Origin of the sequence: Vibrio sp. 10N.286.49.C3 (assembly GCF_041469545.1) — a bacterium.
Classification (GTDB): domain Bacteria; phylum Pseudomonadota; class Gammaproteobacteria; order Enterobacterales; family Vibrionaceae; genus Vibrio; species Vibrio tasmaniensis_A.
This window is the reverse complement of sequence record NZ_JBFRKT010000008.1, coordinates 266,294-323,964: the sequence shown is the minus strand read 5'-3', so window position 1 is coordinate 323,964 and position 57,671 is coordinate 266,294. Positions and strand designations below refer to the sequence as shown.

Below are 57,671 nucleotides of genomic sequence, written 5' to 3'. Positions count from 1 at the left end.
GGTCGCAGTGTCTTAGCCAGTAAGTTATCGCTTTACAGGTCAGTTCAGATAACAATAAAAATTAATCCAAGGATAAGATTATGAAAAAACTTTCTAAAATCATGTGTGCTGTCGTCGCAGCTTCCGGCTTAGCGGCAGCTCCTTCTATTGCTGCAACCACTTATGTTGGTGCAAAAGTGGGCATGGGTTGGCTAGATAGCGCATGCGTAAGCGGTGAAAAGTGTGATGATGATGCAATTGGTGCAGGGATATACTCTGGCTATAACTTCACTGACAGACTAGGTATCGAGTTAAGTTCTGATTTCTTAGGTGACTACAATACAAGCTTTTCCAAAAATGGGGTTACAAGTAACTTTAGCGACCCTCTAATCGCTATCTCACTAACGCCAATGTACCGTCTACCAGTACAACAAGAGTTCGATGTATTCTTCAAAGCTGGCCCAGCTTACATCTCCCACGGCGGTGAAACAGACGTTGTTCTTTCAGCCGGTATCGGTCTAGAGAAACAACTTTCCTCAGATTGGGCTGTTCGTGTTGAATACCAATACTTCGATGATTTCGATGACAACTATGTTCAAGACTTAAACTCTAACTTTGTTACCGTTGGCCTTAGCTACAACTTTGGTACAGGTAACACAACGGCTTCAGCAGCAGCCGCTTCTGCAGCCGTTGTAACACAGGCTCCTGCAGAGCCAATTGCCGAACCAGAAGTCGTTGTTGTTGAAGAAGAAGTTGTGGTTACTAAAGCGAAAACTGAAAGCTTCTCTCAAGGTATGTTTGAGACAAACAGCACTGAATTATCTTCAGAAGGCAAATCTGCATTAATGCCATTAGTTGAAGTACTGCAAGCTCACCCTCAATCATCAGTTAATGTTGTTGGTCACACTGATTCAACAGGTGCGGCAGAGTACAACATGATGATCTCTAAGAAGCGTGCTGCTGCTGTAGCCGCATACATTGAAGAGCAAGGCATTGAAGCGGACCGCATTACAGCTTCAGGTGAAGGGGAAGAAAACCCTGTAGCATCAAACGCTACAGCTGAAGGTCGTGCGCAAAACCGTCGTGTTGACGCAACGATCCCAAGCTTCGAATACCAAGAAAAAGCGCAAATGGAAGAAGTTATCGTAGAAACTGCTGAATAATAGCACTCTACCTTAATTAAAATAATAAGGGCGGAGCACTTTCAAGTGCTCCGCCCTTTCCTTTATCAGGCTCTCCCCATATGCCGTCAGCTATAAGTAGAAGCCGTAAAAATCAGTCTACCGCCAAGCTGTACAATCAGAGACTAGACTATTTCCCAGCTGTGGGTCATCTCTACACCAGCACCCAGCATTAAGCATACTGAACAGTACTTTTCTAATGAATCCGCACAGACCTTAGCTACAAGCTCGGGATCAAGATCATCACCAGTCACTTCAAAATGAATATTAATTGCAGTGAAAATTTTTGGTGCCGTTTCACGACGTGTCGTTTCAAGTTTTGCATTACAGCCTGTGATGCTTTGGCCTGCAGATTTCAAGCCATCAACCACATCAACAGAGCTACAACCGCCAGCCGCCATTAACACCATTTCCATAGGGCTTGGCGCGGTAGCACCGCCACTGCCATCCATAACGACAGAGTGACCTGATTGAGATTGACCTAGGAATTTAAAGCCTTCGACCCATTTAACTTCTGCTTGCATGTTGTTCCTTAGATGTACGGAAACCGCCATCACTATCTATTATATCAATAATGGACACCCTACTACTGGCAGCATTTATGAGCAAGATTTTCTGTTTGAGATATTTTTTTCATGAATAGTGTAATTTTTTCTATCTAAACCCTGTCTCTATTCGTACATTCAAAATCGAATGAGAAAAACGTCAAGATGAGGTATCTATGAATAAATTATCTAAAATATTGGTATCACTCGTGGTTGCACTACCACTGACTTCGCTATTTGTAAGCCAGACTGGCACTGCCAATACAATGGATAAAGCGATGGATTCAGGTAAAAGTGAAATCGCGACACTGGCTGGTGGTTGTTTTTGGTGTACAGAATCCGACCTAGAAAAACTGACCGGCGTCACCGACGTTATCTCTGGTTATTCCGGTGGTGAATTAGAAAATCCAACCTACAAACAAGTTTCCTCGGGTAAGTCTGGACACATCGAAGTGATCTACGTGACTTACAATCCAGATGTCGTTAGCTATGAGCAGGTACTTGACCAATTCTTCAGACACATCGATCCTACCGATGATAAAGGCTCATTCGTAGATAGAGGTCCTCAATATCGACCTGCTATTTTCTATCATAACCAAGAGCAAAAAGACGTTGCTCAGAATTTCATGATGGAAATAGACAAAGCTCAGATCTTTGGTGAGCCACTAAAAACAGAGCTGATTAAGTTTGAAAAATTCTGGCCATCAGAAGAATACCATCAAGATTATTACAAGAAGAGCAAGGTTCGTTATAACTACTACCGCTACGCTTCTGGTCGTGATCAGTACCTAGATAAAATCTTCGGTGATGATAGAAAAGAAAATCCGAAAACGATCCGCCAAATCATCGATGACAAAAATGCGACAGCTAATGCTAAAACATACACCAAGCCGTCTGATGCAGAGATCAAAGCATCTCTAACTTCACTGCAATACGATGTCACACAAGACGACGCAACAGAGCGCCCATTTGACAACAAATACTGGGATAACAAGCAAGAAGGTATTTACGTTGATATCGTAACGGGTGAACCTTTGTTCTCTTCAAAAGACAAATACAAGTCAGGTACAGGTTGGCCGAGCTTTACACAACCAATCAGCGAAGCTTATGTGGTAACAACTACTGACTACAAGCTACTTTACCCAAGAACAGAGGTTCGTAGTAAATTTGGTGACTCTCACCTAGGGCATGTATTTAAAGATGGTCCAAAGCCAACAGGTTTACGCTACTGCATGAATTCAGCCGCTATGCGCTTTATCCCAGCAGATAAATTGGCTGAGGAAGGCTACGAAGAATATATGGAAATGTTCGAAGGCTAAGTGCTAAGTGCTAAGTGCTAAGAAATTAGTGCGGCACCTATACCAACAAAGCCAGCATATTCGCTGGCTTTGTTTTTCTAACGCACTAACAAGAAGGGTTAACTTAGCCTGTTAACCTTATTAACCTGTTAGCACCGTATCTTCTGGGTATTTCAACAAAGAAGGTTCTGGACGAGCTAACATGTACGCCAAAGTGAGAGGACCAATACGTCCGATTACCATCACCACAATCATAATGTATTTGCCCGGCTCAGTGAGATTTGCAGTGAGTCCCGCTGTTAGACCGACGGTTGCAAAAGCAGAAATCACTTCAAACATCACGCGGTCAAACGCGGCCTTTTCAGTAAGCATTAACAAAAACATTGCGGTGGTTAACAGTGCTCCACTTACCACAATAATGGCCAATGACTTTGTTACCGCTTGCCAGGTCACAGTACGTTTAAACATCACTACATGCTTTTTCTGACGTAAGAAGGTCCAAGTTGCAACAAACGCAACCGCGAAAGTCGAGACCTTAATACCACCACCAGTGGAAGTTGAACCAGCACCAATCAACATCAGTACAATCATTACCAACAATGCAGGCTGGGTGTATTGAGACAAATCGACACTATTGAAACCAGCAGTACGAGCACTCGCAGACTGGAAAAATGCCGCTAACCACTGACCTTGCACCGATAAACCTTCCATAGTCGCTGAGTTATTCCTCTCCAACAGCCAAAACAATACCGTACCAACCAACAACAGCGCTGGTGTTGCAGTTAGCATTATCTTGGTATGTAAATGTAGGTGTCGAAAACCTTTACGCCAGTTACTCGATAAGTCGCCGACGACTGTAAAACCAAGTCCACCAAAAATAAACAAACCTGCTAATGTAAATATCACCAAAGGATCATCAACAAAACTCATCATACTGTCTGAGAACAGCGCGAAACCTGCGTTATTGAATGCAGATATAGCGTGAAAGAGTGCATAAAAGCTTCCCGTTGCCCATCCCATTTCTGGAACCCAACGGAAACAGAGCAACACAAACCCAACAAACTCCGCCACCAATGCAAAGATGATGATCTTCTTCACTAACTTACGAAGGTTAATCTTACGATCTTGTCCAAGTGCTTCTTTTGCCAATGCTTGTTGTTTAAGGCTTAATCGGACACCAAACATATAGAGCAGTACCGCAGACAGGGTCATCTGCCCTAACCCACCCACTTGCATCAAGAACATCAGTAAGATTTTTCCTGCCAAGGTGAAGTGCTGACCAGTATCGACAACACCTAAACCTGTCACACTGATCGCTGACGTGGCAGTAAACAGTGCATCCGTAAAGCTTAGCCCTGTCACCGAGAACACAGGCAGCGTCAGCAAGATTGCTGAGGGGATAAGAACACCTAAGAAGCTCGTAAGGATAATCTTAGGTTCAGAGCCTTTGCGTGGCTTCTTATCACTTTTAAGGGTGTAGAAAGTACCTCTTCGTTTTACCGAATTCATACTGTTACCTTACTTACTGATTGCCAATTACCAATTGCGTAGCTTTCTAGATAAAGTCTCTTTCGGCCCAGCGATGATCACCACATCCCCAATTTCTAAACTCACATCCAGTTCTGGTGCTTTCGTTAAATTCGGGCCTCGCTTAAAGCCAAGTACCTCAACACCATTTTCTTTACACAGATTAAGGTCACCAAGTTTCTTACCCAACAAATTAGAACCAATAACGATTTCCGTCATCGCTAAGCCACTGCCAAGGTCGATAAACTCAAGAACGCGTCTATCCAACATTTTACGCGCGACACGAATACCCATGTCTCGCTCGGGCATAATGATGTGGTCGGCACCAATCTTAGAGAGAATCTTGCCGTGGAACTTATCATTCGCCTTCACCCAGACTGCTTTTGCGCCTGACTCTTTAACGACCAACGTTGTGAGAATACTGGAATTAACGTCAGAGCCTATCGACACCATCACCATGTCGTATTCATCGAGCCTTAACTCTTTAACTGTCTCTTCGCTTGTACAGTTCGCAACAATCGCTTGAGAAACAAAAGCCGCCGCATCTTTCACTCGCTCTTCATCAATATCAACGGCGAGTACCTGTGAGCCTGAACTTTGTAGCTCTTTACAGACTGAGAGACCAAAACGTCCCAAGCCAATAACTGCATATTGTTTGTCACTCATTTATTACTCCACTTACAAAGCTATGTAGCATCGAAAACAAATAATGAAATTGTCTTCATACAAAAAAACGACTATATATCCATATAGAGATACAATTGTCAGCTAATCGCTTGATTTATAAAGGTAGAGAACAAAAGTGATTTCTGCTAATTTCTAACCCACTATTTCTGCGGCAGTACACACAATGAATGAATTCATAACCCAAGTACAAACCTACATTAACCAGAGCCATAGTGATTGGGCAAACAGCGTCCTATTCATCACTATTGCGAGCTTTCTCGCTTGGGTCGCTTGGCGAATTATCCATAATCGCTTAGAAATTCTGGTTCAGAAAACCCCATTCCACTGGGATGACCTACTGCTAGAGGCGCTAAAAACACCTGTCAGTACATTACTCTGGTGTTGGCCTGCAACTGTCTCTGTGGGGTTAATCCTTCAAGACCAGTTTGGTAATGAAATTAATTGGTTAAAAACACTTAAGCACATATTAATTATCTGTACCTTCGTTTGGTTTACCTTGCGAATGATCACCAACACTGAAGCGTACGTCTTAGAACAAAAAACCAGAGACGAAACCACAGTACAAGCTATCGCTAAAGTCGCTCGCTTGTTCTTTATGGTGATGGGCGGCCTGACCATCATGCAGGCATTTGGTCTGAGCCTATCTGGCTTACTCACCTTCGGTGGTGTGGGTGGCTTAATCGTCGGTTTGGCAGCAAAGGATCTACTGTCGAATTTCTTTGGCGGCATGATGATTTACTTCGACCGTCCTTTTAAAGTCGGTGATTGGATACGCTCACCAGACCGCCAAATCGAAGGTACAGTCGAACGCATTGGTTGGCGCATGACCATCATTCGCACTTTTGATAAGCGACCTTTATACGTGCCAAATTCGGTATTCAGTAACATTGTGGTGGAGAACCCATCAAGAATGTTGAATCGCAGAATCAATGAAACCTTCGGGCTTCGTTATCAAGATGCAGACAAGCTAGCTCTAATTGTTGATGAAGTTAGATCCATGCTCGAAACACACCCTGACATTGATGCCAAGCAGACCTTGATTGTTAACTTTAATAAATTCGGACCATCAACTCTTAACTTCTTTATCTACACCTTCACCAAAACGGTTAACTGGGTGAGGTACCACGAAGTTAAGCAAGATGTCCTGCTGCAGGTGTTGGCGATTATTCATAAGCACAATGCTGATATCGCCTTCCCAACACAAACACTCAAGATCGATCCTCAAGATTTTGGCGAAGCTCAAGGTATGGTCATTTCCAACTCAGAAGGTCATTAAGAAGCAATACCAATGACTTCTAGCTAGTAGTTAAGATCCACAAAAAAGCCCTTACTAGCGATTGCTAATAAGGGCTTTGAATTTTTAGCTGCTTAATGACTGTCTGTAATAATTAGATTACTTGTTACGACGTGCTTCAACAGCATCTGCTAGTTGGCGAAGTACTGTTTCAGTATCTTCCCAACCGATACATGCGTCAGTAACAGATTGGCCGTAGGTTGCAGCTTTGCCATCAACAAGATCTTGGCGACCTTCAACTAGGTGAGACTCAATCATCACACCAAAGATAGCTTTGTCACCGCCGGAGATCTGTGCACTTACGTCATCAGAAACGTTCATTTGGCGTTTGAACTGCTTTGAGCTATTCGCGTGGCTGAAGTCAATCATCACCTTCTGTGGAAGGCCTGAAGCTTCTAGCTCTTCTTTAATCTTGCCAACGTGCTCTGCGCTATAGTTTGGTTCTTTACCACCACGTAGGATGATATGACAATCAGGGTTACCTGCGGTTTCAACGATAGCTGAGTGGCCGTATTTAGTTACCGACAAGAAGTGGTGAGAAGCGCTAGCAGAGCGAATTGCATCTGTTGCGATCTTGATGTTGCCATCCGTACCATTCTTGAAGCCAACTGGGCAAGATAGGCCTGAAGCCAGTTCGCGGTGAACTTGAGATTCTGTAGTACGTGCGCCAATTGCGCCCCAGCTGATTAGATCTGCAACATATTGCGGCGTAATCATATCTAAGAACTCACTCGCCGTAGGCATTCCCATATCAGTTAGGTCAAGTAGTAGCTTACGCCCTAGGCGAAGACCGTCATTTAGTTTGAACGTGTCGTTCATGTACGGGTCATTGATTAGGCCTTTCCAGCCAACAGTGGTACGTGGTTTTTCAAAGTAAACACGCATTACGATTTCAAGGTTACCGCCTAGTTCGTCGCGTAGCACTTTCAAACGTTTACCGTACTCAAGCGCAGCTTCTGTATCATGAATAGAACATGGGCCAACAATAACAAGTAAGCGATCATCGCTATCTTCTAAAATATTGTGGATCGCTTTGCGGCTTTCAAAGGTTGTAGAAGAAGCAATTTCTGTCGCAGGAAACTTTTCTAAAACAGCAACAGGTGGTAATAACTCTTTTACTTTGTTAATTCTTACATCATCAGTCTGGAACATTGCTTACTTCTTCCTATTTTCTATCCTTGAGGCTGAATGCACGTTATCTCACGTCACTTTCCATCAGCATTTATCTTCTTGTTCCCTGTAACTTAACTAGTAAAAACCACAGTTTCAATCACTAATTAAAAAAAAACGCAATTTATTTTGTGTTTTATATTTAAAACACCCCGTATAACATTATTTACACGCTATCGATTGCGCAGTTATCAGACACAGTAAGAACACAGCTCTTCAAACTATCCTGGCTAGATAATGTCTTACGCAACGATAGATAAAAGCTCTTTACCACACGTACAGTCTTTACAAACGCATACACAAAAAATAGAGAGCTAAAGACTTTTCGTCGTATAGAGAAAAAGTGGGAACTAGCACCATAACTTTAGTTGGGATATTGCTCATCGATAAATAGAACAGATCAAATTTGGCAATTTCTGCGCAGGAACGGTATATGGAGAATTGTACAGGCGAAACAAGAGGAGATGTGACGACGAAAGAAGCGGAAAATAGCTAACTGGTTGATAAGATCTCGGTCGCAACCTTATCTTGGATTCGCTCGTCTTGAGAAGAACCTCAAAGCGATGTGCCCTTCCAATCCAATGGTACAATTTACTTAATAAAGTGGCTTCGGGCTTGTTCAACACTCGGGATTTAGTGTTGGCTACGCAACACCTTAAGCCTTATTTGTTATGTGACTAGCACCTTTGATAGGCAGATTGAGCGTTTTACACCAACATACTTTCCATACGCACTCGATTCTGAGTAAGAGTTGCGCTCATAAAAACTGACTGCTTTTGAGTTAACTCTACGTGTCGACAGAATAGCTTTTCGATACCCTTTGTTAACTGCGTAGCATTCGAGTTGTTTCAGCAAGTAGGACCCTGCACCAGATTTGTTGGAGTACATTCGCTTTAGTTCACAAACTTCATTTTCATGGTATCGAAACACTCCACATGCTACTGCGACAGTATTTAGATATACCACGATGCATCCATCTTTCGAAGAATCAAAAGTATCAGATGCAAACGAGCTTTCACCAGAGTCACGGGTAATTTGAGCCAGTGATGAGTTCAATTCAGCGACCAACGACTGAAAATCACTGTTACTTGATTCTACTTTCTTGTGTTCGAATTTCATACCTGTCACATAACGAATGACATGGATTCCCCCTACCGAGGATCTGCCACACTTATGTGGTACTTAAATGCATCGGAGGCACCATGTCTGATTATTCTTATTTCTGCGGTATCGACCTAGCTAAAAGCCACTTTAGCCTTCATGCCGTAGACCAAAATGGTAAAGTCTTACTTCATAAGTCAGTAACCCGCTCTAAATTACTGACTACAATAGCAAATATGCCACTCATGCGTATAGGCGTTGAAGTGTGTGGTGGTGCACATTATTGGGTAACAACACTCAATAAACTCGGTGACGAAGAAAGAAACGAAAGTAGCTAACGGGTTGATAAGATTACTATCGCAACCTTATCTTGACCTCGCTAGCCTTGAGAAAAGTATCAAGGCGATGCGTCTTTCAAACCCGACAGTACAATTTACTTAATAAAGCGGCTTCGGGCTTGTTCAACACTTGGGATTTAGTGTTGGCTACGCAATACCTCAATCCTTATTCGTTATATGTTATATGTTATATGTTATATGTTATATGTTATATGTTATTTTGAAACGCTGCTTTTACAGATTTCGAGACCCGCGAAAACTTCCCTAAATTTCTCTCCTTTGAACTTGCAATATCTTGACAGCTATCATTCTGTATTCGTGTGTTGTCACTATGATCATCATACCCAAACTGGGCTTTCATAACTAAACCAGAAGCTAACAGGCTTGCTCCAATGCCACTTCCAAAAACCGTAACAACCTGCTTAAATATTTCAAAATAACTGTTGATTGCTAAAAGCAAGGCTTGATTAATATCTTTAAGATTGGCATTTTTAGGATCGGTCATTTCTTTATTAAGTTCACCGATCACTTCACTCTGTAAAGAAAATGTAAACGCTAAAAATAAGGCAGTAGCACCGCCAATAATAAAACCAGAAATAGAAAGTCTAGAATGTAATACCGAACGGTTTTTATTTTTCGAAAATAAAACAAACTTTATAGTGATAAACAAGCAGATAAGCCAAAAAACTACATACACCACTGCTTCACTCATATAATCATCAGTAATCAATTAGTTAACCTTTACATTTCTAAAATATAACGAATGACATGGATTCCCCCTCCCGAGGAGCTGCCACACTGATGTGGTACTTAATTGCACCGGAGGCACCATGTCTGATTATTCTTATTTCTGCGGTATCGACCTAGCTAAAAACCACTTTAGTCTTCATGCCGTAGACCAAAATGGTAAGGTCATACTTCATAAGTCAGTAACCCGCTCTAAACTGCTGACTACAATAGCAAATATGCCACTCATGCGTATAGGTGTTGAAGCGTGTGGTGGTACACATTATTGGGTAACAACACTCAATAAACTCGGTTACGACGCATGAATTATGGATGCTGGCTTTGCGCGTGTTGGAGTGAGCCGACCCACCTAGCCGAAAGGCATTGATAATAATGAGAATGGCATTGACGAAATCAGAGGAGATGTGACGACGAAAGAAACGAAAAACAGCTAACGGGTTGATAAGATTGCTATCGCAACCTTATCTTGACCTCGCTCGCCTTGAGAAAAGCCTCAAAGCGGTGCACCCTTCAAGTTCAATCGTACAATTTACTTAATAAAGTGGCTTCGGGCTTGTTCAACACTTGGGATTTAGTGTTGGCTACGCAACACCTTAATCCTTATTCGTTGAAATTAATGACGCGACTGTATCAGGTAAGCTTTTATCCGCTGATGAGTAAACTCTGTCAATATCATCTGTAACTACAATTTGATCCAAAAGCTCAAGCTCTTCAATATCTTCAGCTAACTGATTAGGGTCAATATGAAATGAGAATGATTGCCCAGATTTTAGCTCTTGCCTCGAGTTTGGCTGAGATGTTATAGCATCACGCTGATAAAAAATTCGTTGTCCATTTGTAAGCTGGACTAGAGTACTGCCCAAAAAGACTGTATTAGTTGAGTGATTTTGGACACTAACAGCTAAAAACCATTTGGTACTTCCATGAGCATCAGGAACCAAAGCCCCTGTTGTTTTTATTTGAATATTTGGTTTTTCTAGTGTATTTATTTTCAGTTGTTCACTTGAGGTTTTCCCCTCTATTGACTCAACACCTTTTTCCTTGAATATCAGATCAACAACTGTCTTTGTTAAATGAAGTAGAAACAACTCCCGAAACTCATGAACAGATGGGTAATATTGTAATAATCCGGAATGCTTTAATGACTCAATATAATCAGATAACCGTCTATACTCTTCTTGCATATTCTGTGGTATCGGTTGTTGAGATAGGTATAAAGAAACTTTTGCACCTTTATTTCTTAAGCCTTCAATTTCCTCTACTGTGCCTGATGCATGAGTATCTGTTGGTGTTCCCAACTTACTCCAAAAAATACCGATCCCAAAATCGGCATCTTCTACCATTTGCTGGTTTAGTATTTTCTGAGGATGCATTCCCATCTCTGGCTGTGAATGGGTCTCCCACTTTACTAAGTCAACAGTAGCACCAAGCGCATCGCCAATTTGAGCGTTCCACCGCTGGATAACTTCTGTCGCAGCTTCCCGTTCATTCGAGACATCCCCAGGCGACATTAATAAACATTTAAATTGTATAATTGATTTAGCCATAGATTCCTTCTTCGTTATAACATTTTAATATCGTGCAAACACAAATTCACCCAGCCAATGTATCAAAAAGGTTGCTTATAACCAACTGAATGCTATGCATTTAATATAAAATCGGGTCTCAACATTCAGCGCAAAAACGTGCAAGCACACATTGCCATCAATGTAGGGCACGTTATCATTCTTAGTCACTCACCAATGCACTTACTATTCAACAATTTAACATCAACACCCTCGTTAAATTCGTGCTCATTCAGTGTTAAAAACCACTCTTTCTAAAGTCATTAATTATTCAATAAACTGCCTGTGTGTACAGGTCACTGAGGGGGAAGCTAAAGCTAGTCGATTCTGAACTCGTCATTAATGAACATGGTGGATGACTAATAATTAATAATGAAGACAGGAGCGTTGAGGAAAGGTGTTAAGGGGGCAATATTACAGCTACAGCGACTCTTGTGGGTTAAATTAGAAAGGCAAGATTCAGTTCTTGCCTCTGTATTGAGTGTTCCTCAGAAAACCACAACAACTCGTCACTTATTTGGATGGGATGTTGATTTATGACTGTGAGATGCGACTAGGGCTAATAGTCATATTTAAGCGGTTGCACCACAGAATCTAAGCCCTCAATTTTGAGAGCTAAACATAACTGCATTAAATCGCCCAACTCACCTTGCGGGAAGCCCTTTTTATCGAACCACAGCAAGTATTCTTCAGGTAGGTCAATCAAGGTGCGGCCAGCGTATTTTCCAAATGGCATTTGCATTCTGGCTAGCTTAATTAGGTTCTCTTTCTCTAGCATTACAAGCTCTTTCTAGACGTCGTCGATGTTCTGTAGAGTATCACCTAAACGTTCAACCCAATAGTTGATCGCATCTTTGGCATCATCTAACGAATCAATCATAGTAGAAAAGTCTTTGTTACCCGCTTCGCGGTCGATAGCTGCAAACAACGGAGTGCCATCTTGCGCGTCACTGACCAATAGCTCAACACTGGCGCTCCCAACGTTGGTGTGCTCACCTGTCGTCACCTTAGATATAGTCGACATCGCAAGACCAAACGGCAGCACACTGCTTGTCACGGCTAAGATAGGGTTGGGCATTTCAACATTACTTAAGGCGATACTCAAGCGTAGCGTGTTCCCTGTTGGTTCATCGACAATCGTTTTGTGAGGCGATATTTTCGCTTCCAAACGACTTACCATATGATCTGTGAGCTCCTGAATGTCTTCCTGATCTAATGTGCCTTCTTCTGCCAACACAAAGATTTGGTCGATCACCACAGAGTCATAAGCGTCTAACTTGGATTTCAAACGTTGTTCGTCACGCAGCCCTATCCTTGCCCAAACTAAATCAACGCCTCCATCAGGGCCAGGCCGAAAATCTTCATAACTGGTGAATTTAGTAGCGGTTTTAATTGGGCCGCCTGCACAACCAAACAAAAACATGCTGGTTGCAACAAGCAAAAGGACTTTTAAAGGTTTCATAACGCACTTAAGTAAATCAAGGAATCAAATAAGTATGCCATACCCTAAGTGAAAAAGTTGTAGGAAAAGAGATAAACTCAGAGCTCGATCTAAAATCAATGGTTCTGAACGGTATGTGCATACTCTACGATCACCTGATTGCCTTCGATATAAGCATTTTGGATCTCACCATCAACACTCATTCTACTTTTCAGATAAACCACTTTGGGCCCGGATTCATTGTCTTCTTTAAGTGAAGGGAGCACATTCCTTGGCTCCAAATGAAGCAAACGACAGAAGTGACTAACGAAAGACATGGTTAATGCTTTCTCCCCTCTTAGCACTCGAGAAAAATCCAACTGGTTCATCCCTAGCTTTTTTGAAAACTCCATCTGCGTAATTCGCATTCGAGATTTTTGTGACATCCACGTTTGGTACAAAGCATCTCTATCTTGCTCAGTGAATTCCATTACCGGTTCCTTTATATAATTCATGCCAATCAATTGTCCGGCTTTTCATACATGACATGTCAGGGTTTGGTTAGTGGAAACCAAAGGTTTGGTTTTGATATGGGAATAACCTTGTTTGAGCTATATAGAACTATATACAGCTATCAGAGCTATCAGAGCTATCAGAGCTATCAGAGCTATCAGAGCTATCAGAGCAGATAATGATCCGCCAACAGAGCAACAAACAAAATCATAAGATGATAAATAGAGAACTTGAAGGTCTTCATCGCCATGTTAGGCTCATCACGATACTTAAGTACCCAAGCGTGATAAATAAACCCACCGTTGAGTACCAATGAAGCGCTCAGATATATCCAGCTGCTCATGCCGACCAATACAGGCAATATACACACGATGCTAAGCAACAAGGTATAAAGCAAAATAGAAGTCTTGGTGTATTCGATTCCGTGGGTCACAGGCAGCATGGGGATGTTCACTTTGGCATACTCGTCACGACGATGAATTGCCAACGCCCAGAAGTGCGGAGGTGTCCAGATAAAGATGATCATCACCAATAACCAAGCGTTTGAATGAAGCTCATTAGTAACTGCCGTCCACCCCAACAGCGGAGGCATTGCACCAGCGATCCCTGCTATCACGATGTTTTGCGGCGTCGCTCGCTTCAGATACATGGTATAAATCACTGCGTAACCCAACAAGCTTGCAAAGGTTAACCAAGCGGTGAGCTGATTGACCCACACCACAAGCGTGACGAAACCAAGTAAGCCAATACCCGCGGCAAAGCTGAACACGCGCGCACTACTCAGTTCACCGGATGGTAAAGGTCGTCGATTTGTTCGAGTCATCTGGCCGTCGATCTTTTTATCGATCAAATGGTTAAATGCAGCGGCTGAACCTGCCATTAACCCTATCCCAATCATTCCGAACAGAGTTTGTTGCAAAGGCAATCCATTCGGCAAAGGCAATCCATTCGGCACAGCCAAACACATTCCAACCAATGCAGTTAGCAGCATCAAAGCCACCACTTTAGGCTTGGTCAGTGTTAAATAGATCTTCCAAGTAGCTTTGTTTTTTGCTGCTGTTTCGTTACTTAAAGCGATGTCGTTGTTGGCTGTTATCTTAGGAGTTGAGGCTACTCCTTGAACCACCACTCCATGTTGTGTTGACGTTCTACTGACCATGATTACCTCCTTGTAATACACTGTTCTTCACCAAGCTCTCACTCGGTTTGCGTTGCCACACGACAAAATTGGTCACCACCATGCTGATTAGCAACATCGCTGCGACTAGGTTATGCAAAACCGCGACTGAGATTGGCAGATGAAACCATACATTGCTGATACCAAGGCTGATTTGAGTAAACAAGACTATTGCGACAATCACGCTCAGCTTTTGGTGAGGCACTTGGCCAAATTTCCATAGCTGGTACACGATCATCAGCACCGTTAACGTCGCCACAATAGCCCCGAACCTGTGCATGACATGGATGGTGAGCCTTGCGGGATATTCCAACACACCAAACTCATAGTTGTCATGACCGTGTTGAGCAAAATCGAACGCATTTTTGAAGTCGAGATAGCTCATCCAGTTACCTTCACATATGGGTAACTGTGTACACACCAACGCGGCATAGTTCGACGATGTCCAACCACCAAGCAGTATCTGCCCGACCACAATGAATAGCCCGAACAGCGCCCAAGCCTTAAGTGACGAAGTATACGTAGCCTCACCAAAACGGCTTTGAAATTGAGACAAACGACAGTAGAGCAGACACAACAGCGACAATAGCGTGAAGCCCCCCATCAAATGTGCCATAACCACAACGGGCATCAACTTGAGAGTCACCGTCCACATTCCGAGCAAAGCCTGAAATATCACGGTTGCAGAGATAAGTAACGGAAGACCAGCAGCTGTTATATTCTTTTTAATACACCAAGAAACAACGACAAAGATAAGCAGCCCTAATGTTCCTGCAAAGTAGCGATGGATCATCTCTATCCACGCTTTGTCTGCTTCGAGAGCTCGTTCTGGAAATTGTAGATTGGCTTGATTCACAGCTTGGGCATCAGAAGGAACGGTTATCTTGCCGTAACACCCTGGCCAATCAGGACAGCCAAGGCCAGCATCCGACAAACGGGTATAAGCGCCGAGCACGATCACGGTAAGGGTTAATAAGATCGTTAATCTCATCATGTGTATGAGTAAATCAGGGGCTCTATTCTGCATCGTTTATCTCCCTATATTTATTCCCTTTTCGCTAACAACACTCAGCATTAACGCAATTTGCTAAAGCTCATCAACTTAAGCTGATTAACTACCCAACTCGTGACAGCTTAAGCAGCTTTCTTAGATCATGAATCATGCCTTTAGATTGACCAACTAACTGAGACGGGTCAGAAACGCTTTTGTACTCCATGACCAACTGCCCTAGTGGGTCAATAATGACAATCGAAGCAGGCGAAAACTCAGTACTTAACTGGTCACCACCAGCTAACAAAGATAAACCCGGCTTATCGAGCGAACCCGACAACGAATTACCTTCTGAGACAAAAACAACGGCAGTCACTCGCTCTTTGTTTTTCCCTAACGCCAAATAGCTTTGATTCAAATAATGAAGTTGTTGTTCGCACAAACTTTCACATTCTGTAGGAGCGATATAACCCACTAACCACCCTTCTTCAGCCATGGGTACCGTTACTCCGAAATCCGCAAGCGTGGTTCTTGGTTCTACCAATTCGCCTGAGTTAGTGACACCTGAGGTATACCAATTCTGGTCCAGCACAGTTTTGGCGATAATGGCTGGCAAAGCGAAAATTAAAACAAGTCCAATTAATACCAAGCGCCCTTTAGTACGACGGCTTCTGAGCTCAGCCATGTTTGCCTCGGTAATTTCCCTGTTCACTTGTGCTTGAGATTTATCCATCCTTATTCCTCGTGATAGGTGTTGCTTTTAGGTACCGATAGCCAATCAACATCGTCAAAAACAAAAGTACCGCAGCCATAACAAACCATTGAAATGAGTAACCAAAGTGCTTCTCAGATTTCATCGCCGTTGGACGCCATAACATTTCATAGGGCCATGAATCTAAACTCTGAGGTTGGAAGACAAAGGGCAGCACTTCTTGCCCGGTGTACTGTGATAGTGCTGTTATGTTTAAGTTTTGAATTCTATTCGGTGTCGTATTTTCTAATCCCAACTCATGACTTAGAGGGTTCACCGAACGTGTGTACAAACGCCCTGACATATTGGTTGGTAGTGTGATGCTTCCTAATTGGGGTAGCTCTCTTCTGTCACGGCTAGCTGCAACGAACCCAAGATCGATCAACAGTTGTTTTCTTCCATCTTGTGTTGGAACTTCGCCCAACATGTAAATCACATACCCTACCGTTCCTTGGTTAATCTGGTTGTCTAACAAAACCACTAAACCACTTGGTGCTTCCAATTCCACATCAACCTTCAAACCATTTAAAGACGGCAGTTCAGGTGAGCCTTGCGCTTGTGTACGCGAGTCTTTCCATTCAGAGATAACCGCATCCAATAACCTAGACGATTGCTGCGCTCTTTCTGATAGCTGCTGTTCATAGCGCAACTTCTCGTTACCTCGATCTAACTGCCACAAACCCAACTTGATTAAAATGCCGACTGAAACCACAGTTAAAACAACCGCTATCCAAAAACCTTTACTGCGGAACTTGTGTTCATCATCAATCAATCGGTTTGGAGTTATCACTATGGCGTCATCTACCTTTGTGTTGTTGTTTAAAATTGTGTTAGTCGCTTTGCTGTTCTTCATCGCTTTCAATTTGATGAAAGGCCTAATTCAAATCGCCTCAGGTAAACACAATGGCAAAAGAGTGAGTCACTTCTTAGGTCGCCGTGTGATGCTGTCTGCCATCGTAGTGCTATTATTGTTACTTGCCCTAGCCTCAGGCACCATCACTCCAAATCCAAGACCTTACTAAGGCATTCAAGTTTTCAAACTTATTTATTCTTCAAAACACGACTTAAAGCAGCCCGTACATCATCAAAGTACATAGACAAACACGAACAGACCTAGCCAAACCACATCAACAAAGTGCCAATACCAACTGCCCGCTTGGAACGCAAAGTGGTCTTTCGGAGTGAAGTGGTCTTTCGCAACTCTTGCCAGCAACACGATCAAAAAGATAGTTCCTAAACAGACATGCAAACCATGGAACCCAGTCAACAAGAAGAAGGTATTGCCGTAGATACCAGACTGAAGTGTCAGCCCCATCTCTTGATAAGCGTGAAGATACTCTTCAACTTGGAAGAACAGGAAGAAGCCAGCCAGAACAATGGTTATCTCCAACCAGACGATCAAAGCCATACGCTTATTTTGTTCAAGACTGATATGTGCCATGTGCAGCGTCACAGAGGAAAGCAGCAGGATAATGGTGTTCTTAAGCGGGATACCTTGCCAAGGCATGGCTTGTGTCGTTACGCCATCAGGGGTAGTCGTTAATGGCCATATCGATTGGAACATCGGCCACAATACTTCATGGGTCATTTCATTATTACCCGCACCACCAATCCAAGGTACAGAAATCATACGAGCATAGAAAAGCGCGCCAAAGAAAGCGCCGAAGAACATGATTTCGGAGAAAATAAACCAACTCATTCCTTGTCTAAAAGAACGAGATATCTGCTCAGAATAAACGCCACTTAATGATTCTGTGATCACATTGCTGAACCAACCTGCGAGCATGTAAAGCAGCACAGCAAACCCGACTAACAACACCGCTTTGCCAAATACACCACCGGCTGCGTCGGTGCCCATATTTTGCACAGTCAAGCCAGCACCAACCGCGACCAAAAACAGTGCTACAGCACCCACTAATGGCCAGTGACTTTGATGTGGAACGAAATAAACTTCCTTTTTAGAACTCATCGCTCAACTCCTTATGTTGATACTGGTTCTGTAAATCCCTAGTTACTTGCGAGTGTGCTCGCTTTTGGTGAGCCAGATTGTAGTGTGCTCAATGTCGATGTACTCACTTCAGGCTTACTTGCCTTTCCACTCACCTGACTCGTGATGTTAAACAGCGTATATGAGAGCGTGAGTGTATGTATCGATTCTGGAATATCTGGCTCAATGTAAAATATCAAACCCATTTCTGCGCTCTTCTGCCCGTCCAATGGCTGCTGATTAAAGCAAAAGCATTCCATCTTATTGAAGTAAGTTGCCCCCATACCTGGAGAAACCGATGGTACGGCTTGGCCAACCAATGAGGCTCCAGATAGGTTTTTAGCTATGTAGTTAGTTTGAACCACTTCACCAGGGTGAACCTCTAACACTCGAACTTCAGGCGAGAACTGCCACGGCATATCTGGCTTAATGTGCGACATGAATTCAACACGAACAGTACGAGAGTAATCAGGCTGCATTCCCTGAGGTTGCACCGCTGAAACAGTATTAGTTTTGCCATTAATGCCTAAGGCCTCGCACATCACATCGTAGAGCGGCACCAAAGCGAAACCGAAGCCAAACATCGCCACCACGCTCAACACCAAGTAGCCCGTCAGCTTTTTAGTCGATCGCTTATTAGACAGGCGCTTTGGTTGCTTTTTATCTTGATTGGGATCGCTTTGCTTATCACTCATAGCTCATCCCTCTAATCTACTTTAGGTGGATGAGTAAAGGTGTGGTGAGGCGCTGGGCTTGGTACTGTCCATTCTAGCCCTTCAGCCCTATCCCAAGGCTTGCTTGGTGCAGGCTCTCCGCCTCTTACGCACTTAATCGCTAGCCATAAGAAAATCAACTGAGACAACCCAAAGGCAAAGCCACCAATCGACACGACTTGGTTAACGTCAGCAAATTGAATGGCGTAATCTGGAATACGACGCGGCATGCCCGCTAGCCCTAAAAAGTGCATAGGGAAGAACAGTACATTAACTGAGATTACCGACGTCCAGAAATGCCACAGACTGAGCTTGTGGTCGTACATATGCCCAGTCCATTTCGGCAGCCAGTAATAAGCTGCGGCCATAATTGAGAACACGGCGCCAGTCACCAGAACATAGTGGAAATGAGCCACAACAAAATAGGTATCGTGGTATTGGAAATCCGCAGGCACGATAGCAAGCATCAATCCAGATAACCCACCAATCGTAAACAAAACAATAAAGGCAATCGCAAACAGCATTGGGGTCTCAAAGGTCAAAGCACCCCGCCACATGGTCGCCACCCAGTTGAAGACTTTCACACCGGTCGGCACCGCAATCAGCATAGTGCAATACATGAAGAACAATTCGGCAAATACTGGCATACCCGTGGTGAACATGTGGTGCGCCCAAACCAAGAATGACAACAATGCGATACTACAAGTCGCGTACACCATAGAGTGGTAGCCAAACAGACGCTTACCACTGAATGCTGGAATGATGGCTGAGACAATACCAAAAGACGGCAAGATCATGATGTACACTTCGGGGTGCCCAAAGAACCAGAATATGTGCTGGAACATCACCGGGTCCCCACCACCAGCGGCATCAAAGAAGCTAGTACCAAAGTATTTGTCGGTCAGCACCATGGTAACCGCACCCGCGAGCACGGGCATCACGGCTATCAGTAAGAAAGCGGTAATTAACCATGTCCATACGAACATCGGTAGCTTGAACCAAGTCATACCCGGCGCGCGCATGTTCACTATGGTCACAATGACGTTGATCGCCCCCATGATCGAACTGATCCCCATAATATGAACTGAGAATACGAATAGCGCTGTACTGTCTGGGCCATAAGTTGTCGAAAGTGGCGCGTAGAAGGTCCAACCAAAGCTCGGGCCGCCCCCTTCTGTAAACAAAGATCCGATTAAGATTAGAAACGCAAAAGGTAAGATCCAGAAACTGAGGTTGTTCATTCTCGGCAGCGCCATATCTGGTGCACCGATCATCATCGGAATCATCCAGTTAGCCAAACCCGTAAATGCAGGCATTACCGCACCGAATACCATGATTAAACCATGGACTGTAGTCATCTGATTGAAGAAATCTGGCTCAACGAGTTGCAAACCCGGTTGGAACAGCTCCGCACGAATCACCATCGCCATGGCGCCACCCGTTAAGAACATCGCGAAACTGAACCAGAGATATAATGTTCCGATGTCTTTATGATTGGTTGAATACAGCCAACGAGCCCAGCCTTTAGGTGCCGCATGTGAGTCGTGATCATCAACAGGCAAATCATTATTACCCAATGTGCCTTCTGCAGAATGGCTCAGTGCTTGATCTTCTGCTGGAGCCGATTTCACCGGCTTATTGATTGGTGAACTCATAACTGATCCTTAGCATCATTTTGTGCATCATCCGTTGAGCTTTCAGAACTGCCTTCTTGCTTCGCCTTATAAGCGTTGATATCTAAAGCCTGAACAATATCGCCGGTGTTATTACCCCAAGCATTTCGTTGATAAGTCACTACCGCTGCGATCTCTTTCTCGGTTAACTGATTATCGAATGCTTGCATCGCCGTTCCGCCACGACCATAAACAATGGTGTCGATATGAACATCGACATCACCAAGGGCAATAGGACTTCCTTTGATGGCAGGGAATGCTCCGGGAATTCCCTCACCGTTTGCTTGGTGACAAACCGCACATCGAGTTTTGTAAACCTCTTCACCGATGGTATTCAACTCTTCCAAAGAAAGTGACGCATCTAATGCATCTTTCGCGGCTTGTTGTTCGGCTATCGCCAACTCTTTCTGTTCTGCTAGCCATGCGTCAAAATCGTCTTCTTCCATGGCATGCACCACTATCGGCATGAACCCATGAGCGCGGCCACACAACTCTGCACACTGCCCTCGGTAGACACCGGGCTCATCTATCTTTGTCCAAGCCTCATTAATAAAACCCGGAATGGTATCTTTCTTAACGGCGAATGCTGGCACCCACCATGAGTGAATCACATCGTCGGAAGTCATCAAGAAACGGACTTTACGGTCAACAGGCAGTACAAGCGGCTTATCAACTTCTAGCAGGTAATGCGCGCCTTTCACTTCAATTCCTTCAATCTCTTTATCACTGGTCGCTAGAAGGCTGAAAAATTCGACGTCTTCACCAAAATAGCTGTAATGCCATTTCCATTGTGAACCAGTGATTTTAACGGTCAGATCTGATTGGGAGGTGTCTTCCATCGCTATCAAAGTTTTGGTGGCGGGTATCGCCATAGCGATGAGGATAATAATAGGGATGATGGTCCAAAGAATTTCGACTTTCGTGCTTTCGTGAAAATGGGCAGCAACTGCGCCCTTTGATTTCCTGTGCCTCAGAATCGAATAGAACATCACTCCAAAAACAACAAAGGCAATCGCACAGCAGATATAGAAGATCAGCATATGAAGCTCGTATACCTTACCGCTGATCTCAGTGACACCTTGAGTCATGTTGTATTCACTGCTTGCATGCACCAAAGGCGACACCAAAACCACAACAAAACTTTTCAAAAGCCACGCTAGCCTAACCAGTAATCTTTTCAAAAGATCTCTCCTTATCCTTCCTAATTGGATACTTGCGACCTAAATGTCGTTGCGAGCTCAATTTCGTTGCGAGCTACGTTTCATTACGAGCTATGTGTCATTCCGAGCCAGACAACATTCATTGTTATTCCAGCTGCACATGAAAAGCTGAATCTCAATCTACAACTCACATGGAGCTAGCCTGTAAACGGGCTGCTGACCTCATCTCAACCTAAGAACCAATACGGATCATAAGCGTTGGAAGTTTCCACTAAAGATTCAAAAACGACGAATTTGTGAAGTTTTGTTATATTTATGTAAAAGGCTAGTTAGTGATATCCAATTGTTCAAGGTAAGTTTACTTATTAAACAGTCAATTATTTGAAGTAGCTTTACCCATGTGCCTTTCCCTTACTGTTGGAATTTATTTTAAATTGAGTTTTACGATTGCTTTCATAGAAATGATAATCAGTATCATTTAAATTAAATCAACAGAAAGACACCCCGATATTAAAAGGTTTAGTGATTATGCAAGATGCAATGAACTGGTTAGCGAGAGACCCAGACCCAAGAACTCGTGAAGAGCTTCAATACCTTATCGATGAGGGAATGCACGACGAACTTGAAGACCGCTTTATTCAACGATTAGAATTCGGAACGGCGGGACTGCGCGGCAAAGTCGGATGCGGCCCAAATAGAATGAACCGCTTGGTCATACAAGAAACAGCCACAGGCCTTGGCCACTATTTAATTGAACATGTCGAAAATGCCTCTATGCGTGGTGTAGTGGTTGGCTACGACGGTCGTTTAGATTCAAAGCAATTCGCGATTGATACAGCTTCTGTACTCACCGCTTTAGGTATTAAGGTTTACCTAACTTCGAATGTTGCAGCGACACCTATCGTTGCCTTTGGTATTGAGCACTTCAACGCGGCGGCGGCGGTTGTAGTGACGGCGAGCCACAACCCGCCGGAGTACAATGGCTTCAAAGTGTACTGGGAGAATGGCGCTCAAATCATTCCCCCTCATGATGCAGGCATTGCTGCTGAAATAGATATCGCATCGACCAAGCCCATCCCATTGATGAGCCTTAGTGACGCTGAAACACAAGGTAAGTTGGTATGGTTAACTGAAGGTTACTATCAGACCTATCGTGCTGCTATCAACCAGAGCCCACACGTGAGTAAAGAGATCGAATCGGCGAATACCACCATCACCTATACCGCTATGCATGGTGTCGGCGCACAAATGGCGGAAGACCTACTTCATGATTCTGGATTCCATAAAGTGTTCAGTGTTGCCGAACAGAGAGAACCAGATGGTCACTTCCCAACCGTGAACTTCCCCAACCCGGAAGAAAAAGGCGCGATGGATCTTGTGGTTAACTTAGCAAAAAGTGTCGATGCCGACATCGCTTGCGCTAATGACCCAGATGCAGACCGATTTGCGGTTGCCGTTCGAACCGATGATAAAGTCAGAACTGAAGATGCTTCCTACAAAATGCTCACGGGTGACCAAGTGGGTGTGTTATTCGCGCACTACTTGCTATCAAAGCCACACACTAAAAACCAGTTAGTTGGTAACAGTATCGTATCTTCAACTCTACTTGAGAAAGTGGCTCAATCCCATGGTGCGACTTACTTCCAAACGCTGACTGGCTTTAAATGGTTAGCGAATATTGGCATGCAATTAGAAGATGAGAAAAACGAGTTCTTGTTCGCCTATGAAGAAGCGTTAGGCTACACAATTGGTACTCAGGTACGAGACAAAGATGGGCTGTCTGCTATCGTCGTGTTTGCTCAACTGGTTGAGGAGTTAAAATCTCAAGGGCGAACCGTTTGGGATCTTCTCGCTCAAATTTCATTTGAACATGGGGTTCATACCAACGCGCAACGTAGTATTGCCCTAGACCCAGATTCACCATCGATTGGTTCTAAACTCCGCTCGGCACAACCAAAAGTAATAAACGGTGTCGCTATCTCTGTGATTGAAGATCTGCAGTCTTCTTTGCGCTTTATTGTCGGTGGGGCTACCGAGGCGATTAACCTGCCAGCAAGTGACGTACTCATCTATCATCTCGAGGATGGTTCACGCATTATCGTCCGCCCTTCAGGAACAGAACCAAAAGTTAAGGTTTATTATGAGACGGTAACAAAGTTCGAAGGGACAGAAACCTATGACGATACTCGCAAGCGCGGTGAAGAGTACATGGATAGGCTCATCGAACAACACCAGAAAGAGTTGAACTCTTAGATCATCATTCTTTCAAAAAATCAGTTCCATGAAGTGCAATATGTAACTGATCGACATAAAAAATGGACGCTCGAAGCGTCCATTTTTGTATCGGCGGCTAACCCCGATAAACTGTTTGAGTTGCAGTCTACGAGGTAAAGAAGGAAGACAACATCCACACCGCTAACACGATAAAAACTCCGCCCATCACTTTTTGCTGATAGGTACGAAACTTAGCATTTTCTACCAAAGATTTACCAATAGTACCCACTAACGCCACAAGTAAAAAGTTGAACGTCAAACCTAGCACATTCAGCAATAAACCCAGAACGAGCATCTGCTCACCCGAAGTCGCTTCAATACTCGTCGATACAAACTGCGGTAAGAACATCACGAAAAAAACCAACGCTTTAGGATTAAGCAGGTTACTAATAAGTGCTCGTTGGTAGTACGCTTTTGCAGCACGGTTGTCGCTTAACTCAGGCGCATTGCCCTGTTCTGTTCGAAGACAATCCCACCCCATCTTTAATAAGTATGCACCGCCTAATAGATGAAGGGCTTTTAAAGCCACTGGACTCATCGCAATCAATGCTGAAACGCCCATTGCTGCCAATACTGTCAGGATAATTCCAGAAGTCGCATTACCTAAGCTCGCAAACACACCGACTTTACGGCCATAGCTCATGCTTGAGCTTGCGATGAGTAACATATCAGGGCCTGGTAAAAGGAGAAGAGCTACAACGGCCGTCAGGTAAACAGGTAGGATGGTTAAATCGATCATGGGTTTCAGTATTGATAAAAATGGAGGCGAATTTTATATCAATTACTAACCCCCTTCCAGATGCAATCAGTTGCTAGGTGTTAAATTAATCGAATTAAACACCATCAATGAACAGTAAAGCCAATTTATTAACTAAATACAAAAGACTAATTAACGTGCTACCCACTCGATCTCAATCACAGTGGTTTCGCCACACTTTAGACGACCAAGGAAAATATCACCTTGATGTACCTCTCCAACACCTTTCGGAGTGCCCGTCATCACAACATCACCGTCAAGCAAAGTCGTATAAGAAGATAACTCTTCGAGGATGGTCTGTGGGGAATAAAGCATCTGTTCAACATGCCCTTTTTGAACGCGGACACAGTTAATAAATAACTCTATGTTTAAGTCAGAGAGGTCCAAGTTATCTATGGGAACAAAGCGACTAAAAACAGCAGAACCATCAAAAGCTTTAGCACGTTCCCAAGGCAGACCTTTTGCCTTCAAACTACTTTGTAACTCGCGTTTGGTAAGGTCTAAACCTAGCCCCACGGCAGAGTATTCACCGTTTTCAACAATGAAGCAGATTTCAGCTTCATAATGTAACGTTTCTTGATGGAAAGATGATAGAGAAGACGTAACGCTAGTGCTCGGCTTATTAAACACCACCATAGAGTCAGGGATAACATTATTAAGCTCTTCGATGTGATCAACATAATTGCGCCCAATACACAGTACTTTGCTGGGTGTTGCTGTTCGTTTCGAATTCATCAATTGCTCCTGATCTACAACGCTGCTCATAGTTTGTCCCTAAACTGTTTTTTGGAGCGCAGAGTTTACCGCATCATTAAAAGAGAATCTTCGGCAAGATGGTTATCAATATCTAAATTCTGATCTTTAGCTCAATTAAATGATTTAAATACTTTTATTCGAAGATCGCGACGTATAAGAACTAATGACAAGAGCCATAGCTACGTAGATCATCGCTGCGTAGATGAAATGAATGGCAAGGTAACATGAAGGGAAAGCTAAAACAGATGCATATAGAACGAAAGCAGCCCTCTCAAACCAAAAGGCTTGAGAGGGCTTAGCATGGTGTCTAGGACAGTATCCGAAAAGATAAATTTAAGGAGTAAACACTATGCATAATAGTGGTCAAACTAAATGAGTCGCGACTTATAGGTAGAAACGAGCACCAATAGTCCACTTGTCGTCAGTTTTTCTGTTGTCTGCATCGTTTAGATCAAACTGATAGCCAGTGTAGCCAACAACATTACTCGTAAAGTTGTATTCAGCTTGTAGAGCTAGCTCTTCACGGTCAGTTTGTGTTGCCGCGCCTTTCGTCGCTTCGCCTTCAACAACTTCGTAGTTAACGCTTAAGTTTAAGCTGTTCGCTAAAGCGTAAGCCGCTAGCAATTCATATGCATCACTTTCTTCAAGGCCTACGTTCATGTTTTCGTTTGAAGCGTAGATACCTGCTAGGTATAAACCTGAGCCGTAAGAACCGTATGCAGCAGAAACTAGGTGAGATTCAGCCGTCTTAGAAACACCACCCTCTTTGAAGTCACCAGTGTTGAAGGCATAACCCAATTTAACACCAGCGATTGAGTAACCAAGAGTCGCTTGAATACGATCATCGTACGCAACTGTTGTACGAGAGTGAATGATATCGTTGATATCTGTGTCATCGTAAACGTCTGTCGTTACTGTGTTACTACCCTGCCAACCTAGACCAAAGCTAAGCTCACCCGCTTCACCAAAATCAAATCCGTTGCGGTAACTTGCCATTTTGTCTGCACGACCAGTACCTAGCGCACCGTGGTTGTCGTATAAGAAATCGTTCGCGAAAGCGATCGGCATATCAGTAGCTGAAGCTACATCGTAGTATGGCGCCCACTGCGTACCTGCAACAGCACGACCTAGCTCATCATGAGTTAAACCTACGTAACCAAGACGAGTAGTAAACGACTCATCACCACCGTTTAGGTAATTAAGCGCCCATTCGCCTTTAGCGTCAGCTGTGAAGCCATTACCTAATTCTTGCGTAGCATTAAAGTTGATACGTGGTGAGTTTGTACCAACATCCGTATCGCCTTTCTCTGAACCATTCAGGTTTACAGAAACGTGACCACCAACAGAGAAGGCTGTACCGTCTTCGTTATAAAGCTCTACCGCAACAGCCTGTGTACCAAATACTGCACCAGAAATTGCTAGCGCTAAAAGTTTCTTATTCATTGTCATATCCATTTGTAACTGGGAGAGTGATTCCATAACAACCTCGTACTTACGAAGAGGTTGTTACCTGCATTTAACAAGTGGGAAAACACTAATATACGACTGACAAAAAAGTTGCATTAAAATATATAAAATAAAAAAAATCGTGCTATAAAAACAAAAAATACCATTAAAAACAAAGAATTAAAAACAAACCTCAAGCTAATTTTTGGTATTCTTTGATATAAAAACCTTTGATTTTTTGATTTTCCAATCATAAAAACAGCATTAGACACTTAAGCTACAAACGACTTTCCAGACCATTCTGCGACATACCATTAACTTAGAAACACCCTGTAACATAATGAGCCGTACTGAAATATTTAGCCTTGTGAAACAATTCCCAATTTGAACTAGGATAAGTTGCTTTATTAATTATTGGCTATTGCTTTATTGAAAGTTCACTAGAGAAAATACAAAAAAAAGGGCAACCAATCCGTGACTGGTTGCCCTAATAACAAGTTAGTACATTCTTATTTGAAGCAAACCTCAGCCCAACGTGCTAGGCCTGAGGTTACGGAACCAAAATAGTTACCACTCACAATTGGCACATTCGGTACGGCTTGTTGTACTGCTTCTCGAAGAATAGGAGAACGGGCTGAACCACCCGTCATATAGATGACATCTGGCTTTTTTTGACCTTGTTGAATCGCTTCTTTGACCAATTCAATCATCTTAGATTTTGGCGTTTCAATCGCTTCAATCATCTGCTCAACGGAGATATCCACTTCAATCAGATCTGATGCAACATTGATTGCTGTTCGATATTGGGAGGATTCTGCCAATGCAATCTTGGCTTCTTCCGCCCGACGCACAATGCTGTAACCTAAAGTATCGTGATAGACCTTCATTAAACGGTCTAACTTTTGAGGCTCTGAAGCTTCTTTACGAAGTAACTTTAACGCGGCTAGGTTTTCCCTTGAATAGAAGTTTTTTTGAGCTTCTACATTGTTTATCGCAATTGGATTCCAGAATTGAGTCAACGGCATATCGATACCCGAAATACCCTTACTACCCATACCGAAAGGTGACATCAATTGTTTGAAGGCAAGGTAAATATCAAGATCATTACCCCCTACCCTTTGTCCACTGTGTGCTAACAAGCTTTGGGTGCGGTTCGCTTTACCAGACCAACTTGGCCCCATTTCTAACAATGAGCAATCAGTGGTACCACCACCAATATCGACAACCAATACCGTTTGGTTTTCAGTCAGAGTACTTTCGTAATCAAGGCCTGCAGCGACCGGTTCAAATTGAAAGGCTATATCAAGGAAACCTGCACGTTTGGCTGCACGTGAGAGTATATCTTCGGCTTGTCGGTTTGCTTCTTCACCACCACGACCGTGGAAGTTAATTGGTCGGCCAATAACAGCTTGTTTGATCGGCTCTTGAGTCGTAATTTCAGCTTGATGCTTGATATTCGCCATCATGGCACACACTAAATCTTCGAAGAAACTCACCTGGACATCATGTAATCCACTGGCACCAAGGAAAGACTTAGGGGACTTAACGTAATAAACGTCACGAGGGTCTTCCAAATAGAGGTCCAATGCAGCCTGACCAAATGCCATGTCTTCTGGCACTAGGTCGATACTCTCTTCTCGGTTCAGAGCGATAGCACGTCGCAACACCTGGTCACCAATCGCATCACTCGGTTTGATATTCAAATGGCGAAATAGGTGCTCAGAAACGCTCTCACGAGTAGGTGCAAATACAGTTGAGGGAATATAATGGTTGCTACCTTCCAATGGTAACAGGCTTGGTTCTCCATCAACCATCGCCGCGACAGAACAGTTCGCTGTTCCATAATCAAATCCAATAAACATAATATCCCCCACTCAACAAAAGGGTCGAGATGCTACATGAAAAGCCTTTAAATTACGAGGTCATTTGTCGATTTTACTTAGGGTCTGTTGACCTTTCGTGGTTAAATTTTTGTTCGAGATAGAATCGTTTTAGGCGCGGCAAGATGTATGTAGCCTAGTCATTCTAAGTAAATACATCTTAACAAAGTATAAAACGATTCTAACCGAACCCTTCGGGCAGCCTTTGTGGTTCATTTCTACTGTGTTATCGGCTTCTCATGTAGGCTAGCTACACTTCAAAGCCTCTGCCTTGTAGAAATTTCCCACAAAGTGCTGCAAAAATCAGCTCGAAAGATCAACAGACCCTTGTGTTTTTGGTTTGATGACTCTTAAAAAGGAAACAAATATGCTACATTTCAGCCCAAATGAATCATGGGTTAGATAGATGAAAACACCTTGCCGAGCGGCTTGTAAAAATAATGGCGGAATGTGCAGTGGCTGCTTTCGAACAATGGATGAAATTATAGGTTGGAAAGGCTTATCTGAAGACGAACGAACGTCAGTCATGGATAACCTTAGTGGCGAGAGTTCGACTCACCAATGTCCGCAGTGTCATGAGCCAGCTCAATGCGATATTAGTGCGGGTAAAGAGACGTGTTGGTGCTTTGAGTTAGAGAAGCGTGATACTAGCAATATTCCAAAAACTGGTGCTTGCATGTGCCGTAAATGCCTGTCTGCCTTGCCTATTCAGTAGCTTACGAACCTAGTCAAGAGTTTGCGAGCCGGTTCATCATATACAAAAAAGCGAGAGGTTGTTCTCTCGCTTCAAGATACGACATTAAGTTTCGACCTACTACTTACTAATAGTTATCTAGTTAGTGGTTACTTCGATTTTGCAATCAGCGCAGGCTGAGAAAATTGTATACCGCTCCAGCCATGAGTCATGAAGTTACGAATATTTTGATGGTCAGTGTTCTCGGGGAAACCTAATACGTCATTACGATAAAATTGGCCAAAACAAGCGAGTGTTTGCTCGGGAGATAGACCTTGCTCTAAACCAAAAGCAAAAATCTTACACGAACCATTATTCTGCCCAGCGGCATTCACTACATCGCCATTACGAAATTCACTCTCAGCAAAATCATAATGAGCTTCTATCACTTGTATTGTATCTTCAAATTGCACGCCTTCTGGGGCATCAGCCAGAGTATTCAATAAGGTTTGCAGTTCCATTTAATATTTCTCCATCAAGTACATATCTGAAGCAGTGTATCTTGTTTTTCAGCAAGAGTAAGCCGTTGTTTACTTGAATCCGTTATTCATTTTTTTGACGTCCATGACTAATTACTTCAATGAAACTAATGACATAGTTTTATCAGAGCGTTATATTATTTTATCAAACGGTCAATATTGTTTAGTAACGAATATGCATAAAGACAGAAGGTTAGAACTGTTCAGATACCTTAAACCAGGTACAAAAACAGTAGGTGTATTGGAGTTTGGCCTAGATGACTCAATCCAGATAAGCACACTTTATATCGGACACAAAGAAAATCAGTACCTTATACTTGAACTTTCAAAAAAAGCGACCGAAGCACTAACGCTAAGAAAGCTCATCAACGTTGATATTATTGTTCGTGCTATTACCGATACTGAACTTGGACACATTGTCGCGTTTAAGACGACTGTACTGGCCCACATCACCTCGCCAGCACACCTTATCTTCCTTCGCCCTCCCTCAAGCTTTGCGAACAAACCTATCCGTGAACATGAAAGGTATAAGATGCGTCTCAGCTGTGAAGTCACTGTTGATACTCTATCACTAGACGCCACTCTGGTTGATTTTTCAGCTTCAGGCTGCGGTATCTATCTTACTCAACAGTCAGATATAGATGTGGGTTGGAAGATAAAAGTAAATTCCAATGTAAATGAATATTTGGATGACAATCTGGTTTACACAGTGGTGAGTAAGAAAAGGCAAAAACAAGGCTGGCTATTAGGCATTCAGTTTCCTCAACAGCTAGATATGAGTGATGAGTTGAAAACGCTTCTGTTGGAACAAGCTTTTGTCACTGGCTCTATCTAAATACACGCTAACAGGAATACAAGCTAAAGGGAATACAGATACAAAAAGAGCTCTTACTCAGCTCGAAATCCGTAAACTTATTCAATTTTATCAATTAGATAACGCCATTTACAACCAGTTAAAGAGCACCATTTAATCTTCAGCTTAATGCTGAGTATCATCCCAGTACAATTGTTTGAAATGAACAAAAGCTTTGTGCAACGACGCTTCTTTTATCGGTTTTACGATCACATAATTTGCTCCAGCAGCCATGAACCTTTCTCTTGTTGACTCTTGAGCATCGGCAGTACACGCATAAATCGGAGCTGTTACGCCAATTTGCTCTCTTAGTTGCTGAGTGGTTTCAATTCCACCCAGATTAGGGAGTTGATTATCCATTAAGATAAGATCGTAAACCGTGTTTTTTGCTAGCTCTATCGCTTCCAAGCCACCTTTTGCCCAAGTAACCACCATCCCATACTTTTTGCAAAATGCCTGTGCGATAAAGGCGTTAGTGTGATTATCTTCCACTAGCAGCACTTTCAACGAACGACTAAACAACGCCTCAGGCTCCATGTCGGCTTGTTTCTTAACGTCGGCTAACAGAGGCTTGGAGTGTAACTCCACTGGGATTTCTATAATGAACTCAGACCCCTGATCTTTAACGCTTCGGACTTGAATGTCTCCCTCCAGCATATCGACAAGGTTCTTTACAATCGTAAGCCCAAGTCCTGAACCGCCATACTCCCGAGTCGTCGTTTCTTCTGCTTGAACAAAAGGTTCAAAAATAGCATCGATCTTACTCTCATCAATACCGATGCCACTGTCTTTTACTCGAACAATCAAGCTAGCGTAATCAGTATTCAAGATACTTTCGATTTCAAAACTGACGGAAATACTGCCTTGATGAGTGAACTTAAGGGCATTGCTCAGTAAATTAAACATGATCTGGTTCAAGCGAACCTGGTCGGTGTGTATTTTGATGTCATCAACCAAGTGATTCACAATGGTGAACTCGACGGATTTATCCTCACAAAGTGGGCGATAGATGCTATCTAAGGTGTTAACCAACTCTCCTAGAAGGAAATCTTTCTTCTGAATATTGAATTGTCCCTGCTCTATCTTAGAGAAGTCCAAAATATCGTTTAGTACCGCCAGTAGATGTTCTGCACTATGGCAAAGTACATCAACCTGATCACGGTTATCTTCACTGTGTATTGAACGTTTAAGCAACTGAGAAACACCGAGGATACCATTCAGTGGCGTACGAATTTCGTGACTCATTTTAGCGAGGAAGTCTGCACGCACACTGGCAAGATGCTCTGCCTCTTCACGCGCTCGATCTGCCTGTCTTTCTGCTTCTATAAGTTTAGTAATATCTTGACCTTGCACCACCACACCGGTAATGCCGTGTTCAACTCGGATTGCAGACATGTTCCAGCGAAAAACCTTCTCGCCGATTGGCACGTTAATGCCCGTTAGTTTAGAGCCTTGAACCACCATCTGGATATTCGGCAACATACGGAGCTCAAACTCTCGAGCCATTGCACCATAGTTATCATCTTCATCAAATAGCGCCATACGAGCCGCTGGGTTCATCTGAATTAAGTCACCTTTTTCGGACCAAACCAAAATTGGAGAATGCGCAAAATTAAACAGATCTTGAAATTTTTGGTGTTGCTCAGATAAGCGCTCAAAAGTATCTTCCAACGTGCAGCCAATGTGGTGAAATTCGAAAATATTTGAACCATCAAACTTGCTGAACTCTTCATTACCACTTGCAGAACGAGTGAATTCCATTAACTTATCAAGTTCTGCCGCGACTCTTCTTTGAATCCAAGATCGCGCAAGGAAAGACATGATGATGATCACCACAATCATAACAATGATGGTACGTTCATAATTATCTTCGAGTGCAATGAGGTTAGTGTTTTTCTGGATCGCGCGAATGGTTAGGGGGGTTTCAACAGCATTGATCTTAATGGTTGCAATAGTGACGAAATGACGAGGTAGCTGCTCGTACATTTCATAGCTGAGGACGTCTTTTATCGTATAGCTTTCATCGCCACTGAATGTCGATGTCACCGGAGTACCATGCGCTTCAATAACGATATTTTCGCAATTGCTGCCTTGCTGGATAGATTCAGCCAATGAAAAATTGTTGTCGAGCACAATAGCGACATAAAGCTGCCCTAGAACTTCACCGGTTTTGTTATCAACAATAGGGGTTCGCCGAGCCAACAAATGACGCTTACCGATATCCGTAGTCAGCTGAATGAAGTGCCAGTTACTGCTAAAAGCGACCTCATCAGATATATGTTTTAAACTAGATTCATCCAAACCATAGAACTGCCCATTGCCATCTTCCCAAGCTAAACCATTATAAGTTGAAACAAAACGCAAATCAGGAGCATGATCAGGCTCACGTTGGTCAACACCATAAAAAAAGTAGCTCAGAGCCTCTTCATTGTTGGTATCAAAATACTCCCTTAAAGTTTCACTGTGTGAGCTACTGTCTTGATGGATTTGCAGCACTGACAATCGATAATCGAACATGTTTTGGATCAAGCTAGAAGTTTGCTTAACCGTTCTATTCGTCTCTTGCTTAACGATCCTACTGCTTGTTTCGTAGTTATGAATAAGCACGCCAAGCGCCATCACGCCAATCACTAAAATAATGATACGCGTAATTAATTTGGCTAAAGTGTTCTTTGGTGTAATGGCGTAGCTTTTTTTCATTATTGGTCTGAGTACCTAAATGCTCGCTGCTTAAGTTCTAAAATACGATCTGGAGAATCCTCTTTAGTCACAATTTCAAACTCACCTGAATAAACGGTAGGAACTTCCAACCCGGTAAGATCCCATTTAATTGCCTCTGCCATCGCAATACCCGTATCATCATTCATGCGCATGACCGTAACATCTAAGTCGCCCCTTGCTATAGCTTCCAATTCTGCAGAGCCGCCTCCCCAGCCATTAACTAAGACATCTCGACCAGATTCTCGAATAGCTTCTGCTGCGCCCAGAGCAACATCCGTTGAGCATGCATAAATAAAGTTTAGATCCTTATCGTTAGCTAGGCTGATTTTAGCTGCTTGGTAACCGCTCTCTTTACTTGATTTTGTGTAAAACGACGACTTAAGAGCAAAGTTAGTATCAGAATTCACATCATGGATAAAGGTATCTCCACGAGCATCACTAATATAACCTTCAGAACGATATAACACAGAATACTTGCTGTCCGGTTCACTCACTTGTTTGAAATAATCCGCCAGCTTTAAGCTACCTGTCATATGGTCGAAACCCACGTACATGAACGGCTGCCTATCTGCCCAAGCGCGTACTGGCGTGGTAATATTTTGCAAAATCAATTTGGTGTCCGTTGAGCTCAACACATGCTCAATAAACTTACGGTGCCGCGTCGTCTCTAACGTAAAAATCAAATAATCCGTTTTATTTTCAATCGCTTCTTGCAAAGAGATACTCTGCTGAGAGGGGTTAGCATTATCACGAGTAAAAACCTGATTTATTTGATAATTAATTCTCAATTTATCTAGGCGTTTCTCAAAGGCTTGGATATTACGAACCCAATAATCAGAGATCTGTTGCCCCGGGTACACAACTGAAATCGTGATAGGTTCATCCTGAACTTGCCTCAATGGCACAGGGGGATTTTGCACAGCTTCAACCATTTTATCGGTCAATGCTTTTTGCTCTGGAAATTTAGTGAGGTAATCCTGATATTCCCAATAGCCATTCAGCACGTGGGTACCGTGGGAGAGAGCAGACGCAGAAAACACGGCAACCCCCAATAATATAAGTAAACGTTTCATATTTTTCTCGTTTTATATGAGCTACTTTGGCTCATTTTTTAACCTAGCATGACACCATCTCTTTGTATGGCTGAAGGATATTATGTAGGACAACGAGGATAAATGATAGCGTCTAATACTAATTGGAATGTCATTCTAAATGTGCAGTGTGTAAATTTGGAATGGAGATTAAGATTAATGAGTCCTAAGATAAAAACAACTCAATTAAAAACAAAAATACCACTATTTAATCAATAACTTAAAAGATCTCCTTGCAACAATTCACGCGACTAACATTCGGCCGAGAATTAGAATTCTAACGATGAGTTACGATACTGGAATATACTGAATTTTGTCTTGTTGCCACTCAATGATTAGTTTGAGTGATACTAATTTTTCCTTACGAGATTTGGGTAATTGTTTGATCGCGTATTCGGTTTTTAACGCCTCACTTTTTGACCCAACACCAATACTCCAAACCAACTTAAGTGGGCCTTTACCTTTTAAGGCTTTTGCACCTTTGCCCGTTTGATGTTGTTCGAATCGACGTTCTAAGTTATTCGTCACTCCACAATAAAGAGCATTGTGTCGATTGCGGATCAAATACACGACCCAATCCGCATTTTTGTCAGATTCCGACATTTAAAGCAGTGATTCAACCAGAGCCTTAAGCTCTGCCACTTCTTCACGTAGGCTCGCGACTTCTGATTCAAGTTCTTCAAACTTTTCACTGGATGCAGATGATGAAACAGCGCTTACTGATGCCGTCGCAAACGCTTCAATGTCTACTTCGCCGCTCAGTAAGTGTTGGTAGCGTGATTCTCGTTTACCCGCTTCTCGTGGTAACTTCACGACTAACGCACCCGCTTCTCTTGCCGCGAGTTTTTCGAGTATTGATTCAACCTCTTTCACATCGCTAAAGTTTGCAAGACGACCAGTTCGAGTACGAAGCTCACCCGGGGTTTGGGCCCCACGAAGCAGCATGCAGCAGATGATTGCACGCTCTTGCTCTGTAAATTGCAGATCACCAAATTCAGTGTTGCAGAAACGGTGCTGATACTTATTAACTCGGCTGTTGAAGCTGCTTTCATCGCTCACCATACGACGTCCGATCAAACCATCAACCGCATCTAAAACGTCTGACTCAGACAGAGAGAGCACAGGTTCACGGTTACTCTTTTGATTACAAGCCGTTGTTAAACTATTTAGTGTCAGTGGGTAATGATCTGGAGTAGTCACTTCTTTCTCGATCAAACAACCGATAATTCTCGCTTCAATTGGGGAAAGTACTGTGTTCATCGTTTTTCCTTTTTATTATTTTGATAATTCCATCTCAACATTTAACAATGCAGCCAGTTATGGCTAATGCTCAGACAAAATCGGTACTCGTTTCTTTCTGCCTTGTTCATCAATCATTATGATCTTAGAACGATTTAGCTCTATTTCCACGACTTCCAAATTAGTGCGCTCTTGTACATACGCATCACGAAGCTTATTTTGTTCTGCCGAAGATTCAACGACATCGTCGCCCAAATCTTCTGTTTCCAATTGTTGTTGATTCATTTCACATGTCGTATCAATGCAGTATCTAAATGGGATACTAACTTGAACGGTAAGATAAAAACAATCGTACGTTAGAGAGAGTGACGAATAATTAAACAACCTTACTTTTGCTTTGATCTAAATACTGTTACATCATCAATTGATGTGCTTTAATCAGAACCAGACAACGTATTTGACGATTAGGAAAAGGAATCTATGAGCAGCGTATTTGAAATTGTTAACCAAGCACGACGTAAGAACAAACTTAAGCGTGAACTTTTAGACAACGAAAAGAAAGTTCGTGACAACCGCAAGCGTGTCGACCTTCTTGATAACCTACTTGATTACATCAAGCCAGAGATGACTCACGACGAGATCCTAGGCATTATCAAAAACATGAAAGCTGACTACGAAGACCGCGTTGATGATCACATCATCAAGAGTGCAGAGATCTCTAAAGCTCGTCGCGACATCAGCCGTCGTATTCGTGAACTAACAGAAGAAGACAAGCAAACTCAAGGTAAGAAGTAATCTAACCTAAAGAATTTACTTGTAACAATGTTAGTAACCCACTCTTTGTAGTGGGTTTTTTTGTGCCTAAATTCCGGCGTCTATACTTAATCGAACGTAATATCCTTAGTGTACGTAAGTAACTAGGTGAACGTTAATAACTAGGCGAACTTAAGCGATGGAGAGACTTTATGTACGGAAGTATTCTGATTACCTTGGCACTATCAACAACGCAACCTTACCCTGAAAAATTTGAGAAACTTTATACCGAAGAAACCGAAATCACTTATGACGACCTCGTGGTCGATGTTCATGGCTACAAGGTTCCCACGAGATCAGCATTTCGAGGTTGGATGCTCCTTAACCACGCCCAAGATCAAGTCAAGGCGATCGGACAGCAACTCAAAGATAACGGCATCACCCAAAGCATGCCTCTGCACTTAGTCTTGTTGCAAGGCACCGACTGGGCAATGAGCAACACCACTCTGTTTACCCTACCCAATAAAAAGCATGTACCAAAAATGATTAATACCCTTAAGTACATTCAACAATATATTGAGCCTGAGATTGGCGTTGTAATTCCTGTGTCTGGAGAAAGAACCGATATCTACAATCAGCAAGCGGGTGGCGCACTGCGAAGTAAACACTTAGAGTTCTGCGCTTTAGACTTAGTGCCTGCTAATGATATTACTCGCGAAAACCTACACGTGAAGCTTAAAAAGATTCATGCTGAATTTGGGCAAAAGAATAACGTTGGACTGGGTTTATATTCTGGTGTTCGATTCCACATCGATACTTGTGGATTCAGACAGTGGTAAGAACACGAATAGGTCACAAAGACACACTAAGCAATGGAGTCATTGTGACTCAGGAATAGAAACAATAAAATTAAACCATTGATTTAATAATAAAAATACAACTGGAACGCTAATTGCTATTGATAACAAGTATCATAATTATTAATAGCAATTAGGAATTAGGAATTAGGAATTAGGAATTCAATATGAAGACGATGACTCAACGCTTTCAAACTCTACTTTCTGTTTCAAATTTCAGTTTAGCGATCACCGCCTTGCTAATGCTACTCAGTATTATTGTTGCTTATCCGATGGCCGATTACTTCTCACTACCCATTCAAATTTTCGCACACATCAGCACCATATTAGTGGCCGGGTTACTAAAAATCAGCTACGTAGGCCGCTGCGTTGCACAATACAGCCTTGGGCAAGAAGTACGCTAAATCACACAGCGCTAGCCTTGATACTGGAACCATTAGACAATATCAAGGCTACTGAAAAGATCATACAGTTGGTGGGATTTATAAGGTTTCGGCAAGTAGGCGTTCATGCCTGCTTCAAAGCAATTTTTGATGTCCTCTTCTAAGACACTAGCGGTTAAAGCAATAATGGGTAGTGGTGGGGTTTGTTGATCTGTCTCCCACTCTCGAATCACACGAGTCGCCGTTATACCATCCATAACTGGCATCATGCAGTCCATTAGAATGGCATCAAACTGAGCGCCCTGGGTGATGACATCGACCGCCTCTTGGCCATTGCTGGCAATCAAATATTCATAGCCCGCTTGCTCAAGGAAGAAGCTCGCTATCTTCTGATTCATCAGGTTGTCTTCAACAATCAGAATACGTCGATTCAGAGAACGAACTTCTTCATCTTTTACTTCCACAGTCGGTGTTTGTACTTCACCAGCATCAAGCGATCGTAGGCTGTTTAAGAAGCGTCTACCCAAAAATGGTAATGTATGAGTCGAGTGAACCGTTTCTGTGATTAGATTGGTTTTAAATAGGTGATGCTGGCACACAATAACGCGAGTCAGCGGATACAACGCCTTTAACGCCTCAAGATCTTTCCTCATAGAGTGATGCAGCGTGTGACAATAAAGCACCAAGTCACTTTCTTTCAGGCTCTCACCAAGATCCGAAATGGATGACACAACATTAGGTCGAACATTTAAGCGCTCGCACTCTTTGACCAATTGATCGAGGTAATTGAAAGAATTAGAAATAATTGTCGCACGGCTTAGGTTATCGAACGTTTGAGCGTGAGCCTCGACCGTGTCTACGTACAAACAAAAGGTGAATGTAGAGCCTCCTCCTTTCACTGAGCGTGCGGTAATATAGCCGCCCATCAAGTCAACAAGCTGCCGACAAATCGCAAGCCCTAGCCCTGTACCGCCGAATTGGCGAGTAATACTGCCATCTTCTTGAGTGAAAGGTTCAAAAATGGACTCTAGCTTCTCTGGCTCAATCCCAATCCCGGTATCAGACACACTGCATTCAAGCTTACCTCGCCCCAAAGACATCGGTGTATAAGCAATATCCGTTGTAATCGTGCCTTTTGAGGTAAATTTAATAGCATTAGACAGCAAATTGGTTAGCACTTGTCGAACACGATACTCATCGAAAAACAGCTGTGTTGGGGTTTGAGCATCAATGTTGATATCGAGTTCAATGTCTTTACTGATCGCTTTCGACAAAATTACGCTCACAGAGTCGTAAACCGCTTCTCGCAAATCGGCATTATGCGGCGACAACATTAAGTTACCCGACTCTATCTTAGAAAGATCGAGAATGTCATTGAGTAACACCAACAACGAATGTGAAGACGACTCGATATCCTCAAGTACCTCTTGTTGGTTAGCACTCAGTTGACTCTGAGATAAAATTTCCGCCATACCTATAATTCCATTAAGCGGCGTACGTATTTCATGAGACATGTTTGCTAAAAATGCACTCTTGGCCTTGTTAGCCGAAATTGCATCTTCTTTTGCTATTATCAGCTCTTTGTTGTGATGATAGTTACGTTCCATCACTCGATTGAGGGTTTCAGTAAACTCGGCAAGTTCATCGTTACCTTGAATATGAATCACCTTAGGCTTGCCGTAACTATCCGCGCATTCAGACACCCCTTTCACGATAATCGATAAGTTTCTATTTAAGCGCAAAGATGTCGCGACACCAAGCCATAACAAAGCACCTGAAACAACAAGGATAAGCAATGTCATAACCGCCGTTTGCCTTTTCTGTAGCGCTATATTTTTTGTCAAATCAAACTTTAATTGATCGGTATAAGCACCAACCGCCTTTGAGATCGCCAGCTTCTTTCGCTCTAAACTTTCCACATGTTCATATATTTCAGGTGTCGAGAAGTCACCTTTGAGAAGCCGCGCCGTAAATCGGTCTTGAAATTCATCTTGGGAGAACATGTTTAACAGTTTGCTAATTTCCAGCGAGTGGCTGTCTGATCGTAAAAACGTATCTAACAGCTGTTGTTGCCTTTCTAAAGCACCAACATAGCTCAATAAATATTGATCAATCAGCTCTGGAGAACGATACAAGCGGTAACTCAGCCACGCTTCTCGCTGAGTCCAGAACACGTAGTGAGTAAGATTGATAAACATCGTATCTGTTTGGCTGATCTTTTCGTCCACTATATTGGCACGATATTCAGACAGCTCCATTAACACGCCTTTTAACAGGTCAAAGGCTCGTTCTGTTTGCTGTGCGTTGCTGACAGTAATCTGTGATGCGTCGCTGTCAATACTAGTGGTTACCCGCGCGAGCTTCTTTAACACACTCTTTAACTCAATCAACTGCGGCTCGACAGTCCAACTGTTGTCGAACTGTTGAAGTTGTATTTCGTAATGAGCAAGCCTATCCACTTCCACTTGCAGCTCTAAAAACAACGGACCTTTCTCTGGCGAGTCTTTAGACAGCACTAACCATTGATAAGCACCACTTGAAACAGCATTAAAAGATTGAAGTGCTTCCACCTTAATTCGCGTTACTTCAAGGTGATTCATCTTCTTATCGTTCTTGAGCACTTCATTGACTGTAAACCCAAACATGATGAATACAGAAACTGTTGAAAGAAAAATAAGACGCCATCTAATTGACATATTTATCATTTTTATAACGACTCCTTTCCCGATAGTATTTTTACCTAGCTCAATATAAGAATAGGACATTAACAGGAGTTATTGATCAAATTGAATATGAACAAATGACATTATGAGCTAATCATAGGGAATTGGCGTCAGTCGTTATCCACATACAGGATTTAAAGAGGAAGGTCTATTTTAAACAAGTGAAAGGATAAGGTTATGCCTCTAGATGACCGCAAGTCACTGCTCTAGAAACCAATAAACACCAAAGTTAAGTCAAATTTGTGAGATCTAATCGTTTGCGTCACTAACTTTCTGTACTCAAACTCAGCTTATTCAAAAGTCGAACAAGAAAACTCGCTGAATACCTTATCTGTCGTTTACTTTTTAAGTGTAACTAGTGCTAATGATCACATCTTTAATGATCGCAATTCCCTTTATTACACATTATGTTTTGATCTGAGTATTTTTTGGCGAAAATTAAGTACTACAGACTGTTAAAGTCAATAGCCTTTCTTGACACTAAAATCTTGATTTATGACCAATTAAAAGCCAATTTTCAGACAATTAATCTGCATTTATTTTTCCTAGCAGAATAACTCGTCGTACCTTACAATCCTGCCACATAAAAATTACAAATTACACACAAGGCATATCAAGCAAATTTAAGTGGCGTTAAAGACCACCAAAGCTTAGATAGCTCAACTCCCCCATGCACTCATGGCTACCCTACATTCGCTATGATTGCAGACATTAACGTGAAAGGTCCCGAGTAAAGATGAGTCCCGAAAAGCACCTCCTAGACTGGCAAACTAGTCAAACTATTGCTGAATCAATCGCTCCTACTTTAGGTCAGTTGTATCGCCAAAAAGGCGTTGAAGTTATCCTCTTCGGTAAAACACTGGTTAACGCAACAACTATCGACATCATCAAAGCTCACCGCATCGCAAAACGTTACACAGGTTCTCCGCTTACCGCAGAACAGACTCAACCCATCATTCAACACCTTCTCTCTATGGACTTGTCTCCATGTCGTATCGATGTTGGTCGCCTTGCTCATACATTCTGGCAAGATCGCGAAGACACACACGGGTTGGATGATTTCCTACAAACTGCACTTTTAGAATCGCTTGAAGGCGAGGCGATGACAGAACCTCGCGATGTTGTATTGTACGGTTTTGGTCGTATTGGCCGCTTGCTTACTCGTCTATTGATCGAGAAAAGTGGCCCAGGTTACCCACTGCGTTTACGTGCAATTGTTGTTCGTGGCGGCAAAGATGGTGACTTAGAAAAACGTGCAAGCTTGCTACGTCGTGACTCTGTTCATGGCCAATTCAACGGCAGCATTGTTGTAGACCAAGAACGTAAAGCGATCATCGTTAACGGTAACTTCATCCAAGTTATCTACGCAAACAAGCCAGCAGAAGTGGATTACACATCTTACGGTATCGAGAATGCACTTGTGGTTGATAACACAGGTGTGTGGCGTGACGCTGAAGGCCTAAGCCAACACGTTGCGTGTAATGGCGCAAAGAAGGTTCTACTGACTGCGCCAGGCAAAGGTGAAATCAAGAACGTTGTATTTGGTGTAAACCAAAATGACATTCAACCAGAAGACACCATCATCTCTGCTGCAAGCTGTACAACCAACGCGATTACGCCAGTATTAAAAGCGGTTCACGACAAGTTTGGTGTCCTATCAGGTCACATCGAAACGGTTCACTCATTTACCAATGACCAAAACCTAATCGATAACTTCCACTCAGGTGATCGTCGTGGTCGTGCTGCTTCATTGAATATGGTACTGACATCGACTGGTGCTGCTAAAGCGGTATCAAAAGCGATGCCAGAAATGGAAGGTAAGCTAACAGGTAATGCGATTCGCGTACCTACGCCAAACGTTTCAATGGCAGTAGCAAACCTAAACCTTGAGAAAGGCACAAACAAAGAAGAGTTGAACGAATACCTGCGTGAAATGGCGCTATCTTCAACTTTATCTGCACAGATTGATTACACCGACTCAACCGAGATTGTATCTACCGATTTGGTTGGTTCTCGCCACCCAGGTGTGGTTGACGGTGTTGCAACTATCGCGCAAGACAACCGCGCTGTTCTTTACATTTGGTACGACAACGAGTTTGGCTACAGCTGCCAAGTTGTTCACTGTATGGAACAGATGATGGGTGTTCGTTACAAGACATACCCTGAAGTTTAAACGACTTCGATCTTGTAACTAACTCAGCGCAAACGGCTCCACAACATAATAATTATATCTGCGAAGTCTATTATGGGCTTCGCAACCCTTCTTGTTTTACTCCCCCGTATAAACAGGAAGGTTGCCACTTAGATCTGCTCTCTCTATCTGATCTAAGTGGCCTTTTTACATCTGGTACTTTAATTTTGGTCTCTATTATGCCAACTTTGTTTTTACCGTTCTAACAAAGCTCGACTTCACATCTGCTACAGCTCAACCTCAACATCTGACTGAATCGTACTCGAACACGCAAGGACATAACCTTGCTCAATCTGTTCTGGCGTCAATGTTTCTTGGCTGCTTGATTCCACTGAACCTTTGGTTACTTTGCACTTGCAAGAACCACAAATCCCACTGCGACAAGCAATAATAATCGGAACTCCAGCTTTCTCTAATGAATCAGCCAGTGGTGTACCCGCTTCCGCTTCTACTTCTGCGCCAAATGCAGGAACAAACACCTTAACGGCACCATTTGAATCTGCAGACGCTTCCGCTTGTGACTCTTCTGAAGCTGTATTGCTATTGGCTAGTGAATCCGTGTTTGGGTTCGCTGGCGTGAAACTTTCTTGATAGAAATTTTCCATGTTGAATTCTAGTTCTTTCAGGTAGCTTTCTATGTTTTGCATAAAGCCAACTGGGCCGCACAGATAAACAGTTCGGTCTAAAATATCTGGGCTTAGTTTTACTAACCAATTCTTATCTAATCGACCTTGAGGAGCTAATGTTCCTTCACTGTCTTTTAGCAGCAATTTAAGATTGAAGTTGCTGTGCGCCTCATCTAATTGATGCAGTTCTTGAAAGTAAATGGTCTCACGCTTATTGCGTGCCATGTGGACGAAGTCGATCTCAATATCACTGCCTTGAGCCAACCAATACTTTGCCATCGCCATCACAGGAGTGATACCGCAACCCGCACTCACTAGCGTCACTTTTTTGGTCGTCGTTGGCATGCAATCAATACAGTTAAACGCACCAGCAGGCTTCAATACAGAAACCTCATCACCTTCATCAAGTTCATCAACAATAAAGTTCGAAACCAAACCACCTTCCACACGCTTTACCGTCAGTTTCAGGCGGTTATCTTCAGGACAAGACGCTACAGAATAAGCACGGTAATCGGTTTTCGCCGGCATATACAAACCCAGAGTAATAAATTGCCCTGGCTTAAAGTTGAAATGTAAGTCTTGTGGAACGCTGCCAAGCTCAAAGCTGACCGTATCTGGCGTCTCGTGCCATTTCTTTAAACACACTAAATTGATTGAATCGCTATCCGACCATGCATACATAGTTCGTGTACCTTGCTAATGACTAAAGATTTAAATCGAAAAAGCCCCGCCGTTGTCTGTTTTAGAAAAACGTCACAACAACGGGGCTTAGAGTTGGCTTAAATTAAGCCGCTAAGATTGTTTTAAGATCTTGCTCTGGCGTTGAGATAGAACGCATATCGAACTCGTCTTGCATAATCTTTAATAGGTTTTCTGTTAGGAAAGCTGGCGCTGTTGGGCCCGTGTAAATACCTTTCACACCAAGAGCGAACAGGGTAAGCAGGATAACGATCGCTTTTTGCTCGAACCAAGATAGAACCAGCGTTAACGGAAGTTCGTTGATACCACAATCAAACTCTTGAGACAGTGCGATAGCAAGCTGAATCGCTGAGTAAGCATCGTTACATTGGCCAACATCTAACAGACGTGGGATACCGTTAATGTCGCCGAATTGGTTTTTGTTGAAACGGAATTTACCACATGCCAATGTCAGGATTACTGAATCTTCTGGCGCTTGAGCTGTGAAGTCTGTGTAGTAGCTACGTTCAGATTTGTCACCGTCACAACCACCCACTAGGAAGAAGTGTTTGATGTTGCCTTCTTTCACTTGCTCAACAACCGCAGGTGCCGCTTCCATCAGTGCGTTACGACCAAAGCCGACAGTGATCATCTGCTCGATCTCGTCGTGTTTGAAACCTTCTTGCGCCAGTGCACAGTCAATTACTGCGCTGAAATCATCGCCTTCAAGGTGATCAACACCCGGCCAGCCCACGATGCTGCGTGTAAATAGACGGTCTGCGTAAGAACCTACATCAGGGTTAAGCAGGCAGTTAGACGTCATTACAATTGCGCCAGGGAAGTTAGCGAATTCTTTTTGCTGGTTCTGCCAAGCGCTACCGTAGTTACCCGCAAGGTGTGGGTACTTGTTTAGCTCTGGGTAACCGTGTGCTGGTAGCATCTCACCGTTAGTGTAAACGTTGATGCCCTTGCCTTCGGTTTGTTGAAGGATCTTTTCTAGATCATGCAAGTCGTGACCAGAAACAAGAATACAGTGTCCTTTCTTAGTTTTCACGTTCACGGTTGTTGGTTGAGGGTGACCAAATGTATCTGTCTCACCTTTATCCAGCATTTCCATGACTTTGTAGTTCATCAAGCCAATCTGCATAGACGTATCTAGCAGTTGTTTTAGGTCAGATGGATCTGTACCTAAGAACGCCATGATTTCGTGGTACTCAGCAAAAATAGCATTGTCAGTTTGACCAAGAACACGAGCGTGCTCCATGTAGGCTGCCGCACCTTTTAAGCCGTATAGGCAAAGAAGACGAAGGCCAATCACATCTTCGTGTTGAGAGTCGTGACCACGGTTTACAGCAGCTTGAGGCGCAAGTGCCAATAGCTCTGAAGAATCTGTTGGAAGATCGAACTGTGCTGCTGCAGAAAGTTCTGGAATTTCAAAACCAATCAATGTTGCTGCTGCACGAACTTTTTGCTCTAAACGCTGCTTGAATTCATGAGACTGTTGTGCGAATTCGATAATACGAGCAGGGTCGAAGTTAACGTTAGTCAGTGTTGCGAAGAACGCTTTTGGCGCCCACTCATCAACTTCTGTATCAATAACATCGCAAGCGCGACCTAGGCTTGCCCAAAAAGAAACGCCTTGAAGAGAATGCACCAACACGTCTTGAAGGTCGGATACTTCCGAGGTTTTTCCACACATGCCTTGTGCGAAAGAACAGCCTTTTACGGTTGGGGTTTGAATTGTTTGTTCACATTGAATACAAAACATATAAGGGGCTCCAGTAATTTTTTATTAGCTGTAAGTACTTTGCTTACAGTGACTTATTCCACCCCCCTATAGAGCATCAAGCGTGCCAACTTTTAAGTCGTTGATTTTATGGGACTTACTGTTATCCCATGATTTTAGTGCGTGATTATGACTACATATAAACTCTAAATCCACACACACCTGTGTCATAGTGACTCTCTGGTATTTATTAACGGTGTTCATGTTTCGTTCAGAATAGAAGCGATATAGTAACAACATAGAGAAAAGAGGAATGAATATGAAAAATATATTAGTTACGATTGTTGCGTTGTTTACTGGCCTATTGGCGTTATTCACGAGCTTGATTCTTGCTATCCCTTTAGCTATTGCAGCTTTAATCACTGGCAAGCGCATTCAGAATCAAATGAAAAAACAGGGTTTCGCAGCTCACATGAACACACGTCAATCATCTACCAGTGATGCCGGTGTTATTGAAGGTGAATACGAAGACCTTTCAAGCAGAAAGTAATCTAAACTTCAGTTTCAGACATAGTAAAAGAACAACAGAGACAACATCAAAAAATGCATAGAAATACTATTCTAACGCTGCTCGCCTTAACGACTTTAAGTCTCGTTGGTTGTTCCAACGAGACATCGATACCTGCTTACGAAACATCTCCAAACTTGCCTGAATATCAGCAAGACAGCTTTGATGCCTACGTCAATGAAACTCAAGATTGGTTATTGAAAAACCGTGTATTCATGACCAAAGACAAGCAGCTAGAGATTCGACTCAATTCACCCACCGAATACAAACCTGCGGCACCTAACGGTAAGGCAGTTTTATTGGTACATGGTTTAGGTGATTCTCCGTACTCATTTAAAGACATCGCAACGCACTTAGCAGAACAAGGCTACCTAGTGAGAACGGTATTGCTACCGGGCCACGGCAGTCGTGTCGGTGACTTAATGCAACCAAGCTTAGAAGATTGGCAAGGTGTTGTAGCTCATCATACGAAGCTATTGGAGCAAGAGTATGATTCTGTGTGGCTTGGCGGTTATTCAACAGGTGCGAACCTTGTGACTTCACAGGCGATGAACGATCCTAAGATCTCTGGGTTACTGTTGTTCTCTCCTGCGTTTCAACCGAGCTCTTCTGCCGTTCAATATGCGGAGCTAGCAAGCTATTTTGTCACTTGGGCGGATCAAGATCCTGAAGACAATGTACTTCGCTATAACTCACTGCCAATGAATGGTGCTTCGGTTTACTACCAAACCTCAGAAGTGGTTCGTGAGGGCCTTCAAGACAAACACTTTGATAAGCCCGTGTTTATTATGATGAGTGAAGGCGACAGTGTCATTGATACCCACTTCGTTCAGCAGGCATTTACGGAATCCATGCCAAACCCAAATAACGTGTTGATTTGGCAAGGGGAAACCACACTTGACGATCCTCGCGCTGTTCAATACAGCATGAAGATCCCAGAGCAACGTATTTCGAACGGCTCTCATATGGGTTTACTGTTCTCGCCAAGCAATCCTTACTACGGGATCAATGGTAGCGAGAAGATCTGCTCCAATGGTCAAGAGGAAGGTTTTGAAGCACAGTGCAACGCGACAAGTGAAGTGTGGTACTCAGCGTGGGGATATCGTGAAGAAGGTAAAAACCATGCGCGTTTGACCTACAACCCGTACTTTTCAGATTCCATGGAAAAGCTCGATGCGGTGCTGAATTCAGAAGGCTAACAAGCTCAAGTCTTTCGAAACCAATCCATAGAAGTCAAAAAGGCTCACTAGATAACGTCTAGTGAGCCTTTTTAATGGATATCGTTTCTTACCAATATATGGACTACCGCTATATCGTCCACACCACGCGCACAGCGAGCAGAATCAACACCACGCCTGATAATCGATCGATCAACTGCGCTTTTGCTCGAATGCGCTCTACGATCAACGGGCTAGAGAGCACCAAAGTGATAAAGGTATACCAAAGGCCATCAACAATCAGCGGCGTTGAGACAATAATCACTTGATTGCTCAGTTCATTACCTAACGCCACAAATTGGCTAAATAGAGCGATAAAGAACAGAGCGATCTTAGGGCTCAAGATAGAGATCAAGAAAGCTTCGCGAGCAGACTGCATGTAGCTCATCTGTTCACCCGCTTCCAATTTCGCGGCAACTCCACCTTTCGAACGCAACGCGTTTACACCGAGATAGAGCAGATACGCGGCACCCGCTAAACTGATCCCTTTGAACAACATTGGTGATTGCTCAAGCACAACGGCTAAACCGACAATGGTTGCGAACGCGTAGATACCTATACCCGCAGCGTGTGACCAAGCTGCGATAAGTCCGTTCATACGGCCACCAGCCAAACTGTGCTTAGCGATCATCGCCAAGCTTGGGCCCGGAGACATTGCACCCAATAAGCAAATCGCTAATAAAGAAAACCAAATTGTTACTGTCATCATTCCATTCCTAGTAAAACAAAGCGTTCCAGCTGAACACTCTACAATTAGTACTCAATACTTAGCGCTTACAATAAGCCGCAGTAGGTATTATTTGAAATCAAAGATTATCATCACTGGTATGATTTGAAATCATACTTATATTGTAACTCGACTTTTGGATGGCTTTAAACGCTTTCTCTCGAGCCCATTTATGGGCAGAGTCGTTATCATACTTAGGATGCCACATCAGCCAATAGGTATGCATTTCTGTCTCAAACGGCAGCGAAAAGTAAGCGACATCGAGATGTCGACCCAAGTTATAAGCAATATGCTCCGGCACAATCATCAAGTAGTCGTCTTGCATTAACACGTTTCCCGCCGATGAAAAGAACGGTACCTGCAACGCAATTCTGCGTTTATGTCCCTGTTTCTTTAACGCAATATCCGAATAACTGTCTTTATCTCCCCCACCCGTGACTTTGATATGTGAGTAACTCACGATGTCTTCCGAGCTTATGGCTGATTGCTTAGCCAACGGATGAGAGGCTCTCATCAAACACACGGACTTATCTTCTCCAAGCTTGATACTTGAGACATGATCCGGCTTTTTGGGGAACATACTCGACGCCAAGTGAATACCTGATTCATTGAGCGTTTCAAGGAAGTTAGGCTGCCATAGACGATAAGCCAAGTTGATATGGGGCGCGTCCTTCGACACCTCGGACACAATAATGGGCAAGATATACTGAGCAACATAATCACTCGAAGCCAACACCAATTCACCTTGCCAATCTTGTGGATCAAATGGCTTGTCATCTAAGAGGTGGTCAAACTCGCCCAGCAAGTCATCGAGCTTGCCTTTAAGCAACAAAGCACGGTTGGTTGGAACCAGTTTGTTCCCATCGCGAACCAGAAGAGGATCACCACATAGATCTCTAAGCTGAGCCAGTTGACGGCTCACAGCCGACTGCGTGATGTGCAGACGCTGAGCGGCTCGGCTTACATGGCACTCTTCAAGAAGCACATGCAGCGACCGCAGTAAATTTAAATTGATATTACCTAACATCAGCAACCTTAGAGTGAATAAGAATAGAGTGAGTAACAATAAGTTGAGTAAGTACGGACAAATGACGACACGGTGAAGGTAAGCGGTATTAACTCAAGACATATTAAAAGACGAAGTTTGCTTGTTGAAGAATTCAGTTAAGACAGTATGAGTCATAAGATGTCGAAGTTCAGGATAGCCTTGCAGCTGGTCGCGAATTTGGTTCAAACGCTCCATGCTTTCAACTTCAACATAAAGCATCATGTCGGTCTCACCGCTGATAGAGTGACACCACTGCACACCATCAATAGCGTAGATATTTTTAGCGTAAGACTCACAATTATGGTTACTGCTCGACATGTCAAACTTCAAAGAGATATAAGCGCCAACGTTCTTCGGTAAATCAGGCTCGGTCACCTGTGCACTATATCCTGTAATGATCTTATCGTTTTCCAGCTTCTTGATTCTGGCGTTCACTGCAGAGCGAGACAGGCTGACATCTCTGGCGATATCGCTCACTGAGCATCGAGCGTTAGTTTTTAGAATATCTAAAATTTGGCGATCAAATTTATCCATGCTTCTGATTCTTTCCATTTATTGTTCTATTTATAACGCCTAATTTGACACAACTTTCCTACTTATAACAGCCATTATGACCGCCGACACTTTCACGCTTAATCAAATTAATACCGTTAAATTGACGGTGTCTTAAGACGTTTCGCTAGCTGTATTATTGATGTCGACAATGTATGCTTTCAATCTCAGCCTCACAAGACTGCACCATAAAACCGATATCAAAGCCAATAGCAAGGACAGCGAATGACGCAACTCAAACAAGAAATCACGCTTATTTCAGGAATTGGACAACTCTCTACGACCTTGCTTGGCACAGGATTGTTTATGATCCCTGCGATCGCAGCAGGCATTGCAGGGCAGTTATCGCTATTAGCATGGTTAATCCTGTTTATCGCCATTTGCCCGATTGCACTAACCTTCGCAGCATTAGGGAAACGCTACCCCAATGCAGGAGGCACGGCCTATTTTGTGCGCCAAGCATTCAGCGAGCGATTAGAAACCAGTGTGGCTTGGTTGTTTGTGAGTGTTATTCCTGTCGGTATTCCAGCGGCGATTGCATTGGCAGGAGGCTTTGCTCAACAACTGTTACCAGCACCACTCGACACACCATTAGGTGCTCAATCCTTTACCATCGCTCTGCTTATTGCCGTCAATTTGATGGGCAGTAAGTCTTCAGGCCGCTTGCAAACCGTGATTGCCTTGTCGATTTTTGCTTTAGTCAGCGCTTTTGTCTGGAAAGCCGACATCACAGCAGCTGACATCGCAGTTCCGACTATGACATCCGATTCAATGTGGTCTATTGGTGCAGCACTGGCGGTTATGTTTTGGTGCTTTGTAGGAATCGAAGCCTTTGCTCACATGGGAGAGGAATTTAAGAATCCACAGCGTGACTTCCCCATCGCCATCATTACCGGGTGTTTCGTCGCAGGTTTGGTGTACTGGGCTTGTTCAGTGGTTATTATCAAGCTAGGCGCTTATGGTTCGCCGGAATTTGATGCTGCCTCTATCCCGTGGGTGACAGAGCAACTGTTTGGCAATGGCTTTAAAACCGTCATCAGTGTACTTGGCTTCTTTGCTTGTTTTGCTAGCCTAAACCTTTACACCCAAAGCTTGTCTCGCATGATTTGGGCTCAAGCTCGCCAACACACTCCGACCAATAAAATGGCGCAGCTCAACAGCCGTGGCGTACCACTTTATCCAACCTTAGCAATCGGCTTTATTGCGCTTATTTCGTGTGTAATCGGCGAGCTGTCTAATTTGGATCTCGAATTCTTTCTTAAACTCGCCAATGGTATTTTTGTTCTAGTTTATCTGCTTGCGATGTTAGCGGCCTGCCGATTACTGACTGGCGCATCGAGATACACAGCCATGATTTCACTGGTCATCTGTACCTTGGTGTTTATCTGCCTAAGTTGGTCGATGCTCTATGCAGTGACTGTTTTTGTGACATTGTCACTCCCTTGGCGCAAATGGTTGGGTAAACCCACCGTCTCTATCGACAAGTTGTAACTCGATTAGTGATGAATCAGAAAATTGTAAACAAGCCCTACCAATATTACTGATAAAAAAGCCGAGCGATCTGTTTGATCTTCGGCTTTATGTCAGCCAGTCGGATATTACCAAACCCCAGCACTGCACCACTCCAATCACGAGCATCACTTGATCCATATTCATAAAAGTCAAAAGGACGAATGATGATATTTTCAAACTCTGCTCTACGGCTCCACTCATGTTCAGATATCCCTTGATACCACTTCACTGTCACATGTAGCCCAGCAGCCTGACTGATCACTTCAAGATCGCCATGAAACTCACTTTTAATCGCTTCTATCATCGCTTCATGCTTGAGTTTGTATGAACGACGCATCTTTCTAATATGGCGCAATAAATCGCCTTCACGTACAAAGTCCGCCAGCGCTTCTTGTGTATGTGAGGCCGTGTCTCCAGTGAGCGCATCTTTAATCTCAAGACACTTCGCCACCAGACTTTCTGGCACCACCAAATAACCTAGTCGCAAGCCATTGAACATCACCTTACTCAGGGATCCGACATAGATGATGCGATCATCGAACCCTAACTTTCCCGCTAACCCTTGCATGCTGGTATAAGGGCGATGAGCAAACTGAAACTCACTGTCGTAATCATCCTCAATGATCCATGACTGATGTTGATTGGCCCAATCGATCAGTTTAAGTCGTTGCTCGGTATTTAAGGTCGTGCCCATTGGGTATTGGTTACTCGGCGTGACATACAGAGCCTTGGCGTTACTGGACAGCACTTTTTCAATATCTAACCCAACCTTTTCACGCACACTCACACCGTCTAGCTCTAGCCTCAACAGATCGATGATTTTATGCACTTGTCGATAGCCGGGCTCTTCCACAAGGATTTTGTCCCCCATCGCTAACGTTGCCATCAAACCAATTGAGATGGCTTGCTGCGCACCTGCGGTGATGATGATTCTATCGGTACTGCAGTGAACCGAGCGACTACTCGCAAGATACCCGCTCAATGCTTCCCTCAAGGCCAAGCTTCCCTGAACCTCTTGATTGCCCGCAATGTTCTGACGTGTAGAGTGACGTTGCAGCAGCCTCTGCCATTTCGCAAAAGGGAACGCATCTAAGTCAGGAACTCCGGGGGCAAAGCTGCGGTTAATGTCGTTAGGTGTCGCTATGTTTGCAGCCGGTTTACTGACTGTTTGTTTAACCTTCGGATCCTGAACACTGTTTGGCTGAGACAAACTTAGAAAGTGCTCTGGTTGTTCAACCGAGACATAAAACCCTGAGCCTTGCTTACTCTCGATATAGCCTTCGGTGACCAGTTGTTCGTACGCATAAATCACCGTATTTCGACTTACCGACAGTTCTACGGCCAACTTACGCGTAGAGGGTAACTTACTGCCCTTACTCCATAAATCTTGAACAATCTTTTCTCTGATCGCATGAAACAAGGCGGTTTGACGCGTGTCATGTTGCTCGTCTAACTGTAGGTCACCGACATCAATAGGCTGCATAACTGGATCCAAATAGTGTTTAAAAGTGGCTCTATTTAATAGACCAGTTAATCGCTACATTAATCAAAAGGCAATGATTAAGGAGCGATTATGTTATCTAGCACGAAAAGAACCACGATTAAAAAAGGGGCTCACAAAGCCGTATTTGAACAAGAGAAACTGCACCAAATTATTGATGAGAGCTTAATCGCACACATTGCATTGCAGGGTGAACAAGGGCCAATGGTTATCCCGATGCTCGCGTGGCGAGTGGATGATATGGTCTACATTCATGGGGCTAAAAACAGTCGCTTACTAAAAGGGTTAAAAAAGGGAGAGCCCACCTGTTTAACGTTCACTTTGTTCGATGGTTGGGTATTGGCCCGTTCGGCATTTCATCACAGCGCGCATTATCGTTCTGCTGTGGTATTAGGATCATTTTCAGTCATCGATGACAATCAAGAAAAGGATCGCTTGTTGAATATTTTTATTGAGCAAATCGCGCCGGGCAGAACCGATGAAGTCAGGCTCAGTAATGAGAAAGAGCTCACCGCCACCGAGCTATTGGCGATCCCTTTAACAGAAGCCTCCGTGAAGATAGGTAAACATGGAGTGAATGATGATAAAGCTGATATGGATATCCCGGTATGGGCTGGCGTATTACCTTATCGAACGGTCGTTGGGCCATTAGAAACCGTTCCAGAGCAAGAAGGCATCATTGAAACACCAGATTACCAACAAGCCTATGGTGAGCGCTGGTATCAGAATTGATACGCAAAGATGGTCAACTTAATAAAATTGCATACAATCTGAGCTACAAAAGATTCAACATAGCAAAAGAATGTAGTCAGACGATGAGAACGAATAAGGATATTCTACCATTTGAAGGCTTGCTCAATGGCATTGGGCAAGTCTATTTCACTCCGTCGGTCATGACGTCGTTTCTGCTATTGTTTGCCATTTCTATTGAGTCACTTGCGCTGGCTTTTCTTACCTTGCTTGGCGCCAGTTTCAGCTACGGATTTGCCTTACTGACCAATAAACCGTCTCATGATATTGAGAATGGCATGTATGCGCTAAATGGCGCACTGATTGCTTTGTTCATCGGGAATTTTTTTGAAGTCAATGGGTGGCTGATTATAGTAGTAGCCCTCGGCTCGCTGATAACCGTACCCATCGCCAAGATCGTGTTTAGCTTTAAGAAGTATCACGGTTACACAAGTGCCTTTATCCTCACCTCTTGGCTGATTTATGCTATCCAATCAACCTTGGGGCTATCGGCGTTTTCGGCACCTGACTCCGCACTGAGGCCACTAATCAGTCTTGAGGTAGGCTCGTGGTTCAGCTTACCAACAGCGGTGCTCCCGTTATTGAAAGGGATCAGCCAAGTCAGCTTCATCGATAATGCACTATCGGGTCTAGTCATCTTGGTTGCCATCGCACTCAACAATATCAAGCATGCGCTATGGGTAGTACTCACAGTGTTAATCAGCACTGTTTTTAGCCACATGATTGGCGCTTCTGGCGCGCTAATTGAGCAAGGTCTTTACGGGTACAACGCCATTCTTGCCACTCTAGCACTGGTGCCCTATCCGCGAATCCCTTGGCCGTTAATCCTATTAGGCATGCTGTTGAGCTGTCTCATCACACTTGGTTTTCATGAACGGTCACTGCTACCACTGACCGCGCCTTTTGTCCTTAGCACTTGGATAATCGTTTACCTATCCACTCATTTTAAAAAGCTAGATGAAGACTAATGATGATCAGTATTGACTATCAAAACGCTCAATATACTGCTTAGGCGTCAAACCTCGATGTTTCTTAAACATCCGATTAAAGCTCGCGACGTTGGTATAACCTAACCTCTTCGAGACCTCTTCCACTGGCACTGAATACATCAGTAGCTCTACCGCCACGTTGCTTAACGCATACCCCATAATGGTAGAAAAATTGATGCCCGATTTATGCAAACGGCGTTGAAACTGCTGCTCAGAGAGCCCTAATAAACTGGAAACCTTGTGAAGGGTTGGTAAACCAAAGTGGCGACTGTAGTTGATCATCTCATAGGTGACCTTATGTTCATCACCAGCATCTGGCATGTTTAGATAGTTATCCAAGTCATGAAAGTTCATCGCCAGATTTGCTTTACTGTTCGATAGTGATTGATTGATGGATAACCTCGATTCACTCGGGATCCAAACCTCTGTGCGAGGCTGTCCCCATTGAATCGTACAGCCGAAATATTCATGGTAGAGGTCAACATTCTCTCGACGACCTGCTATTGAAACCGCAACGGGTTTAAAGTCATCACCCAAATATCGACGTAAAATCTTCATAATGAAAACCGCGACTCTTATTGAGTCATGTACTTTACCCGTTTCTGAGTAAGCAGGATTGTCGTAGCACCATTTAATCATTGTCCCTACCTGTGCACCGTATAAGAACGCACCAGACTGTAAACAGTGCAGGCCGATGTTCACTCGGCGGATCGTAGAAGCAAGATCATGTCCAGAAAAAAACCAGTTGGTTAACGGGCCTAATTTTTCAATATCCACCCGGTCAGACAGTTTCAGAATAATATCTGGATCATTAGTTTGCTGTTCAAGAAACCCATACCATTTATCGACTTCATTGACCGGAATAAGATTCATTGAGTTAGTAAATACAGACTTCGGAATACCTAAACGCTCCGTATTAACCACAGGGTTTGTGACAGCGTGTTGATAAATACCCAAAATCCCTAACGCTCTTAAGAAGTTACAATTGTTCATTCGTCGCTAACCCTTAGAAAGGAGATCATAGATCAAATCATATAATTGCCATTATCGAAGTAATTAGTAAATTTACAACCTGTAAATCCAACTTCCATCACACTCGGCGTTCAAATTTTACTTAGGGTTGATCAATGAGTTTACTAAGTGTCCCATTTGTTGGAACAGGCGCAGACACCGCATTACACGTCGTAGCTGGCGTTGTGTTGGTCGCAACAATCGCAGCTGCATGTTACGGCTTTTGGCGTGTTCATGAATTACCAATCAATAAAGCCCACAGTAAAGAGCATCACCAGCTCGGTTTAATCACAGCTTTAACTTGGATTGGCTTCATATGGCACTGGGTATGGGTACTTGCCGTCATTTTAGCGTTTGTTGATATGGAAAAAGCCATCATAAACCTGAGAGACACATGGAAAGCACCTGCGGAGCCAACAGAACAACAAGTTAAGAATGATCAAGATGGGGAGAGCCAAACATGTTAGAAGGCTTAGCTCTGTGGGCACTGTTCATCTATCTACTTAGGCTTATTGGTATGCCATGGAATAAGGGCACCAAAGCATTTTCTTATCTAGGTGGTACATCATGGTTATTGTTTGTTTGGGTTGGACTCATTAACTACACTCCTATGGATCTCTCTGGAGGTTCAGTCGTTCAATCACCACACATTCAGCTACGTCCAGATTCAACCAATGTGTCAGGCAAAACAACCAAGGTTCACATTAGACCGAACCAAGACGTGATTGAAGGTCAGCTTATTTACGAAATTGATGACACCAAATATGTTATTGCAAGAGATAAGGCTAGCGTGCAACTTGAATCGGCGAACGTTGCTTTAGATACCGCTCGCCAAGAAGTGAGCATCGCTAAAGTAAGCTATCAGTCAGCGCTTGAAGATATCAAAGCCTCTGTCGCTCAGATAGAATCAGCAAAAACAGATCTTGTTCTGCAATCTAAAACACTTGACCGTTACCAAAAGCAAAACAAAGTTGTAGAACATACGATTACTGAGACTGACATCGACCAACAAACGGCAAAGGTAGACTTGGCAACGTATAACGTCACCACATTGGAATCTCAACTGAGTAAGAAAGAAGTTGATGCTGAGAACGCGAAGTTAAACATCCACAAGGCAGAAACCAACGTCAGTAAGAAACAAACTGAGGTAGATTCGGCAAAAGCAACATTGGCTCAAGCTCAATGGGATTTGAACAGTACCAAAGTAACGGCGCCGACTGACGGCTTTGTAACTAACTTCATTCTTCGTGAAGGACAGCGAGTATCAATGATGCCTCGTATCCAAATGTACACTGAAGAAAAATACGTGTTAATGCGAGTGAATCACCAAGCTATTCGTAACGTAAAAGTGGGCCAGCCTGCAGAGTTTGCAACGGCGGTATACCCAGGCAAGATATTCTCTGCAACCGTAGAAGGCATTGTTGAAGCGACGGGTGAAGCACAAGCTAGCCTATTAGGTATTGATGAACAAGTTCGTGTCACCACAGGTCGAAATCTTCAGAACAAGCACCACTTTGTCCGCTTAAAAATTGACGAGGCGGAAGGTTACGATATTCCAGTCGGCTCTGTAGGGTTAGCTTGGGTAAGCGGTGAGAAGCCTATCAGCTTTATGGCGTTCCTAGACGTAATACGCGGGATCATCATTAGAATGAAGTCCCAGTTATACTTCTTCTACTCGATCTAATACTTGTTTTAGATAAAACGATACAAAGCCCGTGAGATCTGAGATCGCACGGGCTTTTTATCTATTTTACCGTTAGTTGCAGACAGAGCAGCAAAAATCAAAAACTAAGCAGTATTCAGTATTCAGTAT

Annotated in this window: 54 protein-coding genes and 2 pseudogenes; 20 read left to right on the top strand and 36 right to left on the bottom strand. The window is 43.3% G+C overall.

Annotation, left to right across the window (positions count from 1 at the left end):
- The first annotated feature begins 80 nt into the window (after nucleotides 1–80).
- A complete protein-coding gene (locus AB4180_RS04365) occupies nucleotides 81–1,142 on the top strand; it encodes an OmpA family protein (RefSeq protein ID WP_102249357.1) in 1,062 nt (353 codons plus the stop codon).
- Nucleotides 1,143–1,285: 143 nt separating this feature from the next.
- Here the strand turns inward: AB4180_RS04365 and AB4180_RS04360 are convergent, their stop codons facing one another.
- Nucleotides 1,286–1,684, bottom strand: coding sequence for an OsmC family protein (locus tag AB4180_RS04360; RefSeq protein ID WP_012600352.1), 399 nt, complete (start codon nucleotides 1,682–1,684; stop codon nucleotides 1,286–1,288).
- Nucleotides 1,685–1,881: 197 nt separating this feature from the next.
- Here AB4180_RS04360 and msrB point away from each other — a divergent pair, with 197 nt between their 5' ends.
- Complete coding sequence (msrB, locus tag AB4180_RS04355) at nucleotides 1,882–3,024, top strand: peptide-methionine (R)-S-oxide reductase MsrB (protein WP_102249358.1); 1,143 nt, start codon at nucleotides 1,882–1,884, stop codon at nucleotides 3,022–3,024.
- 120 nt (nucleotides 3,025–3,144) lie between these two features.
- Here msrB and AB4180_RS04350 read toward each other — a convergent pair whose 3' ends face one another.
- Nucleotides 3,145–4,512: a TrkH family potassium uptake protein gene (locus AB4180_RS04350; protein WP_102249359.1), complete on the bottom strand. Its 1,368-nt coding sequence runs from the start codon at nucleotides 4,510–4,512 to the stop codon at nucleotides 3,145–3,147.
- Between the two features lie 27 nt (nucleotides 4,513–4,539).
- A complete protein-coding gene (locus AB4180_RS04345; protein ID WP_102249360.1) occupies nucleotides 4,540–5,196 on the bottom strand; it encodes a TrkA family potassium uptake protein in 657 nt (218 codons plus the stop codon).
- 184 nt (nucleotides 5,197–5,380) lie between these two features.
- On the opposite strand from AB4180_RS04345, the gene AB4180_RS04340 reads away from it, so the two are divergent.
- On the top strand, nucleotides 5,381–6,493 hold the full coding sequence (locus AB4180_RS04340; protein ID WP_102249361.1) for a mechanosensitive ion channel family protein: 1,113 nt from the start codon (nucleotides 5,381–5,383) through the stop codon (nucleotides 6,491–6,493).
- Between the two features lie 117 nt (nucleotides 6,494–6,610).
- Here the strand turns inward: AB4180_RS04340 and aroG are convergent, their stop codons facing one another.
- Nucleotides 6,611–7,663 (bottom strand): 3-deoxy-7-phosphoheptulonate synthase AroG, encoded by a 1,053-nt coding sequence (gene aroG, locus AB4180_RS04335; protein WP_102249362.1) that lies wholly within the window; start codon nucleotides 7,661–7,663, stop codon nucleotides 6,611–6,613.
- Between the two features lie 687 nt (nucleotides 7,664–8,350).
- On the bottom strand, nucleotides 8,351–8,800 hold the full coding sequence (locus AB4180_RS04330; RefSeq protein ID WP_017103069.1) for a GNAT family N-acetyltransferase: 450 nt from the start codon (nucleotides 8,798–8,800) through the stop codon (nucleotides 8,351–8,353).
- 83 nt (nucleotides 8,801–8,883) lie between these two features.
- Here AB4180_RS04330 and AB4180_RS04325 point away from each other — a divergent pair.
- Nucleotides 8,884–9,105, top strand: a pseudogene (locus tag AB4180_RS04325) (IS110 family transposase); the annotation flags it as partial.
- Nucleotides 9,106–9,328: 223 nt separating this feature from the next.
- Here AB4180_RS04325 and AB4180_RS04320 read toward each other — a convergent pair.
- A complete protein-coding gene (locus AB4180_RS04320) occupies nucleotides 9,329–9,850 on the bottom strand; it encodes a hypothetical protein (protein ID WP_102249363.1) in 522 nt (173 codons plus the stop codon).
- Between the two features lie 100 nt (nucleotides 9,851–9,950).
- Between AB4180_RS04320 and AB4180_RS04315 the strand changes: the two are divergent.
- Nucleotides 9,951–10,169, top strand: a pseudogene (locus AB4180_RS04315) (IS110 family transposase); the annotation flags it as partial.
- Nucleotides 10,170–10,460: 291 nt separating this feature from the next.
- Here AB4180_RS04315 and AB4180_RS04310 read toward each other — a convergent pair.
- The 8 genes from AB4180_RS04310 to AB4180_RS04275 all read right to left on the bottom strand — a co-directional run bounded on the left by AB4180_RS04310 (nucleotide 10,461) and on the right by AB4180_RS04275 (nucleotide 17,137).
- The gene (locus AB4180_RS04310; protein WP_102249364.1) at nucleotides 10,461–11,414 is read right to left on the bottom strand and encodes a hypothetical protein; all 954 of its coding nucleotides are present in this window, start codon (nucleotides 11,412–11,414) and stop codon (nucleotides 10,461–10,463) included.
- Nucleotides 11,415–11,991: 577 nt separating this feature from the next.
- The gene (locus AB4180_RS04305; protein ID WP_009845653.1) at nucleotides 11,992–12,210 is read right to left on the bottom strand and encodes a DUF3820 family protein; all 219 of its coding nucleotides are present in this window, start codon (nucleotides 12,208–12,210) and stop codon (nucleotides 11,992–11,994) included.
- Nucleotides 12,211–12,222: 12 nt separating this feature from the next.
- Entirely contained in the window at nucleotides 12,223–12,894 is a 672-nt protein-coding gene (locus AB4180_RS04300) for a DUF3313 domain-containing protein (protein WP_102249365.1), read from the bottom strand.
- Between the two features lie 95 nt (nucleotides 12,895–12,989).
- Nucleotides 12,990–13,343: a hypothetical protein gene (locus tag AB4180_RS04295; protein WP_009845655.1), complete on the bottom strand. Its 354-nt coding sequence runs from the start codon at nucleotides 13,341–13,343 to the stop codon at nucleotides 12,990–12,992.
- A gap of 188 nt (nucleotides 13,344–13,531) precedes the next feature.
- A complete protein-coding gene (gene cyoE / locus AB4180_RS04290; protein WP_102249366.1) occupies nucleotides 13,532–14,524 on the bottom strand; it encodes a heme o synthase in 993 nt (330 codons plus the stop codon).
- Nucleotides 14,514–15,569 carry a heme A synthase gene (locus tag AB4180_RS04285; RefSeq protein ID WP_102249367.1) on the bottom strand — a complete coding sequence of 352 codons (1,056 nt, stop codon included), beginning with the start codon at nucleotides 15,567–15,569 and terminating at the stop codon, nucleotides 14,514–14,516. The genes cyoE and AB4180_RS04285 overlap by 11 nt, the downstream gene beginning before the upstream one ends.
- Nucleotides 15,570–15,657: 88 nt before the next feature.
- Complete coding sequence (locus AB4180_RS04280) at nucleotides 15,658–16,266, bottom strand: hypothetical protein (protein WP_102249368.1); 609 nt, start codon at nucleotides 16,264–16,266, stop codon at nucleotides 15,658–15,660.
- Nucleotides 16,259–17,137 (bottom strand): SURF1 family protein, encoded by an 879-nt coding sequence (locus tag AB4180_RS04275; RefSeq protein ID WP_241909255.1) that lies wholly within the window; start codon nucleotides 17,135–17,137, stop codon nucleotides 16,259–16,261. Before AB4180_RS04275 ends, AB4180_RS04280 begins: the two co-directional genes overlap by 8 nt.
- Between AB4180_RS04275 and AB4180_RS04270 the strand changes: the two genes are divergently transcribed.
- Nucleotides 17,076–17,306 carry a DUF2909 family protein gene (locus AB4180_RS04270; RefSeq protein WP_102249370.1) on the top strand — a complete coding sequence of 77 codons (231 nt, stop codon included), beginning with the start codon at nucleotides 17,076–17,078 and terminating at the stop codon, nucleotides 17,304–17,306. The genes AB4180_RS04275 and AB4180_RS04270 overlap by 62 nt on opposite strands.
- Before the next feature lie 62 nt (nucleotides 17,307–17,368).
- Here AB4180_RS04270 and AB4180_RS04265 read toward each other — a convergent pair whose 3' ends face one another.
- Genes AB4180_RS04265 through coxB form a run of 4 tightly spaced genes read right to left on the bottom strand, consistent with a single transcriptional unit; the run spans nucleotide 17,369 to nucleotide 21,838 of the window.
- Nucleotides 17,369–18,253: a cytochrome c oxidase subunit 3 gene (locus AB4180_RS04265; RefSeq protein ID WP_017097020.1), complete on the bottom strand. Its 885-nt coding sequence runs from the start codon at nucleotides 18,251–18,253 to the stop codon at nucleotides 17,369–17,371.
- Between the two features lie 38 nt (nucleotides 18,254–18,291).
- Nucleotides 18,292–18,966: a cytochrome c oxidase assembly protein gene (locus AB4180_RS04260; RefSeq protein WP_102249371.1), complete on the bottom strand. Its 675-nt coding sequence runs from the start codon at nucleotides 18,964–18,966 to the stop codon at nucleotides 18,292–18,294.
- An 11-nt stretch (nucleotides 18,967–18,977) separates the two neighbouring features.
- Nucleotides 18,978–20,639: a cytochrome c oxidase subunit I gene (gene ctaD / locus AB4180_RS04255; protein WP_012600328.1), complete on the bottom strand. Its 1,662-nt coding sequence runs from the start codon at nucleotides 20,637–20,639 to the stop codon at nucleotides 18,978–18,980.
- Entirely contained in the window at nucleotides 20,636–21,838 is a 1,203-nt protein-coding gene (gene coxB / locus AB4180_RS04250) for a cytochrome c oxidase subunit II (RefSeq protein ID WP_102249372.1), read from the bottom strand. Before coxB ends, ctaD begins: the two co-directional genes overlap by 4 nt.
- Nucleotides 21,839–22,345: 507 nt before the next feature.
- On the opposite strand from coxB, the gene AB4180_RS04245 reads away from it, so the two are divergent.
- A complete protein-coding gene (locus AB4180_RS04245) occupies nucleotides 22,346–24,070 on the top strand; it encodes a phospho-sugar mutase (protein WP_102249373.1) in 1,725 nt (574 codons plus the stop codon).
- A 127-nt stretch (nucleotides 24,071–24,197) separates the two neighbouring features.
- Here AB4180_RS04245 and AB4180_RS04240 read toward each other — a convergent pair whose 3' ends face one another.
- From AB4180_RS04240 to yegD, 4 genes are all read right to left on the bottom strand, one after another.
- On the bottom strand, nucleotides 24,198–24,830 hold the full coding sequence (locus tag AB4180_RS04240) for a LysE family translocator (protein ID WP_009845666.1): 633 nt from the start codon (nucleotides 24,828–24,830) through the stop codon (nucleotides 24,198–24,200).
- 150 nt (nucleotides 24,831–24,980) lie between these two features.
- A complete protein-coding gene (locus AB4180_RS04235; RefSeq protein ID WP_009845667.1) occupies nucleotides 24,981–25,613 on the bottom strand; it encodes a fumarylacetoacetate hydrolase family protein in 633 nt (210 codons plus the stop codon).
- 375 nt (nucleotides 25,614–25,988) lie between these two features.
- Entirely contained in the window at nucleotides 25,989–27,047 is a 1,059-nt protein-coding gene (locus AB4180_RS04230; protein WP_102249374.1) for a porin, read from the bottom strand.
- Between the two features lie 512 nt (nucleotides 27,048–27,559).
- Nucleotides 27,560–28,912 (bottom strand): molecular chaperone, encoded by a 1,353-nt coding sequence (gene yegD, locus AB4180_RS04225; protein WP_029222890.1) that lies wholly within the window; start codon nucleotides 28,910–28,912, stop codon nucleotides 27,560–27,562.
- A gap of 424 nt (nucleotides 28,913–29,336) precedes the next feature.
- Here yegD and AB4180_RS04220 point away from each other — a divergent pair, with 424 nt between their 5' ends.
- Nucleotides 29,337–29,645 carry a DUF1289 domain-containing protein gene (locus AB4180_RS04220; protein ID WP_009845670.1) on the top strand — a complete coding sequence of 103 codons (309 nt, stop codon included), beginning with the start codon at nucleotides 29,337–29,339 and terminating at the stop codon, nucleotides 29,643–29,645.
- A gap of 128 nt (nucleotides 29,646–29,773) precedes the next feature.
- Here AB4180_RS04220 and AB4180_RS04215 read toward each other — a convergent pair whose 3' ends face one another.
- A complete protein-coding gene (locus AB4180_RS04215; RefSeq protein ID WP_102249375.1) occupies nucleotides 29,774–30,124 on the bottom strand; it encodes a HopJ type III effector protein in 351 nt (116 codons plus the stop codon).
- A gap of 193 nt (nucleotides 30,125–30,317) precedes the next feature.
- Here AB4180_RS04215 and AB4180_RS04210 point away from each other — a divergent pair, with 193 nt between their 5' ends.
- On the top strand, nucleotides 30,318–30,977 hold the full coding sequence (locus AB4180_RS04210; protein WP_102249376.1) for a PilZ domain-containing protein: 660 nt from the start codon (nucleotides 30,318–30,320) through the stop codon (nucleotides 30,975–30,977).
- Nucleotides 30,978–31,121: 144 nt separating this feature from the next.
- Here the strand turns inward: AB4180_RS04210 and luxQ are convergent, their stop codons facing one another.
- From luxQ to AB4180_RS04185, 5 genes are all read right to left on the bottom strand, one after another.
- Nucleotides 31,122–33,695, bottom strand: coding sequence for a quorum-sensing autoinducer 2 sensor kinase/phosphatase LuxQ (luxQ, locus tag AB4180_RS04205; RefSeq protein WP_102249377.1), 2,574 nt, complete (start codon nucleotides 33,693–33,695; stop codon nucleotides 31,122–31,124).
- Entirely contained in the window at nucleotides 33,695–34,789 is a 1,095-nt protein-coding gene (locus AB4180_RS04200) for a substrate-binding domain-containing protein (RefSeq protein WP_009845673.1), read from the bottom strand. The genes luxQ and AB4180_RS04200 overlap by 1 nt, the downstream gene beginning before the upstream one ends.
- 306 nt (nucleotides 34,790–35,095) lie before the next feature.
- The gene (locus AB4180_RS04195; protein ID WP_009845674.1) at nucleotides 35,096–35,410 is read right to left on the bottom strand and encodes a GIY-YIG nuclease family protein; all 315 of its coding nucleotides are present in this window, start codon (nucleotides 35,408–35,410) and stop codon (nucleotides 35,096–35,098) included.
- A complete protein-coding gene (locus AB4180_RS04190; RefSeq protein ID WP_017100949.1) occupies nucleotides 35,411–36,067 on the bottom strand; it encodes a YceH family protein in 657 nt (218 codons plus the stop codon).
- A 63-nt stretch (nucleotides 36,068–36,130) separates the two neighbouring features.
- A complete protein-coding gene (locus AB4180_RS04185) occupies nucleotides 36,131–36,331 on the bottom strand; it encodes a hypothetical protein (protein ID WP_009845676.1) in 201 nt (66 codons plus the stop codon).
- Between the two features lie 195 nt (nucleotides 36,332–36,526).
- Here AB4180_RS04185 and AB4180_RS04180 point away from each other — a divergent pair, with 195 nt between their 5' ends.
- The 3 genes from AB4180_RS04180 to AB4180_RS04170 all read left to right on the top strand — a co-directional run bounded on the left by AB4180_RS04180 (nucleotide 36,527) and on the right by AB4180_RS04170 (nucleotide 38,060).
- A complete protein-coding gene (locus AB4180_RS04180) occupies nucleotides 36,527–36,841 on the top strand; it encodes a DUF496 family protein (protein ID WP_004730049.1) in 315 nt (104 codons plus the stop codon).
- A gap of 170 nt (nucleotides 36,842–37,011) precedes the next feature.
- A complete protein-coding gene (locus AB4180_RS04175; RefSeq protein WP_102249378.1) occupies nucleotides 37,012–37,638 on the top strand; it encodes a D-Ala-D-Ala carboxypeptidase family metallohydrolase in 627 nt (208 codons plus the stop codon).
- 185 nt (nucleotides 37,639–37,823) lie between these two features.
- Nucleotides 37,824–38,060, top strand: coding sequence for a hypothetical protein (locus AB4180_RS04170; RefSeq protein ID WP_009845678.1), 237 nt, complete (start codon nucleotides 37,824–37,826; stop codon nucleotides 38,058–38,060).
- A gap of 32 nt (nucleotides 38,061–38,092) precedes the next feature.
- Here AB4180_RS04170 and AB4180_RS04165 read toward each other — a convergent pair whose 3' ends face one another.
- Complete coding sequence (locus tag AB4180_RS04165) at nucleotides 38,093–40,684, bottom strand: ATP-binding protein (protein ID WP_102249481.1); 2,592 nt, start codon at nucleotides 40,682–40,684, stop codon at nucleotides 38,093–38,095.
- An 814-nt stretch (nucleotides 40,685–41,498) separates the two neighbouring features.
- Between AB4180_RS04165 and AB4180_RS04160 the strand changes: the two genes are divergently transcribed.
- Entirely contained in the window at nucleotides 41,499–42,935 is a 1,437-nt protein-coding gene (locus AB4180_RS04160) for a glyceraldehyde-3-phosphate dehydrogenase (protein ID WP_009845680.1), read from the top strand.
- A 245-nt stretch (nucleotides 42,936–43,180) separates the two neighbouring features.
- Here AB4180_RS04160 and AB4180_RS04155 read toward each other — a convergent pair whose 3' ends face one another.
- Nucleotides 43,181–44,260: a hybrid-cluster NAD(P)-dependent oxidoreductase gene (locus AB4180_RS04155; RefSeq protein ID WP_009845681.1), complete on the bottom strand. Its 1,080-nt coding sequence runs from the start codon at nucleotides 44,258–44,260 to the stop codon at nucleotides 43,181–43,183.
- 103 nt (nucleotides 44,261–44,363) lie between these two features.
- Complete coding sequence (gene hcp, locus AB4180_RS04150) at nucleotides 44,364–46,025, bottom strand: hydroxylamine reductase (RefSeq protein WP_009845682.1); 1,662 nt, start codon at nucleotides 46,023–46,025, stop codon at nucleotides 44,364–44,366.
- A gap of 277 nt (nucleotides 46,026–46,302) precedes the next feature.
- On the opposite strand from hcp, the gene AB4180_RS04145 reads away from it, so the two are divergent.
- Together AB4180_RS04145 and AB4180_RS04140 are read left to right on the top strand one after the other, a co-directional pair.
- Nucleotides 46,303–46,533, top strand: a complete 231-nt coding sequence (locus tag AB4180_RS04145) for a hypothetical protein (protein ID WP_009845683.1) — start codon at nucleotides 46,303–46,305, stop codon at nucleotides 46,531–46,533.
- 53 nt (nucleotides 46,534–46,586) lie between these two features.
- Nucleotides 46,587–47,750 (top strand): carboxylesterase, encoded by a 1,164-nt coding sequence (locus tag AB4180_RS04140; protein WP_009845684.1) that lies wholly within the window; start codon nucleotides 46,587–46,589, stop codon nucleotides 47,748–47,750.
- Nucleotides 47,751–47,859: 109 nt separating this feature from the next.
- On the opposite strand, the gene AB4180_RS04135 is transcribed toward AB4180_RS04140, so the two are convergent.
- The 3 genes from AB4180_RS04135 to AB4180_RS04125 all read right to left on the bottom strand — a co-directional run bounded on the left by AB4180_RS04135 (nucleotide 47,860) and on the right by AB4180_RS04125 (nucleotide 50,077).
- Nucleotides 47,860–48,474, bottom strand: coding sequence for a LysE family translocator (locus tag AB4180_RS04135; RefSeq protein WP_009845685.1), 615 nt, complete (start codon nucleotides 48,472–48,474; stop codon nucleotides 47,860–47,862).
- 100 nt (nucleotides 48,475–48,574) lie between these two features.
- Nucleotides 48,575–49,522 carry a LysR family transcriptional regulator gene (locus tag AB4180_RS04130; protein ID WP_102249379.1) on the bottom strand — a complete coding sequence of 316 codons (948 nt, stop codon included), beginning with the start codon at nucleotides 49,520–49,522 and terminating at the stop codon, nucleotides 48,575–48,577.
- Nucleotides 49,523–49,615: 93 nt separating this feature from the next.
- A complete protein-coding gene (locus AB4180_RS04125) occupies nucleotides 49,616–50,077 on the bottom strand; it encodes an Lrp/AsnC family transcriptional regulator (protein ID WP_012600306.1) in 462 nt (153 codons plus the stop codon).
- A 243-nt stretch (nucleotides 50,078–50,320) separates the two neighbouring features.
- Between AB4180_RS04125 and yjeH the strand changes: the two genes are divergently transcribed.
- Entirely contained in the window at nucleotides 50,321–51,586 is a 1,266-nt protein-coding gene (yjeH, locus tag AB4180_RS04120; RefSeq protein ID WP_012600305.1) for an L-methionine/branched-chain amino acid transporter, read from the top strand.
- Between the two features lie 46 nt (nucleotides 51,587–51,632).
- Here the strand turns inward: yjeH and AB4180_RS04115 are convergent, their stop codons facing one another.
- Nucleotides 51,633–53,090, bottom strand: coding sequence for a PLP-dependent aminotransferase family protein (locus AB4180_RS04115; protein ID WP_009845689.1), 1,458 nt, complete (start codon nucleotides 53,088–53,090; stop codon nucleotides 51,633–51,635).
- Nucleotides 53,091–53,180: 90 nt separating this feature from the next.
- Here AB4180_RS04115 and AB4180_RS04110 point away from each other — a divergent pair, with 90 nt between their 5' ends.
- A complete protein-coding gene (locus AB4180_RS04110) occupies nucleotides 53,181–53,840 on the top strand; it encodes a pyridoxamine 5'-phosphate oxidase family protein (RefSeq protein ID WP_017097040.1) in 660 nt (219 codons plus the stop codon).
- 83 nt (nucleotides 53,841–53,923) lie between these two features.
- On the top strand, nucleotides 53,924–54,826 hold the full coding sequence (locus AB4180_RS04105) for an urea transporter (protein ID WP_102249380.1): 903 nt from the start codon (nucleotides 53,924–53,926) through the stop codon (nucleotides 54,824–54,826).
- A 6-nt stretch (nucleotides 54,827–54,832) separates the two neighbouring features.
- Here the strand turns inward: AB4180_RS04105 and AB4180_RS04100 are convergent, their stop codons facing one another.
- Nucleotides 54,833–55,840, bottom strand: coding sequence for an AraC family transcriptional regulator (locus AB4180_RS04100; RefSeq protein WP_017097042.1), 1,008 nt, complete (start codon nucleotides 55,838–55,840; stop codon nucleotides 54,833–54,835).
- Nucleotides 55,841–55,974: 134 nt separating this feature from the next.
- Between AB4180_RS04100 and AB4180_RS04095 the strand changes: the two genes are divergently transcribed.
- Both AB4180_RS04095 and AB4180_RS04090 read left to right on the top strand, forming a co-directional pair.
- Entirely contained in the window at nucleotides 55,975–56,325 is a 351-nt protein-coding gene (locus AB4180_RS04095) for a hypothetical protein (protein ID WP_012600300.1), read from the top strand.
- Nucleotides 56,319–57,542, top strand: coding sequence for an HlyD family secretion protein (locus AB4180_RS04090; protein WP_017100960.1), 1,224 nt, complete (start codon nucleotides 56,319–56,321; stop codon nucleotides 57,540–57,542). Before AB4180_RS04095 ends, AB4180_RS04090 begins: the two co-directional genes overlap by 7 nt.
- Nucleotides 57,543–57,671 lie beyond the last annotated feature (129 nt).

Excerpts from the sequence above, each read along its gene's own strand:
- AB4180_RS04260 (WP_102249371.1), bottom strand. The coding sequence starts at position 18,966 with ATGAGTGATAAGCAAAGCGATCCCAATCAAGATAAAAAGCAACCAAAG.
- AB4180_RS04135 (WP_009845685.1), bottom strand. The coding sequence starts at position 48,474 with ATGACAGTAACAATTTGGTTTTCTTTATTAGCGATTTGCTTATTGGGT.
- hcp (WP_009845682.1), bottom strand. The coding sequence starts at position 46,025 with ATGTTTTGTATTCAATGTGAACAAACAATTCAAACCCCAACCGTAAAA.
- ctaD (WP_012600328.1), bottom strand. The coding sequence starts at position 20,639 with ATGAGTTCACCAATCAATAAGCCGGTGAAATCGGCTCCAGCAGAAGAT.
- AB4180_RS04095 (WP_012600300.1), top strand. The coding sequence starts at position 55,975 with ATGAGTTTACTAAGTGTCCCATTTGTTGGAACAGGCGCAGACACCGCA.
- AB4180_RS04310 (WP_102249364.1), bottom strand. The coding sequence starts at position 11,414 with ATGGCTAAATCAATTATACAATTTAAATGTTTATTAATGTCGCCTGGG.
- AB4180_RS04170 (WP_009845678.1), top strand. The coding sequence starts at position 37,824 with ATGAAGACGATGACTCAACGCTTTCAAACTCTACTTTCTGTTTCAAAT.
- AB4180_RS04210 (WP_102249376.1), top strand. The coding sequence starts at position 30,318 with ATGCATAAAGACAGAAGGTTAGAACTGTTCAGATACCTTAAACCAGGT.
- AB4180_RS04305 (WP_009845653.1), bottom strand. The coding sequence starts at position 12,210 with ATGCTAGAGAAAGAGAACCTAATTAAGCTAGCCAGAATGCAAATGCCA.
- AB4180_RS04265 (WP_017097020.1), bottom strand. The coding sequence starts at position 18,253 with ATGAGTTCTAAAAAGGAAGTTTATTTCGTTCCACATCAAAGTCACTGG.
- AB4180_RS04300 (WP_102249365.1), bottom strand. The coding sequence starts at position 12,894 with ATGAAACCTTTAAAAGTCCTTTTGCTTGTTGCAACCAGCATGTTTTTG.
- AB4180_RS04285 (WP_102249367.1), bottom strand. The coding sequence starts at position 15,569 with ATGCAGAATAGAGCCCCTGATTTACTCATACACATGATGAGATTAACG.
- yjeH (WP_012600305.1), top strand. The coding sequence starts at position 50,321 with ATGACGCAACTCAAACAAGAAATCACGCTTATTTCAGGAATTGGACAA.
- AB4180_RS04360 (WP_012600352.1), bottom strand. The coding sequence starts at position 1,684 with ATGCAAGCAGAAGTTAAATGGGTCGAAGGCTTTAAATTCCTAGGTCAA.
- AB4180_RS04220 (WP_009845670.1), top strand. The coding sequence starts at position 29,337 with ATGAAAACACCTTGCCGAGCGGCTTGTAAAAATAATGGCGGAATGTGC.
- AB4180_RS04240 (WP_009845666.1), bottom strand. The coding sequence starts at position 24,830 with ATGATCGATTTAACCATCCTACCTGTTTACCTGACGGCCGTTGTAGCT.
- AB4180_RS04215 (WP_102249375.1), bottom strand. The coding sequence starts at position 30,124 with ATGGAACTGCAAACCTTATTGAATACTCTGGCTGATGCCCCAGAAGGC.
- AB4180_RS04100 (WP_017097042.1), bottom strand. The coding sequence starts at position 55,840 with ATGAACAATTGTAACTTCTTAAGAGCGTTAGGGATTTTGGGTATTTAT.
- AB4180_RS04190 (WP_017100949.1), bottom strand. The coding sequence starts at position 36,067 with ATGAACACAGTACTTTCCCCAATTGAAGCGAGAATTATCGGTTGTTTG.
- yegD (WP_029222890.1), bottom strand. The coding sequence starts at position 28,912 with ATGTTTATTGGATTTGATTATGGAACAGCGAACTGTTCTGTCGCGGCG.
- AB4180_RS04185 (WP_009845676.1), bottom strand. The coding sequence starts at position 36,331 with ATGAATCAACAACAATTGGAAACAGAAGATTTGGGCGACGATGTCGTT.
- AB4180_RS04280 (WP_102249368.1), bottom strand. The coding sequence starts at position 16,266 with ATGGATAAATCTCAAGCACAAGTGAACAGGGAAATTACCGAGGCAAAC.
- AB4180_RS04275 (WP_241909255.1), bottom strand. The coding sequence starts at position 17,137 with ATGAAGAACAGCAAAGCGACTAACACAATTTTAAACAACAACACAAAG.
- luxQ (WP_102249377.1), bottom strand. The coding sequence starts at position 33,695 with ATGAAAAAAAGCTACGCCATTACACCAAAGAACACTTTAGCCAAATTA.
- AB4180_RS04105 (WP_102249380.1), top strand. The coding sequence starts at position 53,924 with ATGAGAACGAATAAGGATATTCTACCATTTGAAGGCTTGCTCAATGGC.
- AB4180_RS04115 (WP_009845689.1), bottom strand. The coding sequence starts at position 53,090 with ATGCAGCCTATTGATGTCGGTGACCTACAGTTAGACGAGCAACATGAC.
- AB4180_RS04230 (WP_102249374.1), bottom strand. The coding sequence starts at position 27,047 with ATGAATAAGAAACTTTTAGCGCTAGCAATTTCTGGTGCAGTATTTGGT.
- AB4180_RS04090 (WP_017100960.1), top strand. The coding sequence starts at position 56,319 with ATGTTAGAAGGCTTAGCTCTGTGGGCACTGTTCATCTATCTACTTAGG.
- AB4180_RS04160 (WP_009845680.1), top strand. The coding sequence starts at position 41,499 with ATGAGTCCCGAAAAGCACCTCCTAGACTGGCAAACTAGTCAAACTATT.
- AB4180_RS04330 (WP_017103069.1), bottom strand. The coding sequence starts at position 8,800 with ATGAAATTCGAACACAAGAAAGTAGAATCAAGTAACAGTGATTTTCAG.
- AB4180_RS04365 (WP_102249357.1), top strand. The coding sequence starts at position 81 with ATGAAAAAACTTTCTAAAATCATGTGTGCTGTCGTCGCAGCTTCCGGC.
- AB4180_RS04245 (WP_102249373.1), top strand. The coding sequence starts at position 22,346 with ATGCAAGATGCAATGAACTGGTTAGCGAGAGACCCAGACCCAAGAACT.
- AB4180_RS04235 (WP_009845667.1), bottom strand. The coding sequence starts at position 25,613 with ATGAGCAGCGTTGTAGATCAGGAGCAATTGATGAATTCGAAACGAACA.
- AB4180_RS04180 (WP_004730049.1), top strand. The coding sequence starts at position 36,527 with ATGAGCAGCGTATTTGAAATTGTTAACCAAGCACGACGTAAGAACAAA.
- AB4180_RS04270 (WP_102249370.1), top strand. The coding sequence starts at position 17,076 with ATGGCGTCATCTACCTTTGTGTTGTTGTTTAAAATTGTGTTAGTCGCT.
- AB4180_RS04195 (WP_009845674.1), bottom strand. The coding sequence starts at position 35,410 with ATGTCGGAATCTGACAAAAATGCGGATTGGGTCGTGTATTTGATCCGC.
- AB4180_RS04145 (WP_009845683.1), top strand. The coding sequence starts at position 46,303 with ATGAAAAATATATTAGTTACGATTGTTGCGTTGTTTACTGGCCTATTG.
- aroG (WP_102249362.1), bottom strand. The coding sequence starts at position 7,663 with ATGTTCCAGACTGATGATGTAAGAATTAACAAAGTAAAAGAGTTATTA.
- AB4180_RS04200 (WP_009845673.1), bottom strand. The coding sequence starts at position 34,789 with ATGAAACGTTTACTTATATTATTGGGGGTTGCCGTGTTTTCTGCGTCT.
- AB4180_RS04340 (WP_102249361.1), top strand. The coding sequence starts at position 5,381 with ATGAATGAATTCATAACCCAAGTACAAACCTACATTAACCAGAGCCAT.
- AB4180_RS04350 (WP_102249359.1), bottom strand. The coding sequence starts at position 4,512 with ATGAATTCGGTAAAACGAAGAGGTACTTTCTACACCCTTAAAAGTGAT.
- AB4180_RS04155 (WP_009845681.1), bottom strand. The coding sequence starts at position 44,260 with ATGTATGCATGGTCGGATAGCGATTCAATCAATTTAGTGTGTTTAAAG.
- AB4180_RS04110 (WP_017097040.1), top strand. The coding sequence starts at position 53,181 with ATGTTATCTAGCACGAAAAGAACCACGATTAAAAAAGGGGCTCACAAA.
- cyoE (WP_102249366.1), bottom strand. The coding sequence starts at position 14,524 with ATGGTCAGTAGAACGTCAACACAACATGGAGTGGTGGTTCAAGGAGTA.
- AB4180_RS04295 (WP_009845655.1), bottom strand. The coding sequence starts at position 13,343 with ATGGAATTCACTGAGCAAGATAGAGATGCTTTGTACCAAACGTGGATG.
- AB4180_RS04130 (WP_102249379.1), bottom strand. The coding sequence starts at position 49,522 with ATGTTAGGTAATATCAATTTAAATTTACTGCGGTCGCTGCATGTGCTT.
- AB4180_RS04140 (WP_009845684.1), top strand. The coding sequence starts at position 46,587 with ATGCATAGAAATACTATTCTAACGCTGCTCGCCTTAACGACTTTAAGT.
- AB4180_RS04125 (WP_012600306.1), bottom strand. The coding sequence starts at position 50,077 with ATGGATAAATTTGATCGCCAAATTTTAGATATTCTAAAAACTAACGCT.
- msrB (WP_102249358.1), top strand. The coding sequence starts at position 1,882 with ATGAATAAATTATCTAAAATATTGGTATCACTCGTGGTTGCACTACCA.
- AB4180_RS04165 (WP_102249481.1), bottom strand. The coding sequence starts at position 40,684 with ATGTTTGGGTTTACAGTCAATGAAGTGCTCAAGAACGATAAGAAGATG.
- AB4180_RS04345 (WP_102249360.1), bottom strand. The coding sequence starts at position 5,196 with ATGAGTGACAAACAATATGCAGTTATTGGCTTGGGACGTTTTGGTCTC.
- AB4180_RS04175 (WP_102249378.1), top strand. The coding sequence starts at position 37,012 with ATGTACGGAAGTATTCTGATTACCTTGGCACTATCAACAACGCAACCT.